Source organism: Sphingosinicella soli, from assembly GCF_014199685.1.
Lineage (GTDB): Bacteria > Pseudomonadota > Alphaproteobacteria > Sphingomonadales > Sphingomonadaceae > Sphingosinicella > Sphingosinicella soli.
Genome location: NZ_JACHNZ010000031.1, coordinates 1 through 48,596 on the forward strand (window position 1 = coordinate 1; position 48,596 = coordinate 48,596).

General features: G+C 65.3%; 48 protein-coding genes and 1 pseudogene. 24 read left to right on the forward strand and 25 right to left on the reverse strand.

The genetic code is table 11. From position 1 onward, the window contains the following. Window positions 1–102: 102 nt before the first annotated feature. The 4 genes and pseudogenes from GGQ98_RS12870 to xseA all read right to left on the reverse strand — a co-directional run bounded on the left by GGQ98_RS12870 (window position 103) and on the right by xseA (window position 5,983). Window positions 103–1,066, reverse strand: a pseudogene (locus tag GGQ98_RS12870) (IS630 family transposase). Window positions 1,067–1,153: 87 nt separating this feature from the next. Further along, complete coding sequence (locus GGQ98_RS12875) at window positions 1,154–3,913, reverse strand: TonB-dependent receptor domain-containing protein (RefSeq protein WP_341534208.1); 2,760 nt, start codon at window positions 3,911–3,913, stop codon at window positions 1,154–1,156. Window positions 3,914–4,358: 445 nt separating this feature from the next. Continuing rightward, window positions 4,359–4,577, reverse strand: a complete 219-nt coding sequence (locus GGQ98_RS12880; RefSeq protein WP_184070217.1) for a DUF2093 domain-containing protein — start codon at window positions 4,575–4,577, stop codon at window positions 4,359–4,361. A 17-nt stretch (window positions 4,578–4,594) separates the two neighbouring features. Next, window positions 4,595–5,983: an exodeoxyribonuclease VII large subunit gene (gene xseA, locus GGQ98_RS12885; RefSeq protein WP_184070133.1), complete on the reverse strand. Its 1,389-nt coding sequence runs from the start codon at window positions 5,981–5,983 to the stop codon at window positions 4,595–4,597. A 44-nt stretch (window positions 5,984–6,027) separates the two neighbouring features. Between xseA and purD the strand changes: the two genes are divergently transcribed. After that, complete coding sequence (gene purD, locus GGQ98_RS12890; RefSeq protein WP_184070135.1) at window positions 6,028–7,311, forward strand: phosphoribosylamine--glycine ligase; 1,284 nt, start codon at window positions 6,028–6,030, stop codon at window positions 7,309–7,311. Beyond that, entirely contained in the window at window positions 7,308–8,381 is a 1,074-nt protein-coding gene (locus GGQ98_RS12895) for a phosphotransferase family protein (protein WP_184070137.1), read from the forward strand. Before purD ends, GGQ98_RS12895 begins: the two co-directional genes overlap by 4 nt. Window positions 8,382–8,499: 118 nt before the next feature. On the opposite strand, the gene GGQ98_RS12900 is transcribed toward GGQ98_RS12895, so the two are convergent. Further along, window positions 8,500–10,062 (reverse strand): leucyl aminopeptidase, encoded by a 1,563-nt coding sequence (locus tag GGQ98_RS12900; RefSeq protein ID WP_184070139.1) that lies wholly within the window; start codon window positions 10,060–10,062, stop codon window positions 8,500–8,502. 164 nt (window positions 10,063–10,226) lie between these two features. On the opposite strand from GGQ98_RS12900, the gene GGQ98_RS12905 reads away from it, so the two are divergent. Together GGQ98_RS12905 and GGQ98_RS12910 are read left to right on the forward strand one after the other, a co-directional pair. Next, a complete protein-coding gene (locus GGQ98_RS12905) occupies window positions 10,227–11,540 on the forward strand; it encodes a cyclic di-GMP phosphodiesterase (protein ID WP_184070141.1) in 1,314 nt (437 codons plus the stop codon). Between the two features lie 63 nt (window positions 11,541–11,603). Continuing rightward, window positions 11,604–12,128: a DUF1003 domain-containing protein gene (locus GGQ98_RS12910; RefSeq protein WP_184070143.1), complete on the forward strand. Its 525-nt coding sequence runs from the start codon at window positions 11,604–11,606 to the stop codon at window positions 12,126–12,128. Here GGQ98_RS12910 and GGQ98_RS12915 read toward each other — a convergent pair. Continuing rightward, complete coding sequence (locus GGQ98_RS12915; protein ID WP_184070145.1) at window positions 12,125–13,432, reverse strand: hemolysin family protein; 1,308 nt, start codon at window positions 13,430–13,432, stop codon at window positions 12,125–12,127. The two genes, GGQ98_RS12910 and GGQ98_RS12915, sit on opposite strands and share 4 nt — an antisense overlap. 66 nt (window positions 13,433–13,498) lie before the next feature. Here GGQ98_RS12915 and GGQ98_RS12920 point away from each other — a divergent pair, with 66 nt between their 5' ends. From GGQ98_RS12920 to GGQ98_RS12940, 5 genes are all read left to right on the forward strand, one after another. After that, the gene (locus GGQ98_RS12920; RefSeq protein WP_184070147.1) at window positions 13,499–14,245 is read left to right on the forward strand and encodes an alpha/beta fold hydrolase; all 747 of its coding nucleotides are present in this window, start codon (window positions 13,499–13,501) and stop codon (window positions 14,243–14,245) included. Between the two features lie 75 nt (window positions 14,246–14,320). Next, complete coding sequence (locus tag GGQ98_RS18675) at window positions 14,321–14,998, forward strand: YiaD family glycine zipper/OmpA-like lipoprotein (protein ID WP_184070149.1); 678 nt, start codon at window positions 14,321–14,323, stop codon at window positions 14,996–14,998. A 273-nt stretch (window positions 14,999–15,271) separates the two neighbouring features. Then, complete coding sequence (locus tag GGQ98_RS12930) at window positions 15,272–15,631, forward strand: MbcA/ParS/Xre antitoxin family protein (RefSeq protein ID WP_341534210.1); 360 nt, start codon at window positions 15,272–15,274, stop codon at window positions 15,629–15,631. Further along, window positions 15,628–16,347 (forward strand): RES domain-containing protein, encoded by a 720-nt coding sequence (locus GGQ98_RS12935; RefSeq protein ID WP_184070153.1) that lies wholly within the window; start codon window positions 15,628–15,630, stop codon window positions 16,345–16,347. The genes GGQ98_RS12930 and GGQ98_RS12935 overlap by 4 nt, the downstream gene beginning before the upstream one ends. A gap of 70 nt (window positions 16,348–16,417) precedes the next feature. Continuing rightward, window positions 16,418–17,452 (forward strand): aldo/keto reductase, encoded by a 1,035-nt coding sequence (locus GGQ98_RS12940; RefSeq protein WP_184070155.1) that lies wholly within the window; start codon window positions 16,418–16,420, stop codon window positions 17,450–17,452. A gap of 138 nt (window positions 17,453–17,590) precedes the next feature. On the opposite strand, the gene GGQ98_RS12945 is transcribed toward GGQ98_RS12940, so the two are convergent. The 6 genes from GGQ98_RS12945 to GGQ98_RS12970 form a co-directional block, all read right to left on the reverse strand. Further along, window positions 17,591–17,902, reverse strand: a complete 312-nt coding sequence (locus GGQ98_RS12945; protein ID WP_243451871.1) for an NINE protein — start codon at window positions 17,900–17,902, stop codon at window positions 17,591–17,593. Window positions 17,903–17,958: 56 nt separating this feature from the next. Beyond that, on the reverse strand, window positions 17,959–19,761 hold the full coding sequence (sdhA, locus tag GGQ98_RS12950) for a succinate dehydrogenase flavoprotein subunit (protein WP_184070157.1): 1,803 nt from the start codon (window positions 19,759–19,761) through the stop codon (window positions 17,959–17,961). A gap of 11 nt (window positions 19,762–19,772) precedes the next feature. Next, the gene (sdhD, locus tag GGQ98_RS12955) at window positions 19,773–20,150 is read right to left on the reverse strand and encodes a succinate dehydrogenase, hydrophobic membrane anchor protein (protein WP_184070159.1); all 378 of its coding nucleotides are present in this window, start codon (window positions 20,148–20,150) and stop codon (window positions 19,773–19,775) included. 11 nt (window positions 20,151–20,161) lie between these two features. Further along, window positions 20,162–20,548, reverse strand: a complete 387-nt coding sequence (sdhC, locus tag GGQ98_RS12960; protein WP_184070161.1) for a succinate dehydrogenase, cytochrome b556 subunit — start codon at window positions 20,546–20,548, stop codon at window positions 20,162–20,164. 86 nt (window positions 20,549–20,634) lie between these two features. Beyond that, entirely contained in the window at window positions 20,635–20,997 is a 363-nt protein-coding gene (locus GGQ98_RS12965; RefSeq protein ID WP_184070163.1) for a DUF6285 domain-containing protein, read from the reverse strand. Between the two features lie 3 nt (window positions 20,998–21,000). Next, window positions 21,001–22,008: a phosphotransferase family protein gene (locus GGQ98_RS12970; protein WP_184070165.1), complete on the reverse strand. Its 1,008-nt coding sequence runs from the start codon at window positions 22,006–22,008 to the stop codon at window positions 21,001–21,003. Window positions 22,009–22,137: 129 nt separating this feature from the next. Here GGQ98_RS12970 and GGQ98_RS12975 point away from each other — a divergent pair, with 129 nt between their 5' ends. Further along, window positions 22,138–23,466 (forward strand): methyl-accepting chemotaxis protein, encoded by a 1,329-nt coding sequence (locus GGQ98_RS12975; protein ID WP_207791404.1) that lies wholly within the window; start codon window positions 22,138–22,140, stop codon window positions 23,464–23,466. A 56-nt stretch (window positions 23,467–23,522) separates the two neighbouring features. After that, window positions 23,523–24,236 carry an SDR family NAD(P)-dependent oxidoreductase gene (locus GGQ98_RS12980; protein ID WP_184070167.1) on the forward strand — a complete coding sequence of 238 codons (714 nt, stop codon included), beginning with the start codon at window positions 23,523–23,525 and terminating at the stop codon, window positions 24,234–24,236. Between the two features lie 3 nt (window positions 24,237–24,239). On the opposite strand, the gene GGQ98_RS12985 is transcribed toward GGQ98_RS12980, so the two are convergent. Next, window positions 24,240–25,211 (reverse strand): NADPH:quinone oxidoreductase family protein, encoded by a 972-nt coding sequence (locus tag GGQ98_RS12985; RefSeq protein WP_184070169.1) that lies wholly within the window; start codon window positions 25,209–25,211, stop codon window positions 24,240–24,242. Between the two features lie 78 nt (window positions 25,212–25,289). Between GGQ98_RS12985 and GGQ98_RS12990 the strand changes: the two genes are divergently transcribed. Further along, a complete protein-coding gene (locus GGQ98_RS12990) occupies window positions 25,290–26,318 on the forward strand; it encodes a 2-dehydropantoate 2-reductase (protein ID WP_184070171.1) in 1,029 nt (342 codons plus the stop codon). On the opposite strand, the gene GGQ98_RS12995 is transcribed toward GGQ98_RS12990, so the two are convergent. Both GGQ98_RS12995 and GGQ98_RS13000 read right to left on the reverse strand, forming a co-directional pair. Continuing rightward, window positions 26,288–27,190, reverse strand: coding sequence for a hydrogen peroxide-inducible genes activator (locus tag GGQ98_RS12995; RefSeq protein WP_184070173.1), 903 nt, complete (start codon window positions 27,188–27,190; stop codon window positions 26,288–26,290). The genes GGQ98_RS12990 and GGQ98_RS12995 overlap by 31 nt on opposite strands. A gap of 279 nt (window positions 27,191–27,469) precedes the next feature. After that, a complete protein-coding gene (locus GGQ98_RS13000) occupies window positions 27,470–28,225 on the reverse strand; it encodes a sulfite exporter TauE/SafE family protein (RefSeq protein ID WP_184070175.1) in 756 nt (251 codons plus the stop codon). 178 nt (window positions 28,226–28,403) lie between these two features. Between GGQ98_RS13000 and epsC the strand changes: the two genes are divergently transcribed. Both epsC and GGQ98_RS13010 read left to right on the forward strand, forming a co-directional pair. Continuing rightward, window positions 28,404–29,102 (forward strand): serine O-acetyltransferase EpsC, encoded by a 699-nt coding sequence (epsC, locus tag GGQ98_RS13005; RefSeq protein ID WP_184070177.1) that lies wholly within the window; start codon window positions 28,404–28,406, stop codon window positions 29,100–29,102. Then, window positions 29,099–29,440 carry a DUF2794 domain-containing protein gene (locus GGQ98_RS13010; protein WP_184070179.1) on the forward strand — a complete coding sequence of 114 codons (342 nt, stop codon included), beginning with the start codon at window positions 29,099–29,101 and terminating at the stop codon, window positions 29,438–29,440. Before epsC ends, GGQ98_RS13010 begins: the two co-directional genes overlap by 4 nt. Window positions 29,441–29,480: 40 nt before the next feature. Here the strand turns inward: GGQ98_RS13010 and GGQ98_RS13015 are convergent, their stop codons facing one another. From GGQ98_RS13015 to GGQ98_RS18855, 7 genes are all read right to left on the reverse strand, one after another. Then, entirely contained in the window at window positions 29,481–30,389 is a 909-nt protein-coding gene (locus tag GGQ98_RS13015) for an SDR family NAD(P)-dependent oxidoreductase (RefSeq protein WP_184070181.1), read from the reverse strand. A gap of 68 nt (window positions 30,390–30,457) precedes the next feature. Then, window positions 30,458–31,165 carry a phosphate regulon transcriptional regulator PhoB gene (gene phoB / locus GGQ98_RS13020; protein WP_184070182.1) on the reverse strand — a complete coding sequence of 236 codons (708 nt, stop codon included), beginning with the start codon at window positions 31,163–31,165 and terminating at the stop codon, window positions 30,458–30,460. Window positions 31,166–31,169: 4 nt separating this feature from the next. After that, complete coding sequence (phoU, locus tag GGQ98_RS13025) at window positions 31,170–31,907, reverse strand: phosphate signaling complex protein PhoU (protein WP_184070184.1); 738 nt, start codon at window positions 31,905–31,907, stop codon at window positions 31,170–31,172. A gap of 16 nt (window positions 31,908–31,923) precedes the next feature. Continuing rightward, on the reverse strand, window positions 31,924–32,721 hold the full coding sequence (gene pstB, locus GGQ98_RS13030) for a phosphate ABC transporter ATP-binding protein PstB (protein ID WP_184070223.1): 798 nt from the start codon (window positions 32,719–32,721) through the stop codon (window positions 31,924–31,926). A gap of 5 nt (window positions 32,722–32,726) precedes the next feature. Further along, a complete protein-coding gene (gene pstA, locus GGQ98_RS13035) occupies window positions 32,727–34,025 on the reverse strand; it encodes a phosphate ABC transporter permease PstA (protein WP_243451872.1) in 1,299 nt (432 codons plus the stop codon). Next, the gene (gene pstC / locus GGQ98_RS13040) at window positions 34,018–35,427 is read right to left on the reverse strand and encodes a phosphate ABC transporter permease subunit PstC (protein ID WP_184070186.1); all 1,410 of its coding nucleotides are present in this window, start codon (window positions 35,425–35,427) and stop codon (window positions 34,018–34,020) included. The genes pstA and pstC overlap by 8 nt, the downstream gene beginning before the upstream one ends. A 136-nt stretch (window positions 35,428–35,563) precedes the next feature. Then, window positions 35,564–36,820, reverse strand: a complete 1,257-nt coding sequence (locus tag GGQ98_RS18855; protein ID WP_184070188.1) for an ATP-binding protein — start codon at window positions 36,818–36,820, stop codon at window positions 35,564–35,566. A gap of 133 nt (window positions 36,821–36,953) precedes the next feature. Between GGQ98_RS18855 and GGQ98_RS13050 the strand changes: the two genes are divergently transcribed. From GGQ98_RS13050 to GGQ98_RS13065, 4 genes are read left to right on the forward strand one after another with little or no spacing between them, the layout of a single operon-like run. Continuing rightward, the gene (locus GGQ98_RS13050; protein WP_184070190.1) at window positions 36,954–37,481 is read left to right on the forward strand and encodes a hypothetical protein; all 528 of its coding nucleotides are present in this window, start codon (window positions 36,954–36,956) and stop codon (window positions 37,479–37,481) included. Between the two features lie 11 nt (window positions 37,482–37,492). Continuing rightward, complete coding sequence (locus tag GGQ98_RS13055) at window positions 37,493–37,771, forward strand: HPr-rel-A system PqqD family peptide chaperone (RefSeq protein WP_184070192.1); 279 nt, start codon at window positions 37,493–37,495, stop codon at window positions 37,769–37,771. Then, window positions 37,768–38,658: an HprK-related kinase A gene (locus tag GGQ98_RS13060; protein WP_184070194.1), complete on the forward strand. Its 891-nt coding sequence runs from the start codon at window positions 37,768–37,770 to the stop codon at window positions 38,656–38,658. Before GGQ98_RS13055 ends, GGQ98_RS13060 begins: the two co-directional genes overlap by 4 nt. Beyond that, window positions 38,637–39,695, forward strand: a complete 1,059-nt coding sequence (locus GGQ98_RS13065) for a nucleotidyltransferase domain-containing protein (RefSeq protein ID WP_341534209.1) — start codon at window positions 38,637–38,639, stop codon at window positions 39,693–39,695. The genes GGQ98_RS13060 and GGQ98_RS13065 overlap by 22 nt, the downstream gene beginning before the upstream one ends. Here GGQ98_RS13065 and gph read toward each other — a convergent pair. After that, window positions 39,664–40,347 carry a phosphoglycolate phosphatase gene (gph, locus tag GGQ98_RS13070; RefSeq protein WP_184070196.1) on the reverse strand — a complete coding sequence of 228 codons (684 nt, stop codon included), beginning with the start codon at window positions 40,345–40,347 and terminating at the stop codon, window positions 39,664–39,666. The two genes, GGQ98_RS13065 and gph, sit on opposite strands and share 32 nt — an antisense overlap. Window positions 40,348–40,444: 97 nt before the next feature. On the opposite strand from gph, the gene glmU reads away from it, so the two are divergent. From glmU to GGQ98_RS13085, 3 genes are read left to right on the forward strand one after another with little or no spacing between them, the layout of a single operon-like run. Next, complete coding sequence (gene glmU / locus GGQ98_RS13075; RefSeq protein WP_184070198.1) at window positions 40,445–41,803, forward strand: bifunctional UDP-N-acetylglucosamine diphosphorylase/glucosamine-1-phosphate N-acetyltransferase GlmU; 1,359 nt, start codon at window positions 40,445–40,447, stop codon at window positions 41,801–41,803. Next, window positions 41,803–43,626, forward strand: a complete 1,824-nt coding sequence (glmS, locus tag GGQ98_RS13080) for a glutamine--fructose-6-phosphate transaminase (isomerizing) (RefSeq protein WP_184070200.1) — start codon at window positions 41,803–41,805, stop codon at window positions 43,624–43,626. The genes glmU and glmS overlap by 1 nt, the downstream gene beginning before the upstream one ends. Then, entirely contained in the window at window positions 43,623–43,997 is a 375-nt protein-coding gene (locus tag GGQ98_RS13085) for a GFA family protein (protein WP_184070203.1), read from the forward strand. The genes glmS and GGQ98_RS13085 overlap by 4 nt, the downstream gene beginning before the upstream one ends. Here GGQ98_RS13085 and GGQ98_RS13090 read toward each other — a convergent pair. After that, complete coding sequence (locus tag GGQ98_RS13090) at window positions 43,994–44,389, reverse strand: response regulator (RefSeq protein WP_184070205.1); 396 nt, start codon at window positions 44,387–44,389, stop codon at window positions 43,994–43,996. The two genes, GGQ98_RS13085 and GGQ98_RS13090, sit on opposite strands and share 4 nt — an antisense overlap. Window positions 44,390–44,475: 86 nt before the next feature. Between GGQ98_RS13090 and gor the strand changes: the two genes are divergently transcribed. Further along, window positions 44,476–45,819, forward strand: a complete 1,344-nt coding sequence (gor, locus tag GGQ98_RS13095; RefSeq protein ID WP_184070207.1) for a glutathione-disulfide reductase — start codon at window positions 44,476–44,478, stop codon at window positions 45,817–45,819. On the opposite strand, the gene GGQ98_RS13100 is transcribed toward gor, so the two are convergent. Further along, the gene (locus GGQ98_RS13100) at window positions 45,816–46,433 is read right to left on the reverse strand and encodes a TetR/AcrR family transcriptional regulator (RefSeq protein WP_184070209.1); all 618 of its coding nucleotides are present in this window, start codon (window positions 46,431–46,433) and stop codon (window positions 45,816–45,818) included. The two genes, gor and GGQ98_RS13100, sit on opposite strands and share 4 nt — an antisense overlap. Before the next feature lie 208 nt (window positions 46,434–46,641). Between GGQ98_RS13100 and GGQ98_RS13105 the strand changes: the two genes are divergently transcribed. Both GGQ98_RS13105 and GGQ98_RS13110 read left to right on the forward strand, forming a co-directional pair. Further along, window positions 46,642–48,030, forward strand: a complete 1,389-nt coding sequence (locus GGQ98_RS13105; protein ID WP_184070212.1) for a class II 3-deoxy-7-phosphoheptulonate synthase — start codon at window positions 46,642–46,644, stop codon at window positions 48,028–48,030. A gap of 72 nt (window positions 48,031–48,102) precedes the next feature. Next, a complete protein-coding gene (locus tag GGQ98_RS13110; protein ID WP_184070214.1) occupies window positions 48,103–48,498 on the forward strand; it encodes an MAPEG family protein in 396 nt (131 codons plus the stop codon). Window positions 48,499–48,596: the final 98 nt, after the last annotated feature.

Genomic DNA, 48,596 nt, shown 5'->3' on the forward strand with positions numbered 1-48,596 from the left:
GCCCTCCGCTGCGAGAAAACCCTCACCGCATTCATGGGATTCGTCCATCTCGCTTGCGCGATGATCTGGATAAAATGAATGCAGACAGCGCCTAGAGCATTTTCATATTGAGCGTTGATATCCTGCGGCGTGGAAGAAGTTTGCGCATTCGGTTGGTGGGAAGCGATCGAGGAGCGCGCCGATGCGCTCGACGAGGCCGTCGATGGTTCGCTCGGGGTCTTGCCGCAGCAACGCCTTGAGCTTTGAGAAGGCCATCTCGATTGGGTTCATATCCGGGCTGTAGGGCGGCAGGTAGAAGATCTGTGCGCGGCGGTTGGCGATTGTCTCACGGATGCTGGCAACTTTGTGCGCGGGCAGGTTGTCGAGCACTACGACGTCGCCGCGCCTGAGGGTCGGCGCAAGGATGTGCTGGACGTAGGTTCGGAACGCACCACCATCCATCGGCCCGTCGAGCACCCAGGGCGCGGTCATGCCGGTGAGGCGCAGCCCGGCGATGAACGTCATCGTCTTCCAGTGTCCGAACGGCACGCTGTCGCGGCAGCGTTCGCCAACCGGCGCCCAGCCATACAGCCGAGCCATTTTCGTGTTCACGCCGGTCTCGTCGATGAAGACGAGGCTCTCAGGATCAAGGAAGGACTGCGCCGCCTTCCACAGCTTGCGCCGCGCGGCCACGTCGGGTCTGTCCTGCTCTGCTGCGCGCAGGGCTTTTTTTGAACGACAGCCCCAGACGCCCGGCCGCGTTCCAAGTGGCGCCGGTGCTCAGCGTGACGCCGGGCTCGGCCAGCAACCATGCCTGGACCTGCGCCAGCGTGATCCCCGGCCGCGAGCGAATGTGCGCCGCCAGCGTCAGTTCCTGGGCCGGTGAGAGCTTGCGCGGAGAGTGACCCCGGTTCGGGTTAATCCCCGTATGGCCGGTTATACGCCGGCGGATCAGCGCCTTGTAAATGTATGCAATGCTGACCCCGAACGTCGTCGCAGCCTGCCGGACCGGCATCTCCCCATCCACCGCCTTCAATACCCGATCCCGCAAATCCTGTGAGTAACTCTGACCTGATCGCCAACCCATCGCCGCCTCCTTCGTGACGGCAACCTATGAATCACACGATGAAGCCTTTGGGAATCCCCCAGCGATTCCGCCCATCGTGAATATGCTCTAGAACTTCGCAGAAGCTGAAACGAAGAACGTGGTTCCGAGCGCATCGTAAACAGTCGGGAACGTATTGGCAGCGTTATGCGTGGTGCTGCCGGCTTCCGAACCGACGATGGGCGGATCCTTGTCGAAGATGTTCTGGACACCGAAGCGGAAATCATAAGCATCGGCGATATGCAGCGACAACGTCGCGTCGAAGTAGTTATGCGCCTTGATCGACGAAACGAGAATGTTCGTTCCCGAATCCTGGCTCACCTTGCCGATGTAGCGCCAGCGGCCCATCAGCGACACGTCGCCGAGGCTGTAGGTGAGCGCCGCGACGTGCTTCCACTTCGGCATCGGTGCGAGGTTGCAGGCGAACCCGAACTTGCCTGCGCACTGCGTCGTCGGCGCGATGGGGTCTCCCTTCTTCTTGTAGCTATCGAGATAGGTGCCGTTGAACAGGAACGACACACCGCCCGAACCGATGTCGTGCGAATAGCCCGCGGACACATCGATGCCCTTGGTTTGCAGGAATGCGCTGTTCGCAAAGGCCTGATCGACGCCGAATTCGATATTGCCCGACAGTGAACCCGTCAGCGTATTGCGGTTGATCGCCTGACAATATGCGCTGTTGATATCCTGCGTGACCAGATAACAACCGTCCACGACATTCTGCGGCGATCCGCCGAGCTGATCGATCGCGTTGTTGATCGTGATATCGAAGTAATCGACCGACAGGGACAGACGCGGAACCGACGGCGGATTGATGACGACACCGATCGTATAGGTGTCGGACTTCTCCGCCTTCAGATCGAGATTGCCGCCCGCGAAGGCATTGATCTGACCCGAAACCGGACCGGGAATATTGCCGACGGAAGGCGCGCCGGTATCAAGGCAAAGCTGCGTGAGCGTTGCATTGCCGACCGGGTTGCTGCCCGCGCAGGGATCGGTGTCGAGATTTTCGATGATCGAAACCGGAGGCGCCGTCAGTTCGTAGATGTTCGGTGCCCGTACCGCTCTTTGATACAGACCGCGGAACCGCACACCCTGCACCGGCGCCCAGTCCGCGCCCGCCTTGTAAGCGTGCACGCCGCCGACCGTCGAATAATCGGAATAGCGATAACCGGCTTCGAGGTTCAGCGCATAGAAGCCCGGACGATCCGTAACGACAGGGATACGAAGCTCGCCGAAGATCTCCTTCGTATCGAAGTGATAAGGCGCGAGATTGAAGCCCTGACCGTATCCGATCAGGTCGCCCGATGCATAGGCATCGTCAACGTCGGTTCTTGCTTCCTCACGGCGATATTCCACGCCCAGAGCGAATGCCACCGGCGCTTCGGCCCACGGCATCGTGAGATTGCCTACGTCACCCGAAATGCTGCCGCCGACAACCCATTGGTTTGTCTTGTCGACTTGCTGGCCGCCGGTCAGAATGAAGCCGAGCGCATCCGGCCCGATAGCATCCTGCGTGAACAGATTGAGCGGAACGCAGCCGCCGGAGGGATCACGGCACGCCGGGCCGTCGGGCGTCATCACGACATCGAGCGCCTGAGCGGTTCGCGCATATGTGATATCGTTCAGATACGCGATCTCACGCTTGGATTTGCTATACTGGCCGAACACTTCCCAGTTCAGATTGCCGAGGTCGCCGCGCAGGCCCGCAACGGCTTGCCACACCTTGTTGTCATAGGTCGTGGTGCGCCCGCCGCTTTCCACCATGCGGCGCCGGATACCGATCGTCGTCGAGCCGTCGTCGTTGATGGTGCTGTTGGGGCTGTTGAACAGAAGGTTGGATTGTTGCGGCGTCAGGAACGGATTGTCCTGAAAGATATCGAACGTATATCCGAAGGTGCCGGTTGGCGCCGACTGACTGTTGACCTTCGAGCTGAGGTAGGTGCCGCGCGTGAAGAATTCGATACCGTCGGAAAGCTCGTACTTGAGCATCGCCATCGCATTCCAGCGTTCCTGCGGAACCACCAGATAATTCGGCGGCGCATAATTATAGGGCTGATAATACGGAACGAAATCGTTGTTCGCGTCGATCTGGTAATAGGAGTTTTCCGTATCATCGAAAGAATTGTCGATGACGGTGGGATTTGATGTCGAACTGCCGCCCGGAGACAAGTCGTCCGAGAACCTCGCCGGGTTCGCATAGCTGCGCGAGCCCTGATAAACGAGCTCGCGCTTGGTATAGCCGCCCGAAACGACAAGATTGCCGCGCTCGCCCAGATTGATGCCGCCGGTCAGCGCCAGATTGTGGACGGCGCCGTCTCCGCGCGACGTTATTTCCGTCGAGGCATCGGCCTGGAGCCCGGTGAAATCTTCGTTCAGGATGAAATTCACAACACCGGAAACGGCGTCGGAACCATACACTGCCGAAGCGCCACCGGTGAGAACATCCACGCGCGAAATCAGCGCGACCGGAATCGCGTTGACGTCGACGATACCTTCCGAATCGTACGAAGCCTGACGCTTGCCGTTGACCAGAATCAGCGTGCGGTTGTCGCCGAGGCCGCGCAGATCGACCGTCGCAACGCCAGGATTGCCGTTGTTCACCGTCGGGTTGATTGCCGCGACGAACTGCGGGTTCTGCGTCAGCAGTTTTTCGACCGAACTCGCATTCACATCAGCGAACTGCTGCTGCGAGAGCGAAATAACGGGGCTGGAGGCTTCGAGGTCAGCACGCACGATACGCGAGCCGGTGATAACGATGATGTCTTCGGCGGAAGGTTCCTCCTGCGCGGCTGCCGGTGATGCGAGCATGGCTACCGATGCAGCCACAAGTACGCTGCTTGAACAGAGCGCACGTCTAGAGAGCGATATTTTCGCGTTGTTCACGTCCCAGTCCTTTACAATATATCCCAGTTTATCATCGACACATGTTGCTTTTTTGCATCTATGCGGATCGGCCTTGTCTCGGCTCATTTTCGCTTTTGATACACAATCACGTATCGAGGCAGTCCATTTTGGACCAGCCGCGTTGTCCCTCAAATGTTATTGAAGTGTAAAGCTGCACGCTCAACGGTTGATCGCAAGACACACTCGGTGTGGCGATATCACAACAAGATGGGCGCAGACGTAGCGTGCGGAACACAGAAATTGTAATTTTATTACTGTGCAACAGCGTTTGGAGCGCGGCCGTCAACAAAGTTTCGACGTCGAAACGAATGCTTCGACGTTCTATTTCAGCATAAACGCAAAAGTATTGCCGAGCAGAAGGACGGCGCTAGAGGCGGCCGAGCGCGCGCATTTCCGTATAGCGGGCCGCTGCCGCTTCGCCCGAGATATAGGCTTCCTGAAGTTCGTGGCTCCAGTAGCGAAGGTTCGCGAGAGGAACGCGCGATCCCGTGACCGCACAGGTCACATGATCGCCGTTCTGAAGAACGCGGTACGAGCCGGAAAGATATTGCAGCCGCGCGGGGCGGCCTTCACCGAGTTTGAGCATAGCCATGCCAATGTCGCCTACAGGAGCTTCGCCTGCAAGAGGCCATCGTTTGGCGCTGCAGATTTGCGGGGCTTCGTGCCGACCACCACATCGACGGGCTCGGCGCTGTCGGCGAAGCGGAGGCCGAGGCGGGGCTCGCGGCGGGCCTCGTCGGCGCGCTTCACGAGGCTGCCGTCGGGCCGCGTCACGACAGCATAACCGCGCGACAGGATGGCGAGCGGGTTCAGCGATTCGAGCAGGCGCCCCCACGATACGATGCGATCGGCATCGCGCTGGGCGAGCCCGCCGAGCAGCGTCGGGCGAAGGCGCGTCGCTGCGCCGGCGAGCTGATGGCGCGCCTCCGCGATGCGGCTGCGCATCGCACCGCGAAGCGGCTCGGCCGTGCGTTCGTAGCGGCCCTGCCACTGTTGAAGCGCAGCCCGCAGCGCGCGCGGCAGGCGCTCACCGACATCATCCAGCTTTTGCGCCTTCATGCCGAGAATGGCGGTCGGTGTCGGCAAGCGGGCGGACCAGAGATGGATACGTTCGGCGCGGGCTTCCAGCGTCTTGGCGACGCAGCGATCGAGCCGTGCCGCGAAGGAGGAGACGCCCGCGACCAGCTCCGCGCGGACGGGAACGGCAAGCTCGGCGGCGGCGGTGGGCGTGGGGGCGCGGTGATCGGAAGCGAAATCGATGAGCGTGGTGTCGGTTTCGTGGCCGACGGCGCTGATGAGCGGGATTTCGGACGCGGCGGCGGCGCGGACGACGATCTCCTCGTTGAAGGCCATGAGGTCTTCGATCGAGCCGCCGCCGCGCGCGATGATGAGCACGTCCGGCCGCCGCGCCATGGCGTTGAAGCCGCGAATCGCCGCCGCGATGTCTTCGGCGGCGCCTTCGCCCTGCACCTTCACCGGCCAGACCAGCACGTCGCGCGGGAAACGGTCTCCCAGCCGGTGCAGGATATCGCGGATAACCGCGCCCGTGGGCGAGGTGACGACGCCGATCAGCTCCGGCAGCCAGGGGATCGGCCGCTTGCGCTCAGGCGCGAACAGCCCCTCGGCGGCGAGCATCGCCTTGCGCCGCTCGATCATCGCGAGGAGCGCGCCCTCCCCCGCGAGTTCGAGCGATTCGACGACGATCTGGTACTTGGAGCGGCCCGGATAGGTGGTGAGGCGGCCGACGGCGACCACCTCCATGCCGTCTTCGGGCCGGAACCCGAGGCGCGCGCGCTGGCCCTTCCACATCACCGCGTCGATCAGCGCGGCATCGTCCTTCAGCGCGAAATAGGCGTGGCCCGAGGCCGGCACTTTCCAGCCTGAAATCTCGCCGCGCAGGCGGACATTGCCGAACTGATCCTCGATGCTGCGCTTCAGCGCCGAGGAGAGTTCGGAGACGGTGAATTCGTGGGCGTTGCCGGCAGCGTCCATGAGGCGTTGCTAAGCGCTCGGCGCACGCTCTACAAGGCCCGGCCATGAACATCCTCCTTATCGGAAGCGGCGGCCGCGAACATGCGCTCGCCTGGAAAATCACCCAGTCGCCGCTGTGCGACACGCTCTGGTGTACGCCGGGCAACGCCGGGATCGCAGAGGTGTGCGCCTGCGTGCCGCTGAACACCGCCGACCACGGGGCGGTGATCGCCTTCTGCCGGGAGCACGCCGTCGGCCTTGTGGTCGTCGGGCCGGAGCAGCCGCTCGTCGAGGGGCTGGTCGATGCGCTGACGGCCGCGGGCATCAAGGCGTTCGGGCCGAGCGCGAAGGCCGCGCAGCTCGAAGGTTCCAAAGGTTTCACCAAGGATCTGTGCAAGCGCGCGGGCATCCCGACCGCCGCCTATGAACGGTTCACCGACGCGGACGCCGCGAAGGCCTATGCTGCGGGACGCGGGCTACCCATCGTCATCAAGGCGGACGGGCTCGCGGCGGGCAAAGGTGTCATCATCGCCGAGACGCGCGAGGAGGCGGACGCGGCGATCGACGACATGTTCAGCGGCAGCTTCGGCGCGGCGGGCGCGGAAGTGGTGATCGAAGCGTTCCTGACCGGCGAAGAGGCCAGCTTCTTCGCGCTCGTCGACGGCAGGACCGCGCTGCCGCTTGCCTCCGCGCAGGACCACAAGCGCGTGGGTGACGGGGACACCGGTCCGAACACGGGCGGCATGGGCGCCTATTCGCCCGCGCCGGTGCTGACGCCCGCGCTTGAGGCGCAGGTGATGCGCGAGATCGTGCAGCCGACGGTAGACGCGATGGCGGCGGACGGGATGCCCTATGTGGGCGTGCTCTACGCGGGACTGATGCTGACGGAGAGCGGCCCACAACTCATTGAATATAATGCACGCTTCGGCGATCCTGAATGCCAGGTGCTGATGCTGCGCATGAAATCCGACATCGTGCCGGCGCTGATCGCGGCGGTGGACGGCGGCCTCGAACACGTAAATGTGGAGTGGCACGACGCGCCCGCGCTGACGCTGGTGATGGCGGCCGAGGGCTATCCGGGCACGCCCAGGAAGGGCACCGTGATCGAAGGCACCGAGACGGCGGCCGGCGAAGGCGTCGTGATCTTCCACGCAGGCACCGCGCGCGACGGCGAAGGACGACTGATCGCGAACGGCGGCCGCGTGCTGAATGTCACCGCCACGGGGCGCAGCGTGCGTGAAGCCCGCGACCGCGCCTACGTGGCTGCCGAAAAGATCAGGTGGCCCGAAGGCTTCCACAGGTCAGATATCGGCTGGAGAGCCATTGCGCGGGAGGGAAAGACGGCATGAGCGACAAGCAGGAGCAGTTTTCCGGTACGCAGGCCGTGCGCGAGGCGCATCGCTTCGACGAGGCGCGGCTTGCGGAGTGGATGCAGGCCAATGTGGAAGGCTACAAAGGCCCGCTGACGGTCGCGCAGTTCAAGGGCGGGCAGTCGAACCCGACCTACAAGCTGGCGACGCCCGCGAAAAACTACGTGATGCGCCGCAAGCCGCCGGGACAGCTGCTGAAATCCGCGCACGCGGTGGACCGCGAATACAAGGTCATCAGCGCGCTTTACGCGCAGGGTTTCCCGGTGGCGCGCGCGTACGGGCTCTGCACCGACGAGGACGTGATCGGAACGTGGTTCTACGTGATGGACTGCGTCGACGGGCGCGTGGTGTGGGACACGTCGTTTCCCGGCGAATCGAACGAAAGCCGCGCCGCGCACTTCGACGCGATGAACAAGACCATCGCCGACCTCCACAATTTCGATCCCGAAGCGATCGGCCTCGGTGATTACGGCAAACCGGGCAACTATTTCGCGCGGCAGATCGGCCGCTGGGCGGGGCAGTACAAGGACGACGAACAGGCGGGCCACTTCGAGGAGATGGACCGGCTGTGCGAATGGCTGCCCGCGAACATCCCGCCGGGCGACGAGACGAGCGTGGTGCACGGCGACTACCGCGCCGACAACATGATCTTCCACCCCACCGAGCCGAAGGTGCTCGCGGTGCTCGACTGGGAGCTTTCAACGCTCGGCCATCCGCTCGCCGACTTCACCTATCACCTGATGATGTACCGCATGCCCCCGGAAGAAACCGCCGGACTCGCGGGCCAGGATCTCGCGGCACTCGGCATCCCGAGCGAAACCGAATATGTGGAGGCCTATTGCCGCCGCACCGGGCGCAGCGGCATCGCCAATCTCGATTTCTACGTCGCCTTCAACATGTTCCGCCTCGCCGCGATCATCCACGGCATCAAGGGCCGGCTGATAAGAGGCACCGCCGCCAACGCCCACGCCGCCGCAATGAGCGAACGTCTGGTGCCGCTCGCCAAGCTCGCATGGGCACAGGCGGAAAAGGCGATGAAGACGGGCTGAGAGACCACCCCACCCGACCTCCCCCTGGAAAAGGGGGAGGTCGGGTGGGGGTCGATGGCGAGGGGGTGCGCCAGTCACCCTCCCCAACCCCTCCCTGGAAGGGAGGGGCTTTCTGCTGTCAGCGTCCGCCTTCGCCTGCCGCCAGCGGGACCGGCTTCCAGTTGCGCACGAAGCTGTCGAGGAGCTGCACGCCGTAGCCGACCGCGCCTTTGGGTGCCGTGGGCTGGCCCTTGTCGGTCCAGACCGTGAAGGCGACGTCGAGGTGCGCCCACGGGGTTTCGGGCTTTACGAATTCGCCGATGAAGTGCGCGCCGAGGCCCGCGCCGGGCCTGCCCCCTTCGGGCGAATTCAGGATGTCGGCGACACCGGACTTCATCGTTTCGGTATAGGTCGCGTGAAGCGGCAACTGCCAGAGCGGTTCGCCGACCGCCTTGCCCGCCGCAGTGAGCTGCGCCGCGAGCGCGTCGTGGCGGCTGAAAAGCCCGGCATAATCATCACCGAGCGCGCCGCCGACAGCGCCGGTGAGCGTCGCGATATCGACGATGGCGGCGGGTTTGAAGCGCGCATCCGCGTATGAAACCGCGTCGGCGAGCACCATGCGGCCCTCGGCGTCCGTGTTGGTGATCTCGATGGTTTTGCCGTTGTAGGCTTTCACGACGTCGCCGGGGCGTGTCGCGCCGCCGTCGGGCATGTTTTCAGCAAGCGCTGCGACCGCGACGACGTTGACGGGCGCGCCGCTTTTCGCGAGCGAAAGCGTCGTTCCCACCACGGCGGCGGCGCCCGCCATGTCGGTCCGCATACGCCACATGCCGAGACCCGGCTTCAACGACACCCCGCCCGTATCGAAGGTTATGCCCTTGCCCACAAGCACGAGCGGCGCTTCGCTGCCGCCGCCGCGATACTCCACGATCAACATGCGCGGCGGGCGCTGCGATCCGATGCCGACGCTGAGGATCGCGCCCATGCCGAGCTTTTCCATCTGCGGCACGTCCAGCGCCTCGATCCGAACCCCGGCGACGCCCTTGAACGCCGCGCGCACGCGCTCGACGAAAACCTCCGGGTATTTGATGTTCGAGGGCTCGCTGACGAGATCACGCGCGAGGATGACGCCTTCGACGAGCGTTTTGCCTTGCTGCGCATAGCGATCCGCGCCCGTAGCGCCGACCACGGTGAGCGGGGCGTCGCGCCCCGCCGCGCGCGGTTTCCCGGGCGCCGCCTTGTAGAGATTGAATTCGTATCCGCCGAGTTCGGCGCCGACGGCGAGATCGGCAGCCGCATCGGGGACAGCAGGCGCAAGCCCCGACGCGAGAAGCGCGACCGGGCCATCCGCCGAGGCGGTTTCCCGCGCGGCGATTCCGCCGATATCCTGGAGCCCCGCAGTCGTCGCGCCGTCCTTCGCGCCGATCACCACGATCTGCTGCCAGGCGCCGATGCCGCGCAGCACCAGCGTCGATTTCGCCGCATAGTCGAAGGCTGCAGACTCAAGCGCTTTGCCCACGGCCTCCCGCGTCGCCGCATCGAGCGAGGGTGCGCGGACCGCCAGATCCTCCTTCGCGGCAAGCGGCAGGACGATCGCGGCGCTGCCATCGGGCGCGCGATCAGAAAAGACGACGGGCCGCGCTTCCGCACCGGCCATTCCCGCAAAACCCGCAAGCAAGATCGCGACAGCAACATTACGCATTCGTGGCTCTCCCCGTGAAAGACCCCGATCATGCCAGCCCGCACGCTGAAAAGGCAAGTCCGCGCGCCGGAAAGGAATCTGCACGTTCAACCGATGTTAACCGTAAACGTCAGCGTCCCGTTCAAGACTGGCGTGCCATAGATTGTTTCGGGGCCAGGCGCGAAATGCACCTGAAAAACAGGAACTTCGGGGTGCTAAGACGAATTCGGCGCGACCAGATCAGGTCCGGCATGTTCATTCAGTCGATGGAAGGATCGTGGTTTTCACATCCGTTCCTGAAGGCCGGTTTTCTTCTTACCGACCCTGCCGACGTGGAGGCGCTGCTGAGCAGCAAGATCGACGGCGTGCTGATCGATACCGAGAAGGGGCTCGATATCGAGGGGCAGAAGCCGCGCGTGATGCCCATCGATGCGACCAGCGAGGGTGCGAAACCGGCGGCGGCGCAACGGGCAGTGCCCGCCGAGAGCGCCGAGAGCGCGACCGCCCCGCAGACGTTGCCGACGATCACCGCGCTTGCTTCCGATGCGCCCTGCAGCATGGCCGAGGAATTCGGCCGCGCCAACATCATCGCGGACCACGCCAAGCGCGTGATGACCGAGCTTTACGACCAGGCGAGGCTCGGCAGGATCGTGAATGCCGACACGCTCGTACCCCTGGTGGAAGACATCGCCGGATCGCTCGCGCGCAACCGCTCCGCGCTGACCAGCATCCTGCGTCTCAAGACCAAGGACGAATACACCTATGTGCATTCGGTGGCGGTGTCGGCGCTGATGATAAACCTCGGGCGCGAAATCGGCGGCTTCGACCCCGCGATGCTCCGCGACATGGGCGTGGCCGGGCTGCTTCACGACGTCGGCAAGATGGCGATGCCCGAAGCCGTGCTCGGCAAGCCGGGCGAACTGACCAACGCGGAATACTCGATCATGAAGACGCACCCGGAGCGCGGCCATGCGCTGCTCCGGCGCAGCCGCGACGTGCCGGGCATGGCGCTCGACGTCTGCCTGCACCACCACGAGCGCGTGAACGGCACCGGCTATCCGGGGCGGCTGAAGGGCGGGCGGATCACGCTGTTTTCGCGCATGGGGGCGATCTGCGACGTGTATGACGCGCTGACGTCCAACCGTCCGTACAAGACGGCGTGGGGCGCGAATCAGGCGCTGAAGACCATGTTCAGCTGGCGCGGGCACTTCGATACGGACATCCTGACCGCCTTCATCCGCAGCGTGGGCATCTATCCGGTGGGGACGCTGGTGAAGCTGCGATCAGGCCACCTCGCCTTCGTGCTCGATATCAACGACGCCGATCTCACCAAGCCGATCGTGCGCGCGTTCTTTTCGATCGCGCACGGCGCGCCGATCCCGCCGCAGGACATCAACCTGCTGACGAATGCGGAGGGTGATGCCATCGTTTCATCCGAAGACCCCGACGCCTGGGATCTCGGCGACTGGGAAAAACGCTGGAGCGCGCTCGCCGCCTGAGCAGGATGGATCGGCGCCCGCACCGGGCTTACTATCGGGGCCGAACCAGCAAGAGGCCCATCCATGCGACCGATCATCGATATTGCGGAAGTTTCGAAACGCCTGCTCGGAAGCGCGCCCGAGGATCTGGGGCACCACGAGAAGCGCGTGCTGGAACATGTTTCGGCGCGAAAGCCGATCAGCCGGGACGCGGGCCGGCTTGCGGACGAAGACGCGACGGTGGGCGAGCGGCTCTCCGACCGCGTCGCCGAAGTGGGCGGCTCGTGGGGCTTCATCATTGCCTTCGCGGCCGTACTGTTCGGGTGGATGCTGCTGAACAGCGGCATACTCAAGGGACTCGCCTTCGACCCCTACCCCTTCATATTCCTCAACCTGATGCTCTCGACGCTTGCCGCCGTGCAGGCGCCGATCATCATGATGAGCCAGAACCGGCAGTCCAACAAGGACAGGCTCGCCGCGCGGCTCGACTATGAGGTGAACCTGCGCGCCGAGCTTGAAATCCTGCGCCTTCACGAAAAGATCGACCTGAGCGTGATCGAGACGCTGCACCGGCTGGAAGCGGAGATTGCGGCGCTGAAGGCGCGTTAGGGTTCAGGGTCCGCCGCTGGCGTGGCGAGCAGGCGATCGATCTTGCGGCCGTCCATGTCGACGATCTCGAAGGTCCAGTCGTCGTAGCGGAAGGTTTCGCCGATCTCGGGAAGATGCGTCAGCACGCTGAGCGCGAAGCCCGCGACGGTCTGGTAATCGCGTTCGGCGGGAAGCCGCGTGCCCAGCGTTTCGGCCATCTCGTCGGCAGGCATGGAGCCCGCCAGAAGCCAGCTGCCGTCGCCGCGCTCGACAGCGTCGGGCTCGGTGCCCTCGTCGAGATCGGATTTGAACGCACCGGCGATCGCCGCGAGCAGGTCGGCAGGCGTCAGGATTCCTTCGAAGTGGCCGTATTCGTCGTGGACGAGCGCGATCGGTACGTCGGCGCGGCGCAGAACCTCGAGCGCGTCCGCAGCATCCATCGCATCGGGAACGACAGGCGCGGACCGCAGCAGCGCCCTCACATCGAGCGGGCGGCCGTCGAGAATGGCGGCGGCGACGTCGCGCGCCTGCAGGATTCCGATGATGCGGTCGATCGACCCCTCCGCAACGGGCAGGCGCGTGTGCGCCGTCGCCACGAGTTCGGCGCGAATCTCGGCCTCGTCGGCTTCGATGTCGAGCCAGTCGATCTCCGTGCGCGGCGTCATCACCGCGCGCACGGAGCGGTTGGCAAGGCGCATGACGCCGCTGATCATCTGCCGCTCGTTCTCCTCGATAACCCCGGCGTTGGTCGCCTCGGAAACGATGAGGTGCAGCTCTTCGGCCGTCACATGATCGGCATTCTCCTTCGCCGCGCCGAACAGGCGGAGCAGCGCCTTCGTCGAATGTTCAAGCACCCAGACCAGCGGCGCGGTGATGCGCGAGAGCACCGACATCGGCGCCGCGATCACGACGGCAACGCGTTCCGGGCTGCGCAGCGCGAGCTGCTTGGGCACCAGCTCGCCCACGGTGAGCGACAGATAGGTGATCAGCGTGACGACGAGAACGATGCCCACTTCGCTCGAAAGCCGCTCCGGCACACCAAGCAAGGCCAGCCGCTCCGCCACCGGCCCGCCCAGCGTGGCGCCCGAATAGGCACCGTTGACGATACCGACGAGCGTGATGCCGATCTGCACGGTCGAAAGAAAGCGGGACGGATCATCGTGAAGCGCCAGGGCAATCCGCGAGCCCGGCTTTCCGGCGTTCACCATCGCCTGAAGCCGCGCTCGCCGCGAGGAGACCACCGACATTTCCGACATCGCGAAAACGCCGTTCACCGCGATAAGCAAAAGGATGATGCCGATGTCGACCCAAGGGAAAGGCTGCATGATGCGCTTTCCTTATACGGCACGGCGCGGCATTTGAAGTGAGCATTTGAGGGGAAGGAGCTTGGAGTGCTGAATATTGTGACGCGCGCCGGAAAAGAACCGGCGCTCGCGCTCGTCCACGGGTGGACCTGCGACCACCGCGCGATGCAGCCGGTCGCGGATGCTTTCCCTCTGCAACACGCGGTGATGCCCGATCTGCCGGGCCACGGCGCAAGCCCCAAGGCGGGGGACTATGCCATTGCCGCCCAGACAGAAGCCGTGCTGGCAGCGATGCCCCAGCGCGCGATCTGGATCGGGCATTCGATGGGCGCGCAGATCGTGGTGGAAGCCGCTGCGCGCGCGCCGGAGCGCGTGATGGCCGCCGTGCTGCTCGACCCCGCTGCCATACAGCCGATGGACGCCGCTTTCGCCGGGCGCGACAGGATGAAGGCGGACCTCGCGACGACGGACGACTTCCCCGCGCTGATGCGCCGCTTTTCGAGCGGAATGATGATCGCGCCGGCGGATGCGGACGCGGTGCGCGCGCTGGCCGACACGCAGGCCGCCGCCGACCCCGACGTCGCGCGCGCCGGCTGGGACGCGATCTGGGACTGGGACGGCCCCGCCGCGTTCGCCGCGCTCAGCGTGCCGACGCTCGTTATCACGGTCGAGAGAACGATGAACCGGCTTGCGGACCTTTCCAGGCTGAACCGCCGCATCGCCACCGCGCAGGTGACGGGTTCGGGCCATATGCTGCAGTTCGAGGTGATGGATCAGGTCGCCGCGATGATGCAGCGTTTTTTCCACCTGAACGATTTGCTCAGCGCGGGTTAAGATGAACTGCTGTTGGAACCAGCACGCGGTGTCCGGCTTACAGGCGCTGCAGACAGAAATGGAGATCTGGGGCTTATGTCTATCCAATCGAAAATGGTGGCGAGCGTAGCCGCGGCAGGCCTGCTGCTCACGACAGCCTGCGTAACCAACCCGGAAACGGGCAAGAAGGAAATTTCGAAAACCGCGATCGGCGCGGCCCTCGGCGCAGGCGCGGGTGCGGGCCTGGGCGCCATCATCGGCGGCAAGCGCAACCGCACCGAAGTGCTGGTCGGCACGGGCATCGGCGCGCTCGCGGGCGCGGCAGTGGGCGCGTACATGGACAAGCAGGAAAAGGAACTGCGCGAAAAGACCGCAGGAACGGGCATCGACGTGGTTCGCCAGGGCGACGAGATCTTGCTCAACATGCCGTCCCAGGTGACGTTCGACGTGGATTCGGCGATCGTCAATCCGCAGTTCCAGCCGACGCTGAACGAGGTCGCCCGGGTGCTCTCGCAGTACGAGAAGACCTTCGTGGACGTGATCGGACACACCGATTCGACAGGATCCGACGCTTACAACATGACGCTGTCGCAGCGCCGTGCGGACAGCGTGGCGACCTATATGTCGTCAAACGGCGTGCTGCGCGCACGCATCGCGACGCAGGGCCTTGGCGAGAGCCAGCCGATCGCCAGCAACGACAGCGAGACCGGCCGGGCGCAGAACCGCCGTGTCGAGATCAAGCTGGTGCCGGTGACGGAAACCGCGACCAGCTAGACGGAACCGCAAAACGATTGGGCCGAGCAAGTGCCCGGCCCAGTTGGCGACCCTCTTATGGGGTCTGCGCATCATCGCAGAACGCGGTTTTCCAAGCACTATCAATACTCGGAGGCTCGATCCGCAAGATCGGGCCTCCTCCCGTATGGCAGGTCGGCATGCACGTATATTGCCAAATGGCATCATACTCTATATATGGTGCCAAAAGGAGATACCGTGACCCCGACATTGCAGATCGTCGATACGTCCGCCCCCGCGTTCCGCCCGGCGCCGATCACCGACGCCGAGGCCGCCGCCATGTTCCGCGCCGCGCTGACCCTGTTTCGCGCCTGGGAAATCACCGATGAAGCGGCCGCCACGCTGCTGGATCTGCCGCTGCGCACCTACCGGCGCTGGAAGGCGGAAGGTGCGGGCCGCATGGGCCGCGACGGCAAGGCGCGGCTTTCCAACCTGATGGGCATCCACAAGGCGCTGCGCATCATCTTCCGCGAGCCGCATCGCAGCTACGCCTGGGTAAAGGCACCGAACGCCGCGCTGGGCGGGCAGAGCGCGCTCGATGTGATGCTGGGCGGCGAACTCACCGATCTGATGCGCGTGCGCCGCTACCTCGATGCCGAGCGGGGCGGCTGGTGAGTGAGACGGACATTCCGATCACGCAGGTGGACTGGACGCGCGCGGTACGGATCATCCGCAGCGCCTGGCCGCCCATCGACCTGTTCGAGGACATCGCCGACCCTGCCGACTGGCCGCTGCTGATCGCGGCCGAGCAGAAAACCAACCCGCGCCTGATGGCGAGCATCGGCGCAATCGATCTCGTGCCGCCGGATCGACGCGTTTCAGGGCCGGGCGCAAGCTATCTGATGGCCCCCTTCACGCACATCAGCACCGATCGGCCGAGCCGGTTCAGCGACGGGCGCTTCGGCGTTCTCTACATCGGCGAGAGCTTCGAAACGGCGCTGTTCGAAACCGTGCATCACCATGCCCGCTTCATGGCCGCGACATCCGAGTTGCCCGGCTGGACATCGCAGTTCCGCGAAATCCTGCTCGATGTCTCGGCGCCGCTGCACGATCTTCGCGCCGGACCAGACGCCGCGCTCTCCCCCGACGACTACAGCGCCGGTCAGGTGCTGGGCGCGCGGCTGCGGGCGGCGGGGTCGGAGGGGATCCTCTATCCCAGCGTGCGGCGCGCGGGCGGCACCTGCGCGGGGCTTTTCCACCCGGACAGCGCCGCATCGCCCGTGCAGGGGCGACATCTCGACTATCACTGGGACGGCCTGAGGATCGACATGGTGCGCGATGCGGGCAGCGGGCACGTTTACCGGGTCGTTCAGAGCATCACGCCGGAGTAAAGCCGGCTGAAGGGCTTGCACTGCGCGCGTGGGCGCGGGATGCTTGCCGGCCTTGCGACGGGAGATCAGGATGAAGCAGCGAATGCTTGGTGCAAGCGGCCTTTCGGTGGCGCCCATCATGCTCGGCGGCAATGTGTTCGGCTGGACCGCCGACGAGACGACGAGCTTCGCCGTGCTCGACGCCTTTGCCGAGGGCGGCGGCGATTTCATCGATACTGCGGACGTCTATTCCCTATGGGCACCGGGCCACAGCGGCGGCGAATCCGAAGCCGTTATCGGCAAATGGCTCGCAGCGCGCGAAAATCGTTCCCGGATGGTGATCGCCACCAAGGTCGGCTTGCTCGACGGCGAGGGCGGAACCGGCCTGCGGGCAAGCCGGATCGCGGCGGCATGCGACGCGTCGCTGAGGCGGCTGCAAACCGATGTTATCGACGTTTACTTCGCGCACAAGGACGACCCGGAGACACCGCTGGAGGAGACGCTTGGCGCGTTCGACGCGCTGGTGAAGGCGGGCAAGGTGCGCGCGATCGGCGCATCCAACTACAGCGCCCAGCGGTTCGCCGAGGCGCTTGCGATCAGCGACCGCAACGGCTGGGCGCGCTTCACCGTGATGCAGCCGAACTACAATCTGCTGAACCGCACCGAATATGAAGGCGCGCTCCAGCGGATTGCGATCGACGAGAATATCGGCGTCGTTCCTTATTATGGCCTCGCGAGCGGCTATCTAACCGGCAAGTACCGGACCGCAGCCGACCTGACCGGCCCGCGCGCGGAGGCGGCAACGGCCTATTTCGAGGGAGATGGCCCCGCCATGCTCGCAGTGATGGACGCGGTCGCCGCAGAGACGGGCGCCAGCCTGGCTGCCATCGCGCTCGCATGGTCGATGGCGCAGCCCGGCATTACCGCGCCCATCGCGAGCGCCAGCCGACCGGAGCAGGTCGCGGAACTGATCGCCGCCGCGACTCTGACGCTGAGCGTGGAGCAGCTGGCGCGGCTGACGACAGCATCCCGGCTGATGGACCGTCTGGAGGATATCGAACTCGCCGAGATCGTACGCGCGCGTGCAAACGAAACCCCGGTCGAAGTCTCGCTGGACGACCTATAGGCTGGCGTTTTTGCAAAGCCCACGAAAAGAATGGGACGAAATTGGCGGCAATGTCTGCGAGCAGTTCAAGAAGAAGCTCGCCGAGAGGCTGGAAGCAACCTCGTTTACAAGATTGCGGCAGGGCGGCAATGCCGCGCGTTAACCGCCGTATTTAGCGTTCCAGTTGTCGTCCGAAGATAAAAGAAAAACGATACCTTCGAAAAAGGCGATGATAGACGGCACGAACGTCCAACAGAACAGCAGGTAAAAAATACCCCAACCTTGGCCAAGATAAAAACGGTGAATACCAAGCCCGCCCAGCAAAATGGCGAGAATACCGGCTACGACCTTGCTCTTGCCGCCAGCAGCGGACTGTCGCCCGCCACACTTCGGGCACGTCGGCGCACTCCGCGCGATTTGCGTACCGCATTCGCGACAATGCACCATATTTCCAGCAAGCGTCGTCTGCAAAAGAGTTCTCCAGTAATCTATAAATTACCTATAGATTACTGGATCAACTACAAGATTTAGTAAACGCGCGCCTTCGGCTTGATGTATTCGATCTCGTCGGTGAGCGTGTAAGTGTGCACCGGGCGGTAGTCGAGCTTGACGCCGCCGCCCTTGCCGCCCCAGCCGTCGAACCATGAGATCGTGTGACGCATGAAGTTCTCGTCGTCGCGGTTCGGATAGTCCTCGTGCATGTGTGCGCCGCGGCTTTCCTTGCGGTTCGCGGCGCCGTGGATCGTCACCATCGCCTGGCTGACGAGGTTGTCCAGCTCCAGCGTTTCGAGGAGATCGGTGTTCCAGACGAGGCCCTTGTCGGTGACGCGGATGTCCTGAACGCGCTCATACGTCTTGGTGAGCTTGCCGATGCCTTCCTGCAGCAGCTCGTCGGTACGGAACACCGCGCAGTGCGCCTGCATGGTCTTCTGCATTTCGAGGCGCACGTCCGCCGTGGGCGAGCCGCCGGCGGCATTGCGGAAGTGATCGAGGCGGCCGAGCGCGAGGTCGGCGCCGTCCGCCGGGAGCGGCTTGTGCGCGGTGCCGGGCTTGATCGTCTCGGCGACGCGGTGCGCGGTGGCGCGGCCGAAGACGACGAGATCGATGAGGCTGTTCGAGCCGAGACGGTTGGCGCCGTGAACGGAGACGCACGCCGCCTCGCCCACCGCGAACAGGCCGGGGACGACCGTGTCCGGGTTGCCGTCTTTCAGCGTGACGACCTCGCCGTGATAGTTCGTGGGGATGCCGCCCATGTTGTAGTGGACGGTCGGCACCACGGGGAGCGGCTGGCGCGTGAGGTCCACGCCCGCGAAGATCTTGCCGGTTTCGGTGATGCCGGGCAGACGCTCGTGCAGGATCTTGGCGTCGATGTGATTGAGGTGAAGGTAGATGTGGTCCTTCTCCTTGCCGACGCCGCGGCCTTCACGGATTTCCATCGCCATCGAGCGCGAAACGACGTCGCGGCTGGCGAGGTCTTTCGCCGACGGCGCGTAGCGCTCCATGAAGCGCTCGCCTTCGGAATTGGTGAGGTAGCCGCCCTCGCCGCGCGCGCCTTCGGTGATGAGCACGCCCGCGCCGTAGATGCCGGTCGGGTGGAACTGCACGAACTCCATGTCCTGCAGCGGCAGACCCGCACGCAGCACCATGCCGCCGCCGTCACCCGTGCAGGTGTGCGCCGAGGTGGCGGAGAAGTACGCGCGGCCGTAGCCGCCGGTGGCCAGCACGACGCTGTGCGAGCGGAAGCGGTGGATGGTGCCGTCTTCCATGCACATGGCGATGACGCCCCGGCACTCGCCGTTCTCCATGATGAGATCGAGCGCGAAATATTCGATGAAGAAGTCCGCGCTGTAGCGCAGCGACTGCTGGTAGAGCGCGTGCAGCATGGCGTGGCCGGTGCGGTCAGCCGCGGCGCAGGTGCGCTGCGCGGGCGGACCGGCGCCCATGTTCTGCATCATGCCGCCGAACGGGCGCTGATAGATCTTGCCCTCGGCGGTGCGGCTGAACGGCACGCCCGCGTGCTCCAGCTCGTAAACGGCGGCGGGCGCCTCGCGGCAGAGATATTCGATCGCGTCCTGATCGCCGAGCCAGTCCGACCCCTTCACGGTGTCGTACATGTGCCAGGTCCAGTGGTCCGGCCCCATGTTGCCGAGCGAAGCGGCGATGCCGCCCTGCGCCGCGACGGTGTGCGAACGCGTGGGGAACACCTTGGTGATGCAGGCCGTTTTCAGGCCCGCCTCGGCGATGCCCATGGTGGCGCGCAGGCCCGAGCCGCCCGCGCCGACGACGACGGCATCATAGGTGTGATCGATGATCTGGTAGCTGCTGGTCATGCGTTTGTCCGTCAGGCGCCGAGCGCGATCTTGAGAATGGAGAACACACCGACGAGACCGCCGGCGACCGCGAAGGCAGTCAGCGCGAGGAGCGAAGCGACCTTGGCGCCTTCATGCAGATAGTCTTCGATCAGAACCTGAAGACCAAGCCGTAAGTGCCAGAAAACACTGACCACGAACAGGATCAGCGGCACCGCGACGAGCGGCTGGCCCATCCAGGCAGTGACGGTCTGGTAGCCGAGATCCGGCAGGCGCACGAGCGACACGATGAACCACACGACAAGCGCCAGGTTCGAAATGGCGGTGACGCGCTGCAGCCACCAGTGATGCACGCCCGACTTCGCCGTGCCGAGGCCGCGCACGCGGCCGATTTCGGTTCCACGTCCCATGGGTCAGCTCCTCAGACGTACAGGATGATCGCCCAGGTGATCGCGGTAAGCGTCAGCGAGGCGAGGATGGTGAGGATGGCGGTCAGTTTCGAGGTGGCGAGTTCATAGCCCCAGCCGGTATCCATCGCGAGGTGCCGGATGCCCGACATCATGTGCTGAAAAACAGCCCAGGTCAGCGCGACGAGGATCGTGATCCCGACCCACCCGGAGGCGATCGACAGGAAGGTCTCATAGGCTTCGGGGCCGGTCGCGGCGGCAACCAGCCACCACAGGAACAGCAGCGTGCCGCCGATGGCAAGGCCGTCGCCGGTCGCGCGGTGCAGGATCGAAACCAGCATATGGACGCGCCAGCGCCAAATGCTGAGGTGCGGTGAAAGCGGCCGGTTCACGGATGCCACGCTTTTATCCCCAGTTGAGTGCCCTTTTCACGGGTGCTTTTAGGGCGCACGGCGAGTCGTGCAACTCTTATGCGTGCGAACCATTCTCAACTATGCCGATTCAGGCGCTCAAGCGTCGAGAAGCGCGGGTTATCAACGGTGAGACGCGCCGCGACACCCGTTTCCAGCGCATCGAGCAGCCCCGGCGTTCGGGTCGTCCAGTCACCGGCGCGGATGCGCGCGCAGGCCTCCGCGACGCGCGCGCCGGCAGGAACGTCGGGCAGCAGGCTTCCAAGCGCAGCCGCTTCCGCTTCGGCCGGGCGCGCGCGCAGTTCGCGCGCGGCGATCGCGAGCGCGTTGGCGGCGACCTTGGCATGAAAGGCCATGCGGCCGGAAAGCTCGCCTTCAGCCTCTTTCAGAAAGGCGGCGGCGGCTTCGATGAGATCCGTGGCTTCGATTCTGGACCGCATGGTTCAAAGCGCTCCGTGCTTCAGCATGTAGAGAATATCCGCCTCGGTTTCCGAAACACGGCGGGCGATCGCGGCGCGCTCCACGGAGGCGACGTCGCCCGAAAGATGCGCGGCGCCCATCTGCATGCACATCACTCCCCAGCGCAGCGAGCCCAGCATTTCGAACGCGAGAACGCTTTCCCGGTCCACAGGCCTGCCGCCTGCCGCCTCATAGGCCGCGTAGAACGCCTCACGCTCGGCAAAGCCGCCGACGGGCATCTGCGACTGGCCGAAACGCCATGTGTTGGTGGAAAGCCAGCCGAGATCGAGCAGCGGATGGCCGATGTGCGCGAGTTCCCAATCCACCACCGCCGCCAGGCCGCTCTCCCCGACGATGAAGTTGCCGGAGCGGAAATCGCCGTGGACGAGCGTGAGATCGCCGCCCGGCAATCGCGCCGCAAGCTCGGCAAATGCCAGCTCGAACACGGGCACAGCGCCGTCGCAGCGATCGTAAATCTCGCGAAGATCGTCGAGCTGCGCCTGCGGCGTTCGGACGGAAAGCGACAGATCGGTAACGGCTTCGGCGCCGATTGCATGAATGCGGGCGAGCGATTCCGCGCAGTCGGCAAGCATCGCGGCGCGCGCCTGCGCATAGCCGTCGTCGCGAAGCCAGCGCGGGGCAAGCGTCTCCCCCTCCACGAACGCCATGACGAAGCCCTCGCCGAGCCCGTCCTGCGGCGTGAGCACCGCGATCACCGGCGCAACGCGCACGCCCGCGTTTCCGGCGCGTGTCTGCAAGGCCGCCTGCACCGCGCGCGGCATGCCGTCGGTCGTCTGACCCGGCGGCGTCACCTGAAGGATGAGGCGCCAGGGTTGGCCATCGCGCACGGCATCCACCGCATAGGTCAGCGAATTCGCGCCGCCGGAGAGCGGAATCACCGCCTCGACATCCACATGGCCGGGCACTGCCCGCTCGAGCACGCGGGCGAGGCGCGCACGCGCCGCCTCCGGATCGGTCCTATCATGTTCCATTACGGACAAGGGTAGCGTCTCTTCGCTGCATCGCAACTGCGCGATCTAACGGGGCGTTAACCTCGATCGGCTAGATTGTTTCGCACTCGATACACAATTTCGCGAAATGCAGGCGATAGAACCAGACGCATGATCGACAACGAAATGTCCTCCTGGCGCGAGCGCCTCCACTCCTATCGCATCACGGACGAAGACCAGCGGCTGATGCCCGAGCTGTGGCAGGCGCTTGAGCCGGTCGCGCCGCAGATGGCGCAGGCGTTCTGGGAAGTTTTCGGCCCGTCGGCGGGTGCGGGCGACGATCTGACGCCCGAGCACAAGCGCATCATGATCGAAAACAGCGTCGCTTATACCCGGCAGAACCTCACCGATCCGCTCGATTCCGCGTGGATGGAGCGCGTTGCGCTGCATGGCAACGGCGTGTTCGCGGCGGGCGCGAAGAGCCACGAGGCCGTGGGCGCGTTCAGCTGCGCCTACGACGTCGCCTACGAACATCTGCCGCACCTGATCGAGGACCGCACGAAGCTCGGCAAGATGCTGCGCGTCCTCTCCAAGATCTGCGAGCTTGAGGTCGATCTGGTGCTGACGCGCGTTCTGGTGCTGCGCGACAAGCAGCGTACCGACGAGATCCATGCTTACGGCGAAAAATTCCGCACGCTGATCGCCAGCGCGGTCGAGCGGGCGTCCCAGCGCTCCGCCGCCGTGCGCGCGCAGTCCGCGACCGCGGCGGTCAAGGCGCGCGACATGATTTCCAAATCCGCCGAAGTCGCCGCTGCGGCCGAGCAATCGGCCATGGCGATGCGGCAGGCGGCAGAGACCGCCGCCGGGCTGATCCGCACCATCGAGGAAACGCGCGCGGAAGTGGACGGCGCGGCAACCGTCGCCGATCGCGCCACCTCACAGGCCGGTGAAGCGGTCGTTTCGGTGACTTTGCTCGCCAAGCACAGCGAAACCATCGAATCGATCGTCAGCCTGATCCGCGACATCGCGGGGCAAACCAACCTCCTTGCGCTCAACGCCACGATCGAGGCGGCGCGCGCGGGCGATGCGGGGCGCGGTTTTGCCGTGGTCGCGCAGGAAGTGAAGTCGCTGGCCGGGCAGACCGCGCGCGCCACCGACGACATCGCCAAGCAGATCGCCGCCATCCAGGAAGCGACCCAGAGCACCGTCGCCGCCAACGGATCGATCCGCGACACGGTGGACGGCGTCCGCCGCTCCGCCGACCGCATCAAGGGCGCGATGGACAATCAGGCCGCGACCGTGACGATGATCACCGGCTCCGTCGATGAGACCGCGCTTTCCGCAGACGCGATGTCCGCCGCGATCGCCAGCATCCGCCAGTCGACGGAGAGCGTTGCGAGCGAAGTGGATTCGGTTCGTGTCGTTTTCGCGGAGATGGACGAGCAGTTGACGCAGCTGCAGAGCGCGGTGGGCGAATTCATGACAGCGATCGCGGCCTGAACGATCCCGCCTTTGGGCCGTGACACCGTAGCGGCGCTGCCGCTACACTCCCCCGCATGGCACGTCCCCACATCTTCATCACCGGCGCATCGCGCGGCATCGGCGCGGCCACGATGGCGCTCATTCGCGAGCAGGACGCCCGCGTCGTCGGCCATGCCACCAGCGACGGCGGCGGGCTGATCGGCGCCGATCTCAGCCTGCCCGGCGCGGGGCGGGCGCTTTGGGACAAAGCGATCGAGGCGCTCGACGGGCGCATCGACGTGCTCGTGAACAACGCGGGCGTGTTCGAGGCCAATCCGTTGGACGCAAGCGACGCCGAATGGGACGCGCAGTGGGAACGCGGGCTCGCGATCAACCTGAAGGCATCCGCCGATCTGTCGCGCGCGGCGATCCGGCACTGGCGCGAGCGCGGCAGCGGCGGGCGCATCATCAACGTCGCCAGCCGCGCCGGACACCGGGGCGATTCGCCGGCGCACTGGCACTATGCGGCGGCCAAGTCGGGGATGATCGCGATGACCAAAACGATCGCCCGCGCGCATGCAGGCGAAGGCATCTTCGCCTATGCCGTGGCGCCGGGCTTCACGATGACCGGCATGGCGGAGGACTATCTTTCGAGCCGCGGCGGGCAGCAGCTTCTTGCCGACATCCCGCTCGGCCGCGTCGCCGACCCCGGAGAGGTGGCGAACGCCATCATCTACCTCGCGCTGAAGGCGCCCGCCGCGATGACGGGCGCGACGCTCGACATCAACGGCGCAAGCTACGTGCGCTGAGCGCTACATCTCGACGAGCACCTTGCCCATCGCCTTGCGGTCCATCATCCAGCGGATCGCCTGGGCGCCGTCATCCAGGCTGAAACGCCGGGACATGTGCGGGTGCAGCTTGCCTTCAGCGAGCCACCGTATCAGTTCGGCCATGTTCGCGGCATGGAGTTTCGCCTCGCGTGTCGTGAACGCCCCCCAGAACACGCCGACGATCGACGCGCCCTTGATGAGCGCGAGGTTGAGCGGCAGCTTGGGGATCTCGCCGCCCGCGAAGCCGACGACGAGATAACGGCCGTTCCAGCCGATCGAACGGAAGGCGGGCTCGGCGAACGTGTCTCCGACGGGATCGTAGATCACGTCCGGCCCGGCGCCGCAGGTGCGCTTGATACCTGCGCGAAGGTCTTCGGTGGAATAATTGATCGTCTCGTCCGCGCCGTATTCGCGGCAGAGCGCCAGCTTCTCTTCCGACGAAGCGGCGGCCACGACCCGCGCGCCCATCACCTTGCCGAGTTCGACCGCCGCGAGCCCGACACCGCCCGCCGCGCCGAGCACGAGCAGCGTTTCGCCCGGCTGCAGGTTCGCGCGCTGTTTCAGCGCATGGTGCGAGGTCGCGTAGGTCATCGTGAACCCCGCCGCGACATCGAGCGGCATCGCATCAGGCAGCGGCACCGCCTGCGCGGCTTCCGCGATGAGATATTCGGCGAAAGCGCCCGTTCCGGTCATCGCGAGCACGCGGTCGCCCGGTTTCAGGTGCGTGACGCCCTCGCCCACCGCATCGACGACACCCGCCGCTTCGCCGCCGGGTGAAAACGGCAGCGGCGGTTTGAACTGGTAGAGGTTCTGGATGATGAGCACGTCGGGGAAATTGACACCCGCCGCCGCCACGCGGATACGCACTTCACCCTTGCCCGGTTCGGGAGTCGGCACCTCGCGCACGACAAGCGTTTCGGGTGGACCGTGCTCCACGCAAAGCAGTGCCTTCATAAACATCGTCCCTTTCGCGATCCGCAGGTTGCCATCGGGCATTGAAGCGTCAGAATAACCACATGAAGGATCGGGGCAATGCACGACAAAGATAGGCTGTCCATCGCCGTGATGGGTGCCGGGCTCATCGGTTGCTACATAGGCGGCGTGCTGGCAGCAGGCGGCGCGCGGGTGACGCTGATCGGCCGCCCGGCATATCTGGCTGCGATTCGCGCAAACGGTCTGCGTGTGTCCGATGCAAGCGGCCGCGATACCCTTGTCGCCGCAGAGGTGGTGCTGACGGAAAGCCCCGCCGCGGCCGCAGCGGCGGATGTCGTGCTGATAACGGTGAAGAGCGATGCCACGGCGGAGGCCGCCGCCGCGCTTGCGCCCCACATCGCGGCGGGAACGCCGGTGCTTTCGTTGCAGAACGGCGCGGACAATGTCGCCGCCATCGCGGCCGCTCTGCCGGAAGCGCGCGCCTTTGCGGGCATGGTGCCGTTCAGCGTCGCAGAGCGCGGCCCCGGCCATTTCCATCAGGCGACGGGCAGCCCCGTGCAGATCGGCACCGACCCGGCGCTCGACAGGTTCGCCGACGCGCTGACCGCGGGCGGACTGCCGCCCGTCCGCAGCGCCGACATGGACGGCGTGCTGTGGGGCAAGCTGCTCGTGAACCTGAACAACGCGATCAACGCACTCTCCGGCAAGACGCTGGCGCAGGAATTCGCCGACCGCGATTACCGGCGCGCGTGGGCGCTTTCGATCGCCGAAGCGCTCGACCTGCTGAAGGCGGCGGGCATCCGGCCGGCAAGCGTGCTGCCCCTGCCCGTCGAGCGGATGCCGCTGCTGCTGTCGCTGCCGAATTTCCTCTACCGGCGGATCGCCGCGCGGCAGAAGGCGACGGTGGACCGGCACGCGCGCACCTCGATGGCGGACGATCTCGCGCGCGGCCGCAGAACCGAGGTCGATCACCTGAACGGCGCGGTGGTGCGGCTGGCCGAGCGGCTGGGACGCAAGGCGCCGGTGAACGCAAAGCTCGTTGAACTGATGCGCGCGGCGGAAGCGGGCGCGCCGCCGATACCCGGCAAGAGGCTGCGTCAGGCGCTCGCAGCGTCGACCAGAGCCTGAGCGAGCAGGCGGAACTCCTCCTCGCGCGGGCTCGACTTGCGCCAGACGAGCGCGATCTCGCGGTACGGCTTGTCGCCGTCGATGGGCCGCGTCTCCACGTCCGTACCGTTCAGGATACCGGCTTTCAGCGCCATGTCGGGCACGAGCGTCGTGCCGAGGCGGTTATCGACCATCTGCACGAGCGTGTGCAGCGAGGTGCCCACCACCGAGGCTTCGGCCCGGTATTCCGGCCGCCCGCAGGCGGCGAGCGCATGCTCCTTGAGGCAGTGGCCATCCTCCAGCAGCAGCAGCCGGTCGGTGTCGATGTCCTGGGGGTGGATGACCTTGCCCGCGCTGTGGATGTCGTCCCTGTGCGCGGCGATGTGAAAATAGTCGCGGAACAGCGTCACGCTCGCCACGTCCCCGCAGGGAAACGGCAGCGCGAGCAGCACGCAGTCGGCCTGACCCCGGCCGAGCGCGTCGCACACCGATGCGCTCGTTTCCTCGCGAAGATAGAGCTTCAGATCGGGCCAGGCGGCGCGCAGGCGGGGCAGCGCCTTGGGGAGAAAGAACGGCGCGATCGTGGGGATCACGCCCATGCGGATTTCGCCCGTCAGCGGACGCGCCTCGGCCTGCGCGAGCGCGGCAAGGTCTTCAGCCTCGCGCAGAACGTGGATCGCCTTGCGCGCGATCTTCTCGCCGAGCGGCGTGAACCGAACGACGCGGCGCGTGCGCTCGACAAGCGCAGCGTCGAGCAGGGTTTCAAGCTCGCGGATGCCCGAGGACAAGGTCGACTGCGTGACGAAGCAGGCATCGGCGGCGCGGCCGAAATGCTGGTGCTCGTGAAGCGCTGCCAGATACTGGAGCTGCTTGAGAGTCGGCAGAAAGTTCATCGGCGTTTTCGATCAGTCTGATCAGAATTATCCATTGGCTCTATAACGCGCCGAGCGGGTACACACAAGCCATCGAAGCCCCCAGCGACCCGCCGGTCCCCCCCCCTCCCGGCGGGTCGCATTCGTTTCGGGGCCTTAGGGCGGATCGACATTCAGAAGATGACGTGCCGAAAATGGTGGATTTTCGTGACCCGGAGCGCAGCGTACTAAAGGTACGTGAGCACCGAAAGCGCGGAAAGCCGCCATTTGCAGGCCGTCAGAGCTGAATGTCGATCCGCCCTAGAAGAACGCCCGCCAGATTCCGTAGCCGCTGGTCAAAGTGAGCACGACGCCCACGATCATCAGCAGCGGACGCGGCGCGACCTTTTTCGCGAGCCATGCACCGAGCGGCGCTGCCAGCACGCCGCCGATGAGCAGGCCGAGCATCGCCTGCGTGAAGAACGCAACGCCGAGCGTGAACAGGAATGTCGCCGAAACCGTGAGGGTGAGAAAAAACTCCGCCGTGTTGACCGTGCCGATGGTCTTGCGCGGGGACGCCCCCTGAATGAGCAGGTTCGAGGTCACGACCGGCCCCCAGCCGCCGCCGCCCGCCGCATCGAGGAAACCCCCGGCAAGGCCCAGCGGCTCGACGATGCGCGGGTTCTTGATCTTCGGCGGGTAGCGCCAGCTGCGCCACATGAGCAGAACGCCGATGCAGGACAGATAGGCAAGCACGATCGGGCGCGCCACCTCGGCATCGATCTGCGTCAGCACATAGGCCCCGAGCACACCGCCGATCATGCCGGGAATGACGAGCCGCGCGAACAGCTTCCAGTCGATATTGCGGTGGATCGCGTGGCTGATGCCCGAAACCGCCGTGGTGAAGGTCTCGACGGTGTGAACGCCCGCCGAAGCCGCCGCAGGCGGAACCCCGAGGCTGACAAGCAGTGTGGAGGATATGACGCCGAACGCCATGCCGAGCGCACCATCGACGAGCTGGGCCGCGAAACCTACCGCAATGAAAGGCAAAAGGTCCGCAAATGCGTCCGTGGACATGAAAGCTGCGATCCCCCTGCAGAGCGGCTGGTGCGCGGCTGATCGCATACAGCGCCCTCGTGACAAACGATTTTTTCTATCGCCCCTGCAAGCCGCCCATTGACGCGGGGCTGGTAATCGGAACGCGAAGCGCCTAGATTTCCGGGGATCAGCAAGGAACCGGGAAGTCTTCGCCGCCATGTTCGACACGCTTGTCGCCTACCTCGATTCGGTGAAGGCGCGTGACCCCTCTCCGCGCTCGCGCTGGGAAATCCTGCTTTATCCGGGCATTCTGGCGCTGGGGCTGCACCGCGTTGCGCACTGGTTTTATCGCGGCGAAATGTTCTTTCTGGCGCGCTTCGTGAACCACCTCGCGCGGATGCTGACCGCCATCGACATTCACCCGGGCGCGAAGATCGGCAAGCGGCTGTTCATCGATCACGGCTTCGTCGTGATCGGCGAAACCGCAGAGATCGGCGACGACGTGACCATGTACCAGGGCTCGACGCTCGGCGGCACGAACCCCACGAACGGCGTCGCCGGCAAGCGCCACCCCACGATCGGCGACGGTGTCATCATCAGCCTGGGCGCCGCGATCCTGGGGCCGATCACGGTCGGCGCGGGCGCACGCATCGGCGCGAACGCCGTCGTCACCAAGGACGTGGCGGAGGGCGCCACGATGGTGGGCATCCCGGCGCGCTCCACACTCGTCGAGGTGAAGCCGGAAACGCAGGACTTCGTGCCCTACGGCACGCCGTGCAGCGAAAAGTTCGACCCGCAGACGCAGCAGCTCGAAATCCTGCGCTGCGAGGTGGAAACGCTGCGCAAGCGGCTCGCCGAACTCACGCCGGCCGATCTCAAATCCGCCAAATCGGGGGCGACCGCCCGCAAGGCATGAACAACATCACGCCTCTCTTCGCGGGGCGCGCGCCCACCCAAGTCACTTTCGACCGTTACGAACTGAACCACATCATGAACCTGTATGGCCGCATGGTCGCTGCAGGACTGTGGCGCGATTACGCCGTGGACATGAACCGCGAAGAGGCCGTGTTCTCGGCGTTCCGCCGCGCATCGGAACGGCCCGAGGTGCGGGTGGTGAAACGCCCCGAGCTGCGCGTGCGGCAAGGGCAGTACATCCTGCTCGGCGAGGCGGGCGCGGTGCTGCGGCGCGGCCACGAACTGCCGCCCCTGCTGGCGCCGCTGGAGCGCAAGTTACTGAAACTGGTCGACGTTTAGAGCGCCTCCTCCCTCCTCTTCAGGGGAGGGGCTTATGAGGCTACCCCCTCAATTCACCAAGCCGCGACATGACCAGCATGGCTTGCTCAGCGCCGTTCGTCGGTACGGTCTCCCCCGTGCGGTCGGTGATTTCGCCGATCCGCGCCGCCACGGTTTCGACGGTGCGATCGCCCTCCGGCACCATGATGCCGGGCGTCAGCGTGATGTGCGCGGCGTGGAAGCCCCCTGCACCCGCGCCGAGGATCGCACTCGTCGGCGCGGCGTCGCTGACGAGATAGAGCGCCGCGGGCACGACATTCTTCGGCGCGAGCGCGCGCAGCACCTCTTCGGGCATGACATCCTCGGTCATGCGCGTCCCTGCGGCCGGGAAGATCGAATTGACGTGAATGTTCGACTTCGCGCCTTCGATGGCGAGCGTCTTCATCAGGCCGACGAGGCCGAGCTTTGCCGCGCCGTAGTTCGCCTGGCCGAAGTTGCCGTAAAGCCCGGTCGAGGACGCGGTCATCAGGATGCGGCCGTAGCCAGCATCGCGCATCGTGTCCCACACCGCCTTGGTGCAGTTCACCGAGCCCATCAGGTGCACGTCGAGCACGAAGCGGAAATCGTCGAGCGTCATCTTCGCGAAGCTCTTGTCGCGCAGCACCCCCGCATTGTTGATGAGGATATCGACGCGGCCCCAGCGCGCGCGCGTATCGGCGACCATGGCCTCGACGGCGGGGAAATCGGTGACGCTCGCGGGGTTTGCGACAGCAATGCCGCCCCTGCCCTCGATCTCCGCGACCACGACGTCCGCCGCGCTCGCCGAACCGCCGCTGCCGTCGCGCGCGCCGCCGAAATCGTTGACGACGACCTTCGCGCCGCGCGCCGCGAGTTCCAGCGCGTATTCACGGCCAAGACCGCCGCCTGCACCCGTGACGATGGCGACGCGGCCGTTGAAATCGATGGTCATTGGCAAATTCCCCCGAACACAAAATCGGAGGATTGCCTAGCGAAGCGCCATGCCCGCGAAAACCCGTCTTATGCGACAGCTTCCCGGCGGCCGTCGGTATCGAGCGAATAGCCCGCCGAGCGCACGGTGCGGATCACATCGGGCAGACCATCGAGGTTGATGGCCTTCCGAAGCCGGCGAATGTGGACGTCCACGGTGCGCTGCTCGACATAGACATCGCGGCCCCAGACCGAATCCAGCAGCTGCTCGCGCGAGAAAACGCGGCCCGGATGCTCAAGGAAGTGCCGCAGCAGGCGAAACTCCGTGGGCCCGAGCGCGACGGACTGGCCGTCGCGCGTGACCTTGTGCGCGGTCGTATCCATGAAGATGCCCGCGTATTCGAGATTGCCGCCCGCGAGCGCCGGGCGCAGGCGGCGCAGCACGGCGCGGATGCGCGCGACGAGTTCGCGCGGGGAGAACGGCTTGGTGATGTAGTCGTCGGCGCCGATTTCGAGCCCGCGAATACGGTCCGCCTCTTCGGTGCGCGCGGTCAGCATGATGATCGGCAGGTTCGCGGTCGCGGGTTCGCGGCGCATGCGGCGGCACACTTCGATGCCGGAGAGGTTGACGATCATCCAGTCGAGAAGAACGAGGTCCGGCTTCTCCTCGTCCGCGAGCACCAGCGCTTCCTCGCCGTCTTCGGTGCTGACGACGACAAAGTCTTCCTGTTCCAGATTGTAACGGATCAGCTCGACGAGGTTCGCATCGTCCTCGACCACCAGAATCTTGGGCTTCATGTCGCTATCGCTCCTGTTCGCCTTCGACGTCTTCGCTGACCGTATAAACGGTTTCGTCGGCCTTTTGCCGTTCGGTCAAATGCTCGCCCGTGACGGTGTAATAAACCACCTCGGCGATGTTGGTGGCGTGATCGCCGATCCGCTCCAGGTTCTTGGCGATGAACAGCATGTGCGTGGAAGGCGTGATGTGATGGGGGTTTTCCATCATGAAGGTCAGCAGCGCCCGGAACAGGCTGTTGTAATATTCATCGACCGAATTGTCGCGTTTCCACACATCGCGCGCAAGTTCGGGGTCGCGGCGCGCATAGGCATCGAGCGCATCGTCCACCATCTGCGAAACAATACGCGCCATTTCCGGCACGATCACCATCGGACGGATCGGCGAATCCTGCGCGATCGAGTTCACGCGCTTGGCGTTGTTCTTGGCATAGTCGCCGATACGCTCGATGACCGCGGAGATCTTGAGCGCGGCGATCACCTCGCGAAGATCGTCCGCAAGCGGGGCGCGGCGTGCGATCGTGGCGATGGCGAGCTGCTCGACCTCCGCCTCCAGCTTGTCGATGCGCGGGTCGGACTGGACAACCTCCTGCGCGGCGTCCGCATCGCGCGCCACGATGGCGGCGACCGAACGATCGACCTGATCCTTGGCAAGCCCGCCCATCTCGCCGATGAGCAGGCGCAGCTGCCGGAGATCGTCGTCGAAGGACTTGACCGTGTGCGCGGTGGGCGTTGTCGTGTTCATTGGGCGTTCCTGCCTCCTAGCCGAAGCGGCCGGTGATATAGTCCTTGGTACGCTGCTCGCGCGGATTGGTGAAGATTTCCGCCGTATCGCCGTATTCGACGAGCGTGCCGAGATGGAAAAAAGCCGTGCGCTGGCTGACACGCGCCGCCTGCTGCATGTTGTGCGTAACGATGACGATGGCGTAGCGGCCGCGCAGATCGTCGATCAGCTCCTCGATCTTCGCCGTGGCGATGGGATCGAGCGCCGAGCACGGCTCGTCCATCAGGATCACCTCGGGATCGACCGCAATGGCCCGCGCGATGCACAGGCGCTGCTGCTGACCGCCTGAAAGCGCCGTGCCGCTGTCCTGCAGACGGTCCTTCACCTCGTTCCAGAGGCCGGCGCGCACCAGGCTCTGTTCGACGATCGTATCGAGTTCCGCCTTGGTGGACGAAAGGCCGTGGATGCGCGGACCGTAGGCCACGTTCTCGAAGATCGATTTGGGAAACGGGTTGGGCTTCTGGAACACCATGCCGACGCGCGCGCGAAGCTGCACGACATCCATGTCGGGGGCGTAGATATTGTGCCCCTCCAGCTCGATATTGCCTTCCATGCGGGCGGTTTCGATGGTGTCGTTCATGCGGTTGAGGCAGCGCAGAAAGGTCGATTTTCCGCAGCCCGACGGGCCGATGAACGCCGTGACGAGATCGGAGTGCACATCGATCGACACGCCGTTCAGCGCCTGTTTCTCGCCGTAGAAAACCTTGACGTCGCGCGCCGTCATCTTGGGGGCTGACATCGTCGCCTCCGCATTCGCGGTCATGGTCGCCATCATATCGTTCACCAGCGTTTCTCGAACTTGTTGCGGAGGTATATCGCGAGACCGTTCATCAGCATGAGGAAAACCAGCAGCACCATGATGGCGGCCGACGTTTTCTCGACGAAGCCGCGCGCGACCTCGTCTGACCACAGGAAGATCTGCACCGGAAGGACGGTCGCCGGCGTCGTCAGCCCGCCGGGCACATCGGTGACGAAGGCGCGCATGCCGATCATCAGCAGCGGCGCCGTCTCGCCGAGCGCGCGCGCCATGCCGATGATCGTGCCAGTAAGGATGCCGGGGAGCGCAAGCGGCAGAACATGGTGGAAAACCACCTGGATCTGCGACGCGCCGACGCCCAGCGCAGCGTCGCGGATGGACGGCGGCACCGACTTCATCGCGATCCGGCCGGCGATCACGATCACCGGCAGCGTCATCAGCGCGAGCGTCAGTCCGCCCACGATCGGCGCCGAGCGCGGCATGCCGAAGAAATTGAGGAATACGGCGAGACCGAGCAGGCCGAAAATGATCGAGGGCACCGCCGCGAGGTTGTTGATGCTCACCTCGATGAGGTCGGTGAAGCGGTTCTTCGGCGCATATTCTTCAAGATAGATCGCCGTCATCACGCCGATCGGGAAACAGAGCAGCAGCGTGACGGCAAGCGTGAGCAGCGACCCCTTCGCGGCGCCCCAGATGCCCGCAAGCTCGGGGCTCGTCGAATCCGCCATGCTGAGGAAGGTCGTATTGAGCGTGGTTCGAACCGCGTCCTCGGCCTTCAGCCTGTCGAACGCCGCGATCTCCGCATCCGACACCGGGCGGTTCGCCTCGGGCACGTCGCGTTCGACAAGCCCCTTGCCGAGAAGATCGAAATCGCCCGACGTCGGCACCCACACATCGACGCGGCTGCCGATCAGATCAGGGTTTTCGCGCACGGCCTCGCGCAGCGCGAGCCATGCGCCGTCGCTTACGATATCCTTCGCGGCAACGCCGAGACTCTGCGCCCGCGCTGTCGCGGCCGCCATCATCACGCCCTGGAAATTCGCCGTGTTGAGCGCGTTTTCGCCGCCTGCGCCTTCGATCGCACTGCGGTCTATGCCGAGTTCGAAGGCATCATACTCGACGGACAGCTTCACCTCGGTCCGCAGAAAGCCCGTGTAACCGTCTGAAAAGATCGTCCCGAGCAGGAAAAACAGAAACGACCCCGCCAGCGCGAGCGCCGCAAGCCCCAAGAAGCGGAAACGGCGTTCCTTCGCATAGCGGCGGCGCACGCGCGCCTGCATCACGGGGGACGCCCAATCCGTCTGTATGCGCGCGCTACTCATACGCCTCCCGGTAGCGCTTCACGACCGAGAGCGCATAGATGTTGAGGCACAGCGTCACCGCGAACAGCACAAGACCGAGCGCGAAGGCCGACAGCGTCTTGGCGGAATCGAACTCCTGGTCGCCGGTGAGCAGCTGCACGATCTGCGCGGTGACGGTCGTGACCGACTGGAACGGGTTCGCTGTCAGGTTGGCGGCGAGGCCTGCGGCCATCACCACGATCATCGTCTCGCCGATCGCGCGGCTGACCGCGAGAAGCACACCGCCGACGATGCCGGGGAGCGCTGCGGGGATGAGCACGCGCTTGATCGTTTCGGATGTCGTCGCGCCCATCGCAAGGCTGCCGTCGCGCATTGCCGCTGGAACGGCGGTGATCGAATCGTCGGCCATCGAGGAGACGAACGGGATGATCATGATGCCCATGACGACACCCGCCGCGAGCGCGCTTTCGGAACTGGCGTTCGAGATGCCGATGGACAGCGCGAAGTCCCGCACGGCGGGCGCGACCGTGAGCGCCGCGAAGTAGCCGTAAACAACGGTGGGCACGCCCGCGAGCACCTCCAGCATCGGCTTCATGATCCTGCGCGAGCGCGGCTTGGCATACTGCGTAAGGTAGATCGCCGACATGAGCCCGAGCGGGATCGCCACGATCATCGCGATGATCGCGCCGATGAAGATCGTGCCCCAGAACAGCGGCACTGCGCCGAACGCCCCCGTCGAGCCGACCTGATCCGCGCGGATCGCGGTCTGCGGGCTCCAGTTGGTGCCGAACAGAAACTCGAAGGGCGACACGCGCCGGAAGAACTCGATGCTTTCGTAGATGAGCGACAGCACGATCCCGAAGGTCGTGAGGATCGACACCAGCGAAGAAAGGACCAGCACCACCATCACGAACCGCTCGACACGGGGCCGGGCGCGGAAGTGCGGACGCACGCGCAGCCACGCAAACCCGCCGCCCGAAGCCGCCAGCAACGCCGCAAGCCCGGCGATCACCAGCGACCACTGCGTCTTGATCGAGCGGTAGACCGGCACGGCCGCATCGGCGGACGGATTGAACGCGCCGGCAAGCTGGCCCGAAACGACGCCGCGCACCTCGGCAAGGAAGGCCTGCCGGTCGAGCGCGGTCTGCGGGCGGCTTTCGGCGGGAAGCGAGGCGATCGTGCGATCCGCGACGATCCCTTCGCCGACCAGCGACCAGCCCAGCACGAGGATGAGCGCGGGCACGAGCGCCCAGAGCGCGACGTACCAGCCGTGGTAGGCCGGGCGCGAATGGATCGATGAGATCCGGTCCGCCGCACTCGCGAACACTCTGCGGCCCGCAAACGCAGCGGCCCGGGCGCGGGCGACAAGAAACGCCGCGACGGCCAGACCGAGCAGGGCGAAGATCAGAGCAGCTGCTGACATGATCGAACGGTGCGCATTACCGACGTTTCGGCACGCGCACCTTCATCCTTTCCCGTTGATACGCTCACTGCCGCAACCTTGCGGCGGATTGATTCGCCCGGCTCCACGTTCCGCGCGCTTGTGTGGTGTCATGTTTTCAGATTTGTGACACCGACGCAGGCAAAGTGAAACTCACAGTCGTGCCGCTCCCCTGTTCGCTGCTGATTTCCAGCGTTCCGCGATGTCTTTCGACAATATGCTTGGCGATGGCAAGACCGAGCCCGGTGCCGCCGAGACGGCGCGAACGGCCGGTGTCCACCCGGTAGAAGCGCTCCGTCAGGCGCGGGATGTGCTCGGCGGCGATGCCGTCCCCCACGTCGGCGATGGCGATGCGCACCACCTCTCCCTGCAGAGCGCGGGCGCGCTCCGCCGAAACCGTGATCGGCGTGCCGGTGTGCCCGTATTTGATCGCGTTGGTCATCAGGTTGTGGAGCACCTGCAGCACCTGGTCCTTGTCTGCGATCACCTGCGGCAGTTCCGCCTCGATGTTGATGACGAGCGGGCGCTTGTCCGCCTCCAGCGACACGGCGGATGTCGTGGCGACGTTCTCAAAGAGCGGCGCGACGTCGATGATCTCCCGCGGGCGGATATTCTTGTCGAGTTCGATGCGCGAGAGCGACATCAGATCATCGACAAGCCGCGACATGCGCGCCGCTTCATTCGCCATCACGTCGAGAAAACGCGCGCGCGCCGCCGGATCGTTGGCGGCGGGCCCCTGCAAGGTCTCGATGAAGCCGACCAGCGTCGCAAGCGGCGTCCGCAGCTCGTGGCTGGCGTTCGCAACGAAATCGGCGCGCATCCGCTCGGCCAGCCGCGCGGGCGACACGTCCGCGAACGACAGCAGCAGCCGTGCGTCCCCCGCCGGCCCGGCACGCAGGCGGAACACCGTGGAATGCCGCCCGATGCCCTCGATCTCGCGAATCGAATCGCGATTCTGGCGCATCGCCGTCGTTACCGTCTCGATCACGGCGGGATGCCGGATGGCGATGCGAATATCCTCGCCGAGGGCATGCGCGCCGAAGGCATCCACAGCCTCTGCGTTCATGGCGATGATGCCGAAGTTGCGATCGACGAGCACCGCGGCGTTCTCCAGCGAATCGAGCCCGATCGTCGGCTGCGCGTCCGGCGGGGGCGCGACCCCCTCCTCGGCGGGGCCGGGAGGCGTTCGCGCGGTGCGCGCGGCGAATGCCCCGGCCGCCGCCGCAAGCAGCGCCAGAATCGCCGCAGCCAGCACCTCGTGCCATGCAAAGGCATAGCCCGACGACGCCGCGAGCAAGACGGCCGACGCAACCGCGATCCAGCGGTTCCGGCCGGCGGCTTCAGCGTCTAAGGTGTCGTCCGCAGATGTCGGCACGTTTTACAACTTTCGCTTTTCCAGTCGCCGTTTACTTCGCAACCCATTAGAATCGCAGCGATGGTATGGTCCTTGCTTCCCATGAGAACAAGACGGCGTATAGTGTGTACTTAACGGAATTCGGGACAGGCATATGACAGACGAACGCAAAAGCGACGAGATGGAGCTGGCGACGGGCAAAGCCTCACGGCGCGCGCTCCTGCGGCTCGGTGCGATAGCCGCGCCTGCGGTCGTCACGCTGCGTCCCGCATGGGCGTCCGGCGGATACCACGGTGGCGGCGGTGGTGGCGGCGGCGGCGCCACGACATCCCTCGCCATGTGCCAGATCCCGATCGACAAGGTCTGCGACAAGGACGGCAAAGGCTACGACGCCTACGGCTACGACATGGACTCGGTGGACGACGAGGGCATGGTCGCCTACGGCGGCGGCGGTTATGACGACAAGGGCAAAGACAAGGACAAGGGCAAGGGCAAGTGCTACGCCCCCCCGCCCAAGGGCTATTACTACGGCCAGGAACTGATCGATTACGAAGCGTCCGGCAAACTTCCTGACGGCATCTACGACAAGAAACAGTTCGACGCCCACCTGAAGTACATCAAGAACCTGAAGCCGGGCAAAGACGGGTTCACCTGTCTCACCTCGCTCGTTCACAAGCTCTGAGCGGGGACACCGTGCGTTACCGCGCTGCCGCGCGGGAGGCTTATGTCGTTCGCCCCGTCGACGATCTCACGCTCGTCTATCATCGCCCGTCGGGGATGACGCATGTCGTTTCCCCTGCTGTCGTCGCCATTCTCGACCTGCTACACGAGCGGACGCTCACGGGCGGGGAGGTTTGCGCGCAGCTTGCACAGGATCATGATCTGGACGGAGAAGGCGATGATATCGCCCTTGTCGTCAGCGCGCGGCTCGGCGAAATGGCCGCCATGGACATTATCGACCGCATCGCATGACGCCTGACCGCTGGCCGGCCCGGACGCTGCGGATCGGCCCGGCGTCCTTTCATCTGCGTTCGCCCTTCCGGCGCACCATCGACGAGGTGAACGCGCTCTACCGCGACTATCCGGCCGAAACGGCGGACGGCATCTACGATTATGCCGTCAGCGCCGTGCCCTCCAGCCCGCTGCGGCGCTGGGTGAAGCCGAACATCCGTCTCGAATGCGATTTCGAACCCTTCGACACGCTGCCGCTGCCCGTGGAACTGGGGATGCTCGGGCTGGAAATGGGCATGAACCTGCAGATGGCCGTCGGTTATCGGCGCCATGTCGTGGTACACGCCGCGTCGTCGGCAAACGGAGGCAAGGCCGCGCTGCTGATCGGCGATTCGGGCGCGGGCAAGAGCACGCTGTCGGCGCTGCTCGCCTACCGCAAGGGCTGGCGGCATCTGGGCGACGAGTTCGCTCTGCTCGATCTCCACGCGCCGCTGCTGCACCCCTTCCCGCGCCCGATTTCGCTCAAGAATGCCTCGATCGGGGCAATGGAGGCGCGCGCGCCCGCCGACCGCTTCGGGCCTGTGCTCGAAGGTACGGTGAAGGGAACCATCCGGCACCTGCTGCCGCCCGCTGCGGCGATCGACGCGATGGAGACGCCCGCCGAAATCGCGCTCGTCGTCGCCCCGCACTTCCGCGAGAACGCAGCGCCCGCGTGGCGGCCGATGACGCGCACCGAAACCTACGTGCGCCTCGCGGCCTCCTCGACCAATCAGGCGCTGATGGGCGAGGCCGGCTTCGAGGCGGTCTGGCGCTGCCTCGCACACGCCCCCGCCTTCGACATCATGTACGGGTCGAGCGACGACGCGCTGGAGCTTTTCGAAACGCTGTGGCGGAAGGTGACGGGGTGATCCCGGCGGCCATCCTCCACCGCGCGCTCGCCGAGCCCGAATCGATGCGAAACCTGAGCGCGGACGCGTGGAACGCCCTCATTCGCGTCGGCCGCGCCGAGCGGCTGCTCGGGACCGTCGCGGCGCGGGCCGCAGCGGTGTGGGACGCCCTGCCGCAAGGCGCGCGCACGTGCCTCGCCGAAGAACGCGACCTGACGCGCGGCGACCACCTCGCCGCCCGCTGGGAGATCGACCGCGCTGCGCTGGCGCTCAAAAACGTCGGCTGTCCCGTCATCCTGATGAAGGGGTCCGCGTATCTCCACGCCGGGCTCCCCGCCGCCGAGGGCCGCCGCATCGGCGATCTCGACATCCTCGTGCCGCGCGCCGCGCTCCCCGTCGTCGAGGCCGCACTGATTGCGCGCGGCTGGATGCAGGCGAAGGAAAACGCCTACGACGACCATTATTACCGCGCGTGGATGCACGAGATACCGCCGATGGTTCACACCGAGCGCGGCGGTGTCATCGACGTGCACCACACGATCCTGCCGCTCACCGCGCGGCTGAGACCCGATGCGGATGCGCTGATCGAAAGCCGGGTGGCGGTTGCAGACGGCCTGTTCGTTCTCGGCCCGGCGGAGATGCTGCTGCACAGCGCCGCGCACGTCGCCTATGACGGCGAGTTCGAGGGCGGCAACCGCAACCTTTGGGACATCCACTGCCTCGCGACGGATTTTTCACGAACGCCCGGATTCTGGGACAGGCTCGCCGAGACCGCCGACCGGCATCAGCTTCGCGTGCCGGTGTCGCGCGCGCTGAGGCTCGCCCGGCGTCTTTACGGTACGGCGGTGCCCGAAGCGCTCGCCGGGCGCATCGACATCGTCGACCGGCTCGCGCTGCGCAAACTCTACTGGCGCGACCGCTTCGGGCATCAGGGCGCGAAGCTGAGCGACCGTCTGCTCTACGTTCGGGGGCACTGGCTGCGGATGCCGCCGCTGATGCTGGCGCGGCACCTCACGCGCAAGGCGTTCACGCGAAAAGCGCAGGCGCAACCCGTTTGAGCGTCGGCACCAGCGCATCGAAATGGTCGATCATCGCATCCGCGCCGAGCGTATCGGGCGGCACGTCGCTGTAGCCGAAGCTGGTCAGCACCACGGGAAGGCCCGCCGCGCGCGCCGCCTCCACATCCGGCCGCGAATCGCCCACGAAGGCGGCGCGCGCCGCGTCGCCGCCCATCCGCGCCAGCGTTTCAAACACATGCGCGGGGTCGGGCTTCCTCACCGGCAGGCTGTCGCCGCCGAGGATCGCATCGAACAGATCGCCCCAGCCGAGCGCGTCGATGAGGTCGATAGCAAGCCGTTCGGGCTTGTTGGTGCAGATCGCGAGGCGCCCGCCGGCATCGGAAAGCGCGGCAAGCGACGCCTCGACGCCGTCCCACGGCCGCGAACCGACGCAGACGTTGGCGCCGTAGAATTCGAGGAACACCGGCACGCCCACGTCGAGCATCGCCTCGTCGCCGCCTCCGGTGAGGGCAAGACCGCGTTCAATGGTACGGCGCGCGCCGTGGCCGACCATGTGGCGCACGGCTTCCGGATCCACCGCCGACCGTCCGAAATGCGCCAGAACGTGGTTCATCGCCGCCGCAAGGTCGGGCGCGGTATCGACGAGCGTGCCGTCGAGGTCGAAAACGATCGAGGGATTTGTCGGATTCATGCAAGCCTTTTGCCCGGCGTTATGGAAATGGCAATCCCGATATGGCACAGCGGCGCGCAGAACTGCCCAGGGAATCGATTGAGTCTGTGAGAGTTTCATGAGCCGCCGGCCTGTCGCCGCCATCATCCTCGCCGCCGGAATGGGCACGCGGATGAAATCCGAAACGCACAAGGTGCTGCACCCCATCGGCGGGCGGCCCATGCTGCTGCATCTGATGGCGAGCGTGGACGAGATCGCGCCCGAGCGCACCGTCGTGGTCGTCGGCGCGCGGCGCGAGCAGGTGGAAGCGGCCGTCGCGCACACCGCCGCCGTGGTCGTGACGCAGGAGCCGCAGCTCGGCACCGCCCACGCCGTGCTGCAGGCGAAGGATGCGCTCGCGGGCTTCGAGGGCGACGTGCTCGTGCTCTACGGCGACGTGCCCTTCATCGAGAGCGCCACGATGCGGCTGATGCTTTCGAAGCTGAACAACGAGAAGGATACGCCCGCCGCCGTCGTGCTCGGCTTCCGCGCCGCAGAACCCGGCGCCTACGGGCGTATAGATGCCGATGACGGCGTCATCCGCAAGATGGTCGAGTTCAAGGATGCCTCGCCTGCAGAGCGCGACATCGACCTTTGCAATTCGGGGCTGCTCGCGGTTCGCGCCGACGACCTCTGGCCGCTCCTCGAACGCGTCGGCAACGACAATGCGGCGGGTGAATACTACCTGCCCGACATCGTCATGCTGGCGAACGCGGACGGGCGCGTGTCGCGCGTCGTCGAAACCGCCGAAGCCGAGGTGATGGGCATCAACAGCCGCGCCGAACTCGCGGTCGCCGAAGCCCGGTTCCAGGCCGGGCGCCGCAGTTTCTTCATGCGCGAGGGCGTGACCCTCACCGACCCCGGCAGCGTGTTCTTCGCGTTCGACACCGAGATCGCGGCGGACGTGAGCATCGCGCCGAACGTCGTGTTCGGCCCCGGCGTCTCCGTGGGCGCCAAAACACGCATCCACGCCTTCTCGCACATCGAAGGTGCAAAGATCGGCGAAAAGGCGGAAATCGGCCCCTACGCCCGCCTCCGCCCCGGCACGGTGCTCGGCGCCGACGTCAAGATCGGAAACTTCGTCGAAACCAAGAAGGCGGACTTCGCGGACGGCGCAAAAGCCAATCACCTCTCTTACATCGGCGATGCAACGGTCGGCGCCAAGGCGAACATCGGCGCGGGCACGATCACCTGCAACTACGACGGCTTCTTCAAATACAAAACCGAGATCGGCGCCGGCGCCTTCATCGGCTCGAACAGCGCGCTCGTCGCGCCGGTAAAGATCGGGGACGGCGCCATCGTCGGCGCAGGCTCGGTCATGACAAAGGACGTTGAAGCCGATGCGCTCGCAGTCGCGCGCGGTGTTCAGGACAGCAAACCCGGCTGGGCCGCGCGATTCCGCGAGGCGATGACGGCCAAGAAGAAAGCGGCGAAGTAATGTGCGGCATCATTGGTATTCTCGGCAAAAGCGACGTCACTGACCAACTCGTCGCAGGCCTGCGGCGACTCGAATATCGCGGCTACGATTCGGCAGGCGTCTGCACGATCGTGGACGGCGCCTTCCAGCGCCGCCGCGCCGAGGGCAAGCTCGACAATCTCGCGAAAAAACTCGCGCTCGATCCCCTCCCCGGCCGCATCGGCATCGCGCACACCCGCTGGGCGACGCACGGCGCGCCTACGGAAGACAACGCCCACCCGCACATCGTCGGCGACGTGACGCTCGTTCACAACGGCATCATCGAAAACTTCAAGGAACTGCGCGACGAGCTTTCGGCCGAGGGCCGCACCTTCGCGAGCCAGACCGACACCGAGGTCGTCGCTCACCTCGTCGCGCGCGAACTCGAGCGCGGCAAATCACCGATCGAGTCGGTGAAGGCCGTGCTGCCCCGCCTGCACGGCGCGTTCGCGCTGGCGATGATGTTCAAGGGCCACGACAATATGCTCGTCGGCGCCCGCCTCGGCGCGCCGCTGGTCGTCGGCATCGGCGAGGGCGAGAACTACCTCGGGTCCGACGCGCTGGCACTGGCGCCGATGACCCAGAAGATCGCCTATCTGGAAGAAGGCGACTGGGTGGTGCTCAGCCGCGAGAAGATCGATATCTTCGACCGGGAAAACGCGCCGGTGACGCGCGAGGTGACGCTGTCGGGTGTCTCCGGCGCGATGATCGACAAGGGCAACCACCGCCACTTCATGCAGAAGGAGATCTTCGAGCAGCCGGTGGTGGTGGCGCAGACGCTGCAGGCCTATCTGAAGCCGCTCGAGGGCAAGGTTGCCCTCCCCATCCCCGAGTTCGATCTCGCCGAAGTGAAGCGCGTGACGATCGTCGCCTGCGGCACCAGCTATTATGCGGGCCTCGTCGCGAAATACTGGTTCGAAAAGTTCGCGCGCGTTCCGGTGGACATCGATGTCGCCTCGGAATTCCGTTACCGCGAGCCGGTGCTGGAGGCAGGCGGGCTCGCGCTGTTTATCAGCCAGTCCGGCGAAACGGCGGACACGCTTGCCGCGCTGCGTCATTGCCGGGCGGAGGGCCAGAAGATCGCCGTCGTCGTCAACGTGCCGACCAGCTCGATGGCGCGCGAGGCCGACCTGCTGCTTCCCACCAACGCGGGGCCGGAAATCGGCGTCGCTTCGACAAAGGCGTTCACCTGTCAGCTTGCCGTGCTCGCCGCGTTCGCCGCGAACCTTGCGCGCGCCAAGGGCAAGATGACGGCCGAAGAGGAACGCGACATCGTTCAGCACCTCGCCGAAGCGCCAGCAGCGCTCAATGCCGCGCTCGCGCACGACGAGGAGATCGAAAAGATGGCGCCGCTTGTCGCAGGAGCGCGCGACGTGCTCTACCTGGGGCGCGGACCGGACTATCCAATGGCGCTCGAAGGCGCGCTGAAGCTGAAGGAAATCAGTTACATTCACGCAGAAGGCTATGCGGCGGGCGAGATGAAGCACGGCCCGATCGCGCTCATCGACGACAGCGTCCCCGTTATCGTCATCGCGCCCTCCGGGCCGCTTTTCGAGAAGACCGTGAGCAACATGCAGGAAGTCGCCGCGCGCGGTGGCCGGATCGTTCTGATCTCGGACGCGGCGGGAATCGCCAAGGCCGGAGACGGCGCGATCGCAACCATCGAGATGCCGGACTGTCACCCGCTGATCCAGCCGCTCGTTTACGCCGTGCCGGTGCAGCTTCTCGCGTACCACGTTGCGGTGGCGAAGGGCACGGACGTCGATCAGCCGCGCAACCTTGCGAAATCCGTGACGGTGGAATGAAGACACTCACCGGAGGCTGTCACTGCAAGGCTGTGCGATTTGAAGTGGACGTGGCGGCAGACCCGATCCCGCTGCTCGATTGCAACTGCTCGATGAGTTCGGCGGCGGGCTTCCTGCACCTCATCGCCGCGAAGGACGCCTTCCGGCTGCTCTCCGGCGGGTACAATCTCGGCGAATATCGCTTCGGCGAGGGAGTGGCGCGGCACCTGTTCTGCAAGACCTGCGGTATCAAGAGCTTCTACGTGCCGCGCTCGCACCCGGACGGGTACAGCGTCAACGCCCGCTGTCTCGACGACTACGTATCGCTGGCATTTGCCGTGGAAGCCTTTGATGGCCGCGACTGGGAGGCCGCCCGCGAACGTCTGGGTTAGATGTCCTCGCCCACGATCTCGCGGAGCAGGGTTTCGAGTTCCGTGATCTGGAAGGGTTTGCTTACAAAATGCGCTTCACCGTGTGCAACCGGAAGCACCGATGCGCCGTCATAGCCCGTGGCGAACACGAACGGTATGCCGCGCACCTTCAGAAGATCCGCAACGGCCCAGCTCATCTCGCCGTCGAGATTGACATCAAGGAGCGCGATGTCCGCATCGGTCGTCTCGGCAAGTGCAAGCGCTTCGTCGAGCCGGGTCGCCGGGCCTTCCATTTCCCAGTCCATGTCCTCGAACAGCGTTTCGAGGGACATGGCGACCAGCGGAGAATCCTCCACCAGCAAAACCTTCCGCCGGGCCGGTATTTCCTGAGGCGCCGTTGCGACCGTCGTCATCTGACCTTACTTTCCCTGCGACACCGGACGCGCCCGGCGAACACTACACATCCGTATCTACTGCGACACAGGGGCGAACAGCAAATATGAATGCATACGACTATGATCTCTTCGTCATCGGCGCCGGTTCGGGCGGTGTACGCGCGGCCCGGATTTCAGCAGGGTACGGCGCGCGCGTGGCGATCGCCGAGGAGTACCGCGTCGGCGGCACATGCGTGATTCGCGGATGCGTGCCGAAGAAACTGCTCGTCTACGGCGCGCATTTCGCTGAAGACCTTGAAGACGCGCGGCGGTTCGGCTGGACCATAGAGAGCAAGCGTTTCGACTGGCATACACTGCGCGACAACGTGCTCGCCGAGGTCGACCGGCTCAACGGCGCCTATATTTCCACGCTCGAAACCCAGAAGGTCACGATCCTTCACGGCCGCGCGGTGCTTGCCGACGCGCACACCGTGCAGATCGACGGCAAGACCGTCACTGCCGAAAAAATCCTGATCGCGACCGGAGCCCGTCCGGGCGTCCCCGACTGCGAGGGCGCCGACCTCGGCATCACCTCGAACGAAGTCTTCCATCTCGACGCATTGCCGAAGCGCGTGGTGATCGCGGGCGGCGGCTATATCGCGAACGAATTCGCAGGCATTTTCAATGAATTCGGCGTGAAGGTGACGATCCTGCTGCGCGGCGACCGTCTGCTGCGCGAATACGACCAGCAGCTTGCCGAGCGGCTTCAGGCGATCAGCGCGACGAAGGGGATCGATTTCCGCTTCAATGCGCCCTTCGGCAAAGTGGAAAAGCAGGCCGACGGCAGCCTCCTCGTCCACGCGGGCAAGGACGCGCCCATTGAAACCGACCTGCTCGTTTACGCAATCGGGCGGCCGCCCAACAGCGCTGGCCTCGGCCTTGAGAAGATCGGCGTCGAACTCTCCGACAACGGCGCCATCAAGGTGGATGCCGACAGCCGCACCAACATCGACAATATCTATGCGGTGGGCGACGTGACCGACCGCGTGCAGCTGACGCCGATCGCAATCCGCGAGGGCCATGCTTTTGCCGACACTGTTTTCGGCAACAAGCCGTGGCGCGTCGATCACAGCTGCGTCCCCTCCGCCGTCTTCAGCCACCCGCCGATCGCCGCAGTCGGCCTCACCGAGGCGCAGGCGCGCAATACCTATGGTTCCGTGCGCGTCTATGCGTCGGACTTCCGGCCGATGAAGAACGTACTGGCGGGCCGAAACGAGCGGTCGCTTTACAAGCTCGTCGTTGATGAAGCGTCGGGGCGCATCCTCGGTGCGCACATGATCGGGCCGGACGCTGCGGAGATCATGCAGCCTCTCGCGATCGCGGTGAAAGCGGGGCTGACCAAGGCACAGCTCGACGAGACCGTGGCCGTCCACCCGACAATGGCCGAGGAACTCGTGCTGATGCGTTAGATGGCGAGCGCGTGATTGGGGTCGACGACGGCCTCGATCATGCGGTCGATCTCGCTGTGCGCGATGCGGAGCTGGCCATCGATCATCAACATCGACAGGCCGTGTACCAGCGACCACGCGCGCAATGCCGCCTTGCGCCGCATGGCGGACGAGAAACGCGGACCCGCGAGGCGGGCGACGGCGTCCTCGATATTGCCGGTGAGCGGTTCGATGGCGAACATCAGCGAGGCATCGCGGCTGGAATCGATCTGATCGCTGAACATCAGGCGGAAAAGCGCCGGATTACGGACCGCGAAGCGAACATAAGCGCGGCCCATTTCGGCAAAGCGCACAGGCGTGACCACGCTGTTCGAAATCGGCTCGATCTGCTCCGCGTTGAGCCGCTTGAAGCCCTCGACGGCCATCGCGGTGAGCAACGCTTCCTTCGAGGCATAATGGCGATAGACCGCCGCAGGGCTGACCCCCACCTCGCGGGCGACCTCGCGCAGCGCAAGATCCGCGCAGCCGCGACGCTCGAGAAGGTCCAGACCGGCGTTCAGCAATGCCGTCTGGAGGTTGCCGTGATGATAGCTGGTGGGCGCTTTGCGCTCATAAACCGGCGACTGTTTCAGCATGATAAAAGCACCCCTGTCCCCCGGACTATGTGAACAATGTACGCATCGAGGGTTAATATCAAGTGCATTCATTGCGTTAGCGCCATCTTTTGCGGTGAAGTGTTACAATGGTGTTAACCACAACCTGAAAAACAGAGGTAACGAACGGGCCGGACGCGCGAGAAAGCATTGCTTGCGCTCCTTGATGCGACTCGCCAAAAGGCGCGCGATGAACACGTTCGAGCGATCCTGGAGCCCTGCGGGCTGGCGCAATTTCGAAGCGCGGCAGCTTCCCGCCTATTCGGACGCGGCCGCACTTGCAGCCGTGGAAGGCGAGCTTTCGAGCTACCCGCCGCTCGTTTTCGCGGGCGAGGCGCGCGCGCTTGAAGCCCAGCTCGCCGACGTCGCGGCGGGCAAGGCGTTCCTGCTGCAGGGCGGTGACTGCGCGGAGAGCTTCGCGGAGTTCCATCCCAACCACATCCGCGACACGTTCCGCGTGCTCCTGCAGATGGCGGTGGTGCTGACCTTCGCAAGCCGCATGCCGGTGGTGAAGGTGGGCCGCCTTGCCGGTCAGTTCGCCAAGCCGCGCTCGGCGGACATGGAAGACCTGAACGGCGTATCGCTGCCGAGCTATCGCGGCGACATCGTGAACGGGATCGAATTCGACAGCGCCGCGCGGGAGCCCGACCCGAAGCGGATGCTGCGTGCCTACATGCAGTCCGCCGCGACGCTCAACCTGCTGCGCGCCTTCGCGCAGGGCGGTTTCGCGAACCTGCATCAGGTCCACAAGTGGAACCTGGATTTTGTCGGTCACTCGCCGTGGGCCGAGAAATACAAGGATGTCGCCGACCGCATCGGCGACGCCCTCGCCTTCATGGAAGCCTGCGGCATCAGCCCGGAGACGGTTCCGCAATTGAAGGGCACCGATTTCTACACGAGCCACGAGGCGCTGCTGCTGGGCTATGAGCAGGCGATGACGCGGCAGGATTCGCTGACCGGCCGCTGGTACGACACGAGCGCGCACATGCTGTGGGTGGGCGACCGCACGCGCTTCGAAGGGTCGGCGCACATCGAGTTCCTGCGCGGCGTCGGCAATCCGCTCGGCCTGAAGGCCGGACCGAGCCTGCAGCCGGACATGCTGATCCGCCTGATCGACACGCTCAACCCGGAAAACGTGCCGGGCCGCATCACCGTGATCAGCCGCTTCGGCCACGACAAGGTGCAGGACGGCCTGCCGCCGCTCATCCGCGCCGTGAAGCGCGAGGGACGCCACGTCGTGTGGTCGTGCGACCCCATGCACGGCAACACGATCAAGGCCGGCAGCGGATACAAGACGCGCCCCTTCGACCGGATCCTCGCCGAAGTGCGCGGCTTCTTCGCGGTGCACCGCGCCGAAGGGACGCACGCGGGCGGCATCCATGCCGAGATGACGGGCCAGAACGTGACCGAATGCACCGGCGGCGCGATGGCGATCACCGACGAAGCCCTCGCCGACCGCTACCACACGCACTGCGACCCGCGCCTCAACGCCGGACAGAGCCTGGAGCTTGCGTTCCTGCTTGCCGAGTGCATCAAGACCGAGGTCGATCACGCCGCGCGAAGCCAGGCGGCCGCTTAGACTCCTGCTCCCCGCTTGCGGAGCCGCGCGGAATAAGGGATCGTCCGACCCTTCCAACGGGGAGGGATGACCATGCCGATCGAACTGTATCTTCTTGGCGCCGCCGTGGTGCTCGGCCTCGTTCACGTGCTTTGGGCGGTGAACGTGAAGACCGCGCAGTACGGCACGCAGTGGAACATGGGCGCGCGCGATGCCGAGATGCCGCCCCTGACGCCGCTCGCCGGCAGGCTGGCGCGGGCGCAGGCGAACTTCTTCGAGACCTTCCCGCTGTTCGCCGCCGTGCTGCTCGCAGCGGTCGCGGCGGACCGGCTCGGCTGGAAGACGGAGCTCGGCGCGCATCTCTATCTCTGGGCACGCCTGATCTACCTCCCGCTCTATGCTGCGGGCATCCCCAAGGTGCGGACGCTGGTCTGGCTGGTCTCGCTGGCGGGGCTTGTGCTGGTACTGTCGGCGCTGTTCCTCGGCTGATCCCTGTCAATCGGCGTCCAAAAGGGACCCCCGATCGGCGTGCAAAAGGGACCCCACCGCGGCGTGGCGATCGGTTGATGTTGAGCGCGAGTTTCGCT

What these genes read in the sequence shown, in the direction of transcription:
- GGQ98_RS12880 (WP_184070217.1), bottom strand. Translation starts at nt 4,577, where the DNA reads ATGCTCAAACTCGGTGAAGGCCGCCCCGCGCGGCTGCAATATCTTTCC.
- xseA (WP_184070133.1), bottom strand. Translation starts at nt 5,983, where the DNA reads ATGGACGCTGCCGGCAACGCCCACGAATTCACCGTCTCCGAACTCTCC.
- purD (WP_184070135.1), top strand. Translation starts at nt 6,028, where the DNA reads ATGAACATCCTCCTTATCGGAAGCGGCGGCCGCGAACATGCGCTCGCC.
- GGQ98_RS12895 (WP_184070137.1), top strand. Translation starts at nt 7,308, where the DNA reads ATGAGCGACAAGCAGGAGCAGTTTTCCGGTACGCAGGCCGTGCGCGAG.
- GGQ98_RS12900 (WP_184070139.1), bottom strand. Translation starts at nt 10,062, where the DNA reads ATGCGTAATGTTGCTGTCGCGATCTTGCTTGCGGGTTTTGCGGGAATG.
- GGQ98_RS12905 (WP_184070141.1), top strand. Translation starts at nt 10,227, where the DNA reads ATGCACCTGAAAAACAGGAACTTCGGGGTGCTAAGACGAATTCGGCGC.
- GGQ98_RS12910 (WP_184070143.1), top strand. Translation starts at nt 11,604, where the DNA reads ATGCGACCGATCATCGATATTGCGGAAGTTTCGAAACGCCTGCTCGGA.
- GGQ98_RS12915 (WP_184070145.1), bottom strand. Translation starts at nt 13,432, where the DNA reads ATGCAGCCTTTCCCTTGGGTCGACATCGGCATCATCCTTTTGCTTATC.
- GGQ98_RS18675 (WP_184070149.1), top strand. Translation starts at nt 14,321, where the DNA reads ATGTCTATCCAATCGAAAATGGTGGCGAGCGTAGCCGCGGCAGGCCTG.
- GGQ98_RS12940 (WP_184070155.1), top strand. Translation starts at nt 16,418, where the DNA reads ATGAAGCAGCGAATGCTTGGTGCAAGCGGCCTTTCGGTGGCGCCCATC.
- sdhA (WP_184070157.1), bottom strand. Translation starts at nt 19,761, where the DNA reads ATGACCAGCAGCTACCAGATCATCGATCACACCTATGATGCCGTCGTC.
- sdhD (WP_184070159.1), bottom strand. Translation starts at nt 20,150, where the DNA reads ATGGGACGTGGAACCGAAATCGGCCGCGTGCGCGGCCTCGGCACGGCG.
- GGQ98_RS12965 (WP_184070163.1), bottom strand. Translation starts at nt 20,997, where the DNA reads ATGCGGTCCAGAATCGAAGCCACGGATCTCATCGAAGCCGCCGCCGCC.
- GGQ98_RS12970 (WP_184070165.1), bottom strand. Translation starts at nt 22,008, where the DNA reads ATGGAACATGATAGGACCGATCCGGAGGCGGCGCGTGCGCGCCTCGCC.
- GGQ98_RS12975 (WP_207791404.1), top strand. Translation starts at nt 22,138, where the DNA reads ATGATCGACAACGAAATGTCCTCCTGGCGCGAGCGCCTCCACTCCTAT.
- GGQ98_RS12980 (WP_184070167.1), top strand. Translation starts at nt 23,523, where the DNA reads ATGGCACGTCCCCACATCTTCATCACCGGCGCATCGCGCGGCATCGGC.
- GGQ98_RS12985 (WP_184070169.1), bottom strand. Translation starts at nt 25,211, where the DNA reads ATGAAGGCACTGCTTTGCGTGGAGCACGGTCCACCCGAAACGCTTGTC.
- GGQ98_RS12990 (WP_184070171.1), top strand. Translation starts at nt 25,290, where the DNA reads ATGCACGACAAAGATAGGCTGTCCATCGCCGTGATGGGTGCCGGGCTC.
- GGQ98_RS12995 (WP_184070173.1), bottom strand. Translation starts at nt 27,190, where the DNA reads ATGAACTTTCTGCCGACTCTCAAGCAGCTCCAGTATCTGGCAGCGCTT.
- GGQ98_RS13000 (WP_184070175.1), bottom strand. Translation starts at nt 28,225, where the DNA reads ATGTCCACGGACGCATTTGCGGACCTTTTGCCTTTCATTGCGGTAGGT.
- epsC (WP_184070177.1), top strand. Translation starts at nt 28,404, where the DNA reads ATGTTCGACACGCTTGTCGCCTACCTCGATTCGGTGAAGGCGCGTGAC.
- GGQ98_RS13010 (WP_184070179.1), top strand. Translation starts at nt 29,099, where the DNA reads ATGAACAACATCACGCCTCTCTTCGCGGGGCGCGCGCCCACCCAAGTC.
- GGQ98_RS13015 (WP_184070181.1), bottom strand. Translation starts at nt 30,389, where the DNA reads ATGACCATCGATTTCAACGGCCGCGTCGCCATCGTCACGGGTGCAGGC.
- phoB (WP_184070182.1), bottom strand. Translation starts at nt 31,165, where the DNA reads ATGAAGCCCAAGATTCTGGTGGTCGAGGACGATGCGAACCTCGTCGAG.
- phoU (WP_184070184.1), bottom strand. Translation starts at nt 31,907, where the DNA reads ATGAACACGACAACGCCCACCGCGCACACGGTCAAGTCCTTCGACGAC.
- pstB (WP_184070223.1), bottom strand. Translation starts at nt 32,721, where the DNA reads ATGATGGCGACCATGACCGCGAATGCGGAGGCGACGATGTCAGCCCCC.
- pstA (WP_243451872.1), bottom strand. Translation starts at nt 34,025, where the DNA reads ATGAGTAGCGCGCGCATACAGACGGATTGGGCGTCCCCCGTGATGCAG.
- pstC (WP_184070186.1), bottom strand. Translation starts at nt 35,427, where the DNA reads ATGTCAGCAGCTGCTCTGATCTTCGCCCTGCTCGGTCTGGCCGTCGCG.
- GGQ98_RS13050 (WP_184070190.1), top strand. Translation starts at nt 36,954, where the DNA reads ATGACAGACGAACGCAAAAGCGACGAGATGGAGCTGGCGACGGGCAAA.
- GGQ98_RS13060 (WP_184070194.1), top strand. Translation starts at nt 37,768, where the DNA reads ATGACGCCTGACCGCTGGCCGGCCCGGACGCTGCGGATCGGCCCGGCG.
- gph (WP_184070196.1), bottom strand. Translation starts at nt 40,347, where the DNA reads ATGAATCCGACAAATCCCTCGATCGTTTTCGACCTCGACGGCACGCTC.
- glmU (WP_184070198.1), top strand. Translation starts at nt 40,445, where the DNA reads ATGAGCCGCCGGCCTGTCGCCGCCATCATCCTCGCCGCCGGAATGGGC.
- glmS (WP_184070200.1), top strand. Translation starts at nt 41,803, where the DNA reads ATGTGCGGCATCATTGGTATTCTCGGCAAAAGCGACGTCACTGACCAA.
- GGQ98_RS13085 (WP_184070203.1), top strand. Translation starts at nt 43,623, where the DNA reads ATGAAGACACTCACCGGAGGCTGTCACTGCAAGGCTGTGCGATTTGAA.
- GGQ98_RS13090 (WP_184070205.1), bottom strand. Translation starts at nt 44,389, where the DNA reads ATGACGACGGTCGCAACGGCGCCTCAGGAAATACCGGCCCGGCGGAAG.
- gor (WP_184070207.1), top strand. Translation starts at nt 44,476, where the DNA reads ATGAATGCATACGACTATGATCTCTTCGTCATCGGCGCCGGTTCGGGC.
- GGQ98_RS13100 (WP_184070209.1), bottom strand. Translation starts at nt 46,433, where the DNA reads ATGCTGAAACAGTCGCCGGTTTATGAGCGCAAAGCGCCCACCAGCTAT.
- GGQ98_RS13105 (WP_184070212.1), top strand. Translation starts at nt 46,642, where the DNA reads ATGAACACGTTCGAGCGATCCTGGAGCCCTGCGGGCTGGCGCAATTTC.
- GGQ98_RS13110 (WP_184070214.1), top strand. Translation starts at nt 48,103, where the DNA reads ATGCCGATCGAACTGTATCTTCTTGGCGCCGCCGTGGTGCTCGGCCTC.